The 57,671-nt window shown below is 51.3% G+C and carries 53 protein-coding genes, 1 tRNA gene and 1 riboswitch (2 of these 55 only partly in view); of the genes, 40 read left to right on the top strand and 14 right to left on the bottom strand.

Annotated features, from left to right (window positions below; genetic code table 11):
• The 4 genes in view from mtnP to SLIP_RS06345 are tightly spaced (at most 16 nt apart) and all read left to right on the top strand, a layout consistent with a single transcriptional unit that may run on beyond the window.
• Positions 1-764, top strand: the 3' portion of a protein-coding gene (gene mtnP, locus SLIP_RS06360) for an S-methyl-5'-thioadenosine phosphorylase (RefSeq protein WP_013175457.1). 43 nt of this gene lie to the left of the window's left edge; only the last 764 of its 807 coding nucleotides appear in the window; its start codon lies beyond the left edge, outside the window; the stop codon is at positions 762-764.
• Between the two features lie 2 nt (positions 765-766).
• Positions 767-1,795 (top strand): S-methyl-5-thioribose-1-phosphate isomerase, encoded by a 1,029-nt coding sequence (gene mtnA, locus SLIP_RS06355; RefSeq protein WP_013175456.1) that lies wholly within the window; start codon positions 767-769, stop codon positions 1,793-1,795.
• A gap of 15 nt (positions 1,796-1,810) precedes the next feature.
• Positions 1,811-2,482, top strand: a complete 672-nt coding sequence (locus tag SLIP_RS06350) for a class II aldolase/adducin family protein (protein WP_013175455.1) — start codon at positions 1,811-1,813, stop codon at positions 2,480-2,482.
• A gap of 16 nt (positions 2,483-2,498) precedes the next feature.
• Positions 2,499-3,830, top strand: a complete 1,332-nt coding sequence (locus SLIP_RS06345) for an amidohydrolase (RefSeq protein WP_041433479.1) — start codon at positions 2,499-2,501, stop codon at positions 3,828-3,830.
• Positions 3,831-3,848: 18 nt separating this feature from the next.
• On the opposite strand, the gene SLIP_RS06340 is transcribed toward SLIP_RS06345, so the two are convergent.
• The 3 genes from SLIP_RS06340 to SLIP_RS06330 all read right to left on the bottom strand — a co-directional run bounded on the left by SLIP_RS06340 (position 3,849) and on the right by SLIP_RS06330 (position 5,887).
• Positions 3,849-4,961 (bottom strand): PRK06851 family protein, encoded by a 1,113-nt coding sequence (locus SLIP_RS06340; protein ID WP_013175453.1) that lies wholly within the window; start codon positions 4,959-4,961, stop codon positions 3,849-3,851.
• 169 nt (positions 4,962-5,130) lie between these two features.
• Positions 5,131-5,613, bottom strand: a complete 483-nt coding sequence (locus SLIP_RS06335; protein ID WP_013175452.1) for a PIN domain-containing protein — start codon at positions 5,611-5,613, stop codon at positions 5,131-5,133.
• On the bottom strand, positions 5,597-5,887 hold the full coding sequence (locus tag SLIP_RS06330; RefSeq protein WP_013175451.1) for a UPF0175 family protein: 291 nt from the start codon (positions 5,885-5,887) through the stop codon (positions 5,597-5,599). The genes SLIP_RS06335 and SLIP_RS06330 overlap by 17 nt, the downstream gene beginning before the upstream one ends.
• 394 nt (positions 5,888-6,281) lie before the next feature.
• Between SLIP_RS06330 and SLIP_RS06325 the strand changes: the two genes are divergently transcribed.
• The 10 genes from SLIP_RS06325 to SLIP_RS06280 all read left to right on the top strand — a co-directional run bounded on the left by SLIP_RS06325 (position 6,282) and on the right by SLIP_RS06280 (position 20,013).
• A complete protein-coding gene (locus tag SLIP_RS06325; RefSeq protein ID WP_207635764.1) occupies positions 6,282-6,455 on the top strand; it encodes an AbrB/MazE/SpoVT family DNA-binding domain-containing protein in 174 nt (57 codons plus the stop codon).
• Positions 6,433-6,963 carry a BREX-3 system P-loop-containing protein BrxF gene (gene brxF, locus SLIP_RS06320; RefSeq protein ID WP_242649087.1) on the top strand — a complete coding sequence of 177 codons (531 nt, stop codon included), beginning with the start codon at positions 6,433-6,435 and terminating at the stop codon, positions 6,961-6,963. The genes SLIP_RS06325 and brxF overlap by 23 nt, the downstream gene beginning before the upstream one ends.
• A gap of 30 nt (positions 6,964-6,993) precedes the next feature.
• Positions 6,994-10,674, top strand: coding sequence for a DUF6079 family protein (locus tag SLIP_RS06315; protein ID WP_013175448.1), 3,681 nt, complete (start codon positions 6,994-6,996; stop codon positions 10,672-10,674).
• A gap of 14 nt (positions 10,675-10,688) precedes the next feature.
• On the top strand, positions 10,689-13,328 hold the full coding sequence (locus tag SLIP_RS06310) for a DNA methyltransferase (protein ID WP_013175447.1): 2,640 nt from the start codon (positions 10,689-10,691) through the stop codon (positions 13,326-13,328).
• A gap of 54 nt (positions 13,329-13,382) precedes the next feature.
• A complete protein-coding gene (gene pglZ / locus SLIP_RS06305; protein ID WP_013175446.1) occupies positions 13,383-15,332 on the top strand; it encodes a BREX-3 system phosphatase PglZ in 1,950 nt (649 codons plus the stop codon).
• 2 nt (positions 15,333-15,334) lie between these two features.
• Positions 15,335-16,057: a hypothetical protein gene (locus tag SLIP_RS06300; protein WP_013175445.1), complete on the top strand. Its 723-nt coding sequence runs from the start codon at positions 15,335-15,337 to the stop codon at positions 16,055-16,057.
• 125 nt (positions 16,058-16,182) lie between these two features.
• Positions 16,183-17,253 carry a hypothetical protein gene (locus SLIP_RS06295; protein WP_013175444.1) on the top strand — a complete coding sequence of 357 codons (1,071 nt, stop codon included), beginning with the start codon at positions 16,183-16,185 and terminating at the stop codon, positions 17,251-17,253.
• Between the two features lie 148 nt (positions 17,254-17,401).
• On the top strand, positions 17,402-19,012 hold the full coding sequence (locus tag SLIP_RS06290) for an AAA family ATPase (RefSeq protein WP_013175443.1): 1,611 nt from the start codon (positions 17,402-17,404) through the stop codon (positions 19,010-19,012).
• A 276-nt stretch (positions 19,013-19,288) separates the two neighbouring features.
• A complete protein-coding gene (locus tag SLIP_RS12575) occupies positions 19,289-19,648 on the top strand; it encodes a hypothetical protein (RefSeq protein ID WP_148216532.1) in 360 nt (119 codons plus the stop codon).
• A gap of 71 nt (positions 19,649-19,719) precedes the next feature.
• On the top strand, positions 19,720-20,013 hold the full coding sequence (locus SLIP_RS06280) for a hypothetical protein (RefSeq protein ID WP_013175441.1): 294 nt from the start codon (positions 19,720-19,722) through the stop codon (positions 20,011-20,013).
• 206 nt (positions 20,014-20,219) lie between these two features.
• Here the strand turns inward: SLIP_RS06280 and SLIP_RS06275 are convergent, their stop codons facing one another.
• The 3 genes from SLIP_RS06275 to SLIP_RS06265 form a co-directional block, all read right to left on the bottom strand.
• Complete coding sequence (locus SLIP_RS06275) at positions 20,220-20,546, bottom strand: nSTAND3 domain-containing NTPase (RefSeq protein ID WP_013175440.1); 327 nt, start codon at positions 20,544-20,546, stop codon at positions 20,220-20,222.
• Between the two features lie 254 nt (positions 20,547-20,800).
• On the bottom strand, positions 20,801-21,175 hold the full coding sequence (locus tag SLIP_RS06270) for a DUF5615 family PIN-like protein (protein ID WP_013175439.1): 375 nt from the start codon (positions 21,173-21,175) through the stop codon (positions 20,801-20,803).
• On the bottom strand, positions 21,172-21,411 hold the full coding sequence (locus tag SLIP_RS06265) for a DUF433 domain-containing protein (protein ID WP_013175438.1): 240 nt from the start codon (positions 21,409-21,411) through the stop codon (positions 21,172-21,174). The genes SLIP_RS06270 and SLIP_RS06265 overlap by 4 nt, the downstream gene beginning before the upstream one ends.
• 202 nt (positions 21,412-21,613) lie before the next feature.
• On the opposite strand from SLIP_RS06265, the gene SLIP_RS06260 reads away from it, so the two are divergent.
• The 11 genes from SLIP_RS06260 to SLIP_RS12045 all read left to right on the top strand — a co-directional run bounded on the left by SLIP_RS06260 (position 21,614) and on the right by SLIP_RS12045 (position 32,455).
• The gene (locus SLIP_RS06260) at positions 21,614-21,799 is read left to right on the top strand and encodes a DUF3892 domain-containing protein (RefSeq protein ID WP_013175437.1); all 186 of its coding nucleotides are present in this window, start codon (positions 21,614-21,616) and stop codon (positions 21,797-21,799) included.
• 142 nt (positions 21,800-21,941) lie between these two features.
• A riboswitch (cyclic di-GMP riboswitch) is annotated at positions 21,942-22,028 on the top strand.
• A 93-nt stretch (positions 22,029-22,121) separates the two neighbouring features.
• Positions 22,122-23,015: a transglutaminase domain-containing protein gene (locus SLIP_RS06255; protein ID WP_013175436.1), complete on the top strand. Its 894-nt coding sequence runs from the start codon at positions 22,122-22,124 to the stop codon at positions 23,013-23,015.
• Positions 23,016-23,315: 300 nt separating this feature from the next.
• Positions 23,316-23,969: a response regulator transcription factor gene (locus tag SLIP_RS12050; RefSeq protein WP_242649151.1), complete on the top strand. Its 654-nt coding sequence runs from the start codon at positions 23,316-23,318 to the stop codon at positions 23,967-23,969.
• 415 nt (positions 23,970-24,384) lie between these two features.
• A complete protein-coding gene (locus SLIP_RS06245; RefSeq protein ID WP_013175434.1) occupies positions 24,385-25,077 on the top strand; it encodes a hypothetical protein in 693 nt (230 codons plus the stop codon).
• 49 nt (positions 25,078-25,126) lie between these two features.
• The gene (locus SLIP_RS06240) at positions 25,127-25,738 is read left to right on the top strand and encodes a hypothetical protein (protein ID WP_013175433.1); all 612 of its coding nucleotides are present in this window, start codon (positions 25,127-25,129) and stop codon (positions 25,736-25,738) included.
• A gap of 151 nt (positions 25,739-25,889) precedes the next feature.
• Positions 25,890-26,600, top strand: a complete 711-nt coding sequence (locus tag SLIP_RS06235; protein ID WP_013175432.1) for a hypothetical protein — start codon at positions 25,890-25,892, stop codon at positions 26,598-26,600.
• 109 nt (positions 26,601-26,709) lie between these two features.
• The gene (locus tag SLIP_RS06230) at positions 26,710-28,320 is read left to right on the top strand and encodes an OmpL47-type beta-barrel domain-containing protein (RefSeq protein ID WP_013175431.1); all 1,611 of its coding nucleotides are present in this window, start codon (positions 26,710-26,712) and stop codon (positions 28,318-28,320) included.
• A 126-nt stretch (positions 28,321-28,446) separates the two neighbouring features.
• On the top strand, positions 28,447-29,625 hold the full coding sequence (locus tag SLIP_RS06225) for a signal peptidase I (protein ID WP_148216531.1): 1,179 nt from the start codon (positions 28,447-28,449) through the stop codon (positions 29,623-29,625).
• Positions 29,626-29,669: 44 nt separating this feature from the next.
• Entirely contained in the window at positions 29,670-30,800 is a 1,131-nt protein-coding gene (locus SLIP_RS06220; protein WP_013175429.1) for a DUF5305 domain-containing protein, read from the top strand.
• A complete protein-coding gene (locus tag SLIP_RS06215; RefSeq protein WP_013175428.1) occupies positions 30,797-31,741 on the top strand; it encodes a hypothetical protein in 945 nt (314 codons plus the stop codon). Before SLIP_RS06220 ends, SLIP_RS06215 begins: the two co-directional genes overlap by 4 nt.
• A 129-nt stretch (positions 31,742-31,870) precedes the next feature.
• Positions 31,871-32,455: a sortase gene (locus tag SLIP_RS12045; RefSeq protein ID WP_013175427.1), complete on the top strand. Its 585-nt coding sequence runs from the start codon at positions 31,871-31,873 to the stop codon at positions 32,453-32,455.
• Between the two features lie 70 nt (positions 32,456-32,525).
• On the opposite strand, the gene SLIP_RS12040 is transcribed toward SLIP_RS12045, so the two are convergent.
• From SLIP_RS12040 to SLIP_RS12570, 3 genes are all read right to left on the bottom strand, one after another.
• Positions 32,526-32,834, bottom strand: a complete 309-nt coding sequence (locus tag SLIP_RS12040) for a hypothetical protein (protein ID WP_148216530.1) — start codon at positions 32,832-32,834, stop codon at positions 32,526-32,528.
• Entirely contained in the window at positions 32,809-32,967 is a 159-nt protein-coding gene (locus SLIP_RS12740) for a hypothetical protein (RefSeq protein ID WP_169303753.1), read from the bottom strand. Before SLIP_RS12740 ends, SLIP_RS12040 begins: the two co-directional genes overlap by 26 nt.
• Before the next feature lie 72 nt (positions 32,968-33,039).
• Complete coding sequence (locus SLIP_RS12570) at positions 33,040-33,252, bottom strand: hypothetical protein (protein WP_148216529.1); 213 nt, start codon at positions 33,250-33,252, stop codon at positions 33,040-33,042.
• A gap of 263 nt (positions 33,253-33,515) precedes the next feature.
• Here SLIP_RS12570 and SLIP_RS12035 point away from each other — a divergent pair, with 263 nt between their 5' ends.
• A complete protein-coding gene (locus SLIP_RS12035) occupies positions 33,516-34,535 on the top strand; it encodes a GGDEF domain-containing protein (protein WP_169303752.1) in 1,020 nt (339 codons plus the stop codon).
• A gap of 63 nt (positions 34,536-34,598) precedes the next feature.
• Here SLIP_RS12035 and SLIP_RS06195 read toward each other — a convergent pair whose 3' ends face one another.
• The 3 genes from SLIP_RS06195 to SLIP_RS06185 form a co-directional block, all read right to left on the bottom strand.
• Entirely contained in the window at positions 34,599-36,578 is a 1,980-nt protein-coding gene (locus tag SLIP_RS06195) for a methyl-accepting chemotaxis protein (RefSeq protein ID WP_041432796.1), read from the bottom strand.
• A 513-nt stretch (positions 36,579-37,091) separates the two neighbouring features.
• Entirely contained in the window at positions 37,092-38,198 is a 1,107-nt protein-coding gene (locus SLIP_RS06190; protein WP_013175424.1) for an amidohydrolase, read from the bottom strand.
• A gap of 187 nt (positions 38,199-38,385) precedes the next feature.
• Positions 38,386-39,078, bottom strand: coding sequence for an FHA domain-containing protein (locus tag SLIP_RS06185; protein WP_013175423.1), 693 nt, complete (start codon positions 39,076-39,078; stop codon positions 38,386-38,388).
• A gap of 185 nt (positions 39,079-39,263) precedes the next feature.
• On the opposite strand from SLIP_RS06185, the gene SLIP_RS12030 reads away from it, so the two are divergent.
• The 6 genes from SLIP_RS12030 (at position 39,264) to SLIP_RS06155 (ending at position 48,995) form a co-directional block, all read left to right on the top strand.
• Positions 39,264-41,219, top strand: a complete 1,956-nt coding sequence (locus SLIP_RS12030) for a serine/threonine-protein kinase (RefSeq protein ID WP_013175422.1) — start codon at positions 39,264-39,266, stop codon at positions 41,217-41,219.
• A gap of 207 nt (positions 41,220-41,426) precedes the next feature.
• A complete protein-coding gene (locus tag SLIP_RS06175; RefSeq protein ID WP_013175421.1) occupies positions 41,427-41,825 on the top strand; it encodes a zinc ribbon domain-containing protein in 399 nt (132 codons plus the stop codon).
• A gap of 123 nt (positions 41,826-41,948) precedes the next feature.
• Positions 41,949-42,959, top strand: a complete 1,011-nt coding sequence (locus SLIP_RS06170; RefSeq protein WP_013175420.1) for an FHA domain-containing protein — start codon at positions 41,949-41,951, stop codon at positions 42,957-42,959.
• Positions 42,960-43,076: 117 nt separating this feature from the next.
• The gene (locus SLIP_RS06165; protein WP_013175419.1) at positions 43,077-44,567 is read left to right on the top strand and encodes a zinc ribbon domain-containing protein; all 1,491 of its coding nucleotides are present in this window, start codon (positions 43,077-43,079) and stop codon (positions 44,565-44,567) included.
• 1,068 nt (positions 44,568-45,635) lie between these two features.
• Positions 45,636-47,744, top strand: coding sequence for a sigma 54-interacting transcriptional regulator (locus tag SLIP_RS06160; protein WP_013175418.1), 2,109 nt, complete (start codon positions 45,636-45,638; stop codon positions 47,742-47,744).
• A gap of 63 nt (positions 47,745-47,807) precedes the next feature.
• On the top strand, positions 47,808-48,995 hold the full coding sequence (locus tag SLIP_RS06155) for a CaiB/BaiF CoA transferase family protein (RefSeq protein WP_013175417.1): 1,188 nt from the start codon (positions 47,808-47,810) through the stop codon (positions 48,993-48,995).
• 218 nt (positions 48,996-49,213) lie between these two features.
• Here SLIP_RS06155 and SLIP_RS06150 read toward each other — a convergent pair.
• A tRNA-Arg gene (locus SLIP_RS06150) sits at positions 49,214-49,288 on the bottom strand.
• 390 nt (positions 49,289-49,678) lie between these two features.
• Between SLIP_RS06150 and SLIP_RS06145 the strand changes: the two genes are divergently transcribed.
• From SLIP_RS06145 to SLIP_RS06110, 8 genes are all read left to right on the top strand, one after another.
• Positions 49,679-50,827 (top strand): acyl-CoA dehydrogenase family protein, encoded by a 1,149-nt coding sequence (locus tag SLIP_RS06145; protein WP_013175416.1) that lies wholly within the window; start codon positions 49,679-49,681, stop codon positions 50,825-50,827.
• 63 nt (positions 50,828-50,890) lie between these two features.
• Positions 50,891-51,844, top strand: coding sequence for a CoA transferase subunit A (locus tag SLIP_RS06140; protein ID WP_013175415.1), 954 nt, complete (start codon positions 50,891-50,893; stop codon positions 51,842-51,844).
• Positions 51,845-51,846: 2 nt separating this feature from the next.
• The gene (locus SLIP_RS06135) at positions 51,847-52,719 is read left to right on the top strand and encodes a CoA-transferase subunit beta (RefSeq protein ID WP_013175414.1); all 873 of its coding nucleotides are present in this window, start codon (positions 51,847-51,849) and stop codon (positions 52,717-52,719) included.
• Positions 52,720-52,743: 24 nt separating this feature from the next.
• A complete protein-coding gene (locus tag SLIP_RS06130) occupies positions 52,744-53,601 on the top strand; it encodes a 3-hydroxyacyl-CoA dehydrogenase family protein (protein ID WP_013175413.1) in 858 nt (285 codons plus the stop codon).
• Positions 53,602-53,792: 191 nt separating this feature from the next.
• Entirely contained in the window at positions 53,793-55,205 is a 1,413-nt protein-coding gene (locus SLIP_RS06125; RefSeq protein ID WP_013175412.1) for a hydroxymethylglutaryl-CoA synthase family protein, read from the top strand.
• Positions 55,206-55,218: 13 nt separating this feature from the next.
• Positions 55,219-56,400 (top strand): acetyl-CoA acetyltransferase, encoded by a 1,182-nt coding sequence (locus SLIP_RS06120; RefSeq protein ID WP_013175411.1) that lies wholly within the window; start codon positions 55,219-55,221, stop codon positions 56,398-56,400.
• A 105-nt stretch (positions 56,401-56,505) separates the two neighbouring features.
• Positions 56,506-56,628, top strand: a complete 123-nt coding sequence (locus SLIP_RS13015; protein WP_278078291.1) for a hypothetical protein — start codon at positions 56,506-56,508, stop codon at positions 56,626-56,628.
• 72 nt (positions 56,629-56,700) lie between these two features.
• The gene (locus SLIP_RS06110) at positions 56,701-57,492 is read left to right on the top strand and encodes an enoyl-CoA hydratase/isomerase family protein (RefSeq protein ID WP_242649086.1); all 792 of its coding nucleotides are present in this window, start codon (positions 56,701-56,703) and stop codon (positions 57,490-57,492) included.
• Between the two features lie 117 nt (positions 57,493-57,609).
• On the opposite strand, the gene SLIP_RS06105 is transcribed toward SLIP_RS06110, so the two are convergent.
• Positions 57,610-57,671 carry the 3' portion of a sigma-54 interaction domain-containing protein gene (locus SLIP_RS06105; protein ID WP_013175408.1) on the bottom strand. 1,342 nt of this gene lie beyond the right edge of the window, so 62 of the gene's 1,404 nt are visible here — the last part of the coding sequence; its start codon lies beyond the right edge, outside the window; it ends in the stop codon at positions 57,610-57,612.

Below are 57,671 nucleotides of genomic sequence, written 5' to 3'. Positions count from 1 at the left end.
CGGGGATACTGGATAATGTTACAGAAAAGACGGTTGATACCCGCTTTGGTCTGGCTCGCGTGGCTGTAGGTTCGTACCGCGGGCAGGAAGTGGCATTTTTGGCCCGGCACGGGGCGGGACATTCGTTGCCACCCCATCTCATCAACTACCGGGCCAATATAGAGGCTTTGCGCGCTCTGGGTGTGCAGCGGGTTGTGGCTACAGCCGCGGTCGGTTCACTTAATCCTCTAATGAGACCCGGAGATTTCGTCCTTGTGGATCAGTTTTTGGACTTTACTAAACAGCGCTCGGCCACGTTTTACGAAGGGGGAGAAGAGGGGGTAGTCCACTGCGACATGACTCACCCTTACTGTCCCCACCTGCGTGAGGTCCTGTACAGGATTGGTACTGACATCGGTTTGAAACTGCATCGCGAAGGGATCTACGTTTGCACCGAAGGTCCCCGTTTCGAGACCGCGGCGGAGATCAGGATGTTCAGAATGCTGGGCGGGGACGTGGTCGGAATGACCAGTGTTCCCGAGTGCGTACTGGCGAGGGAAGCGGGTATGTGTTACGCTACGGTAGCCATGGTCACAAACATGGCTGCTGGTATTGGCGCTGACCGGCTCACTCACTCCGAGGTTCTTGAGGTCATGGCGGCTAATGTTTCGAAGCTGAGCCGGCTTTTGATGGAATCTCTGGAATTCATCGATGTCACAGCGGAATGCGAATGCGGCGGTATACGCCAAGAGATAGAGAGACTACGCGAGAGAAAGAAGGGGTAGGGGTGAAAACTGTTTATTGGCAAGAGGGAGTCTTGTATCTGCTGGACCAAACGGCTTTGCCGGGCACGGTTCGGTACCAGGCATGCCGGGAGGCCGAGGAAGTGGCTCAAGCCATTCGGGATTTGGTGGTGAGGGGAGCCCCTTTGATTGGGGTGACTGCTGCCTACGGAGTTGCCCTGGCTGCCTGGGGATTTGACGGCCCAGAGCCTGATTTTGACCGGCGCATGCAGGAGGTTTTCGATTTGCTGGCCAGCACCCGCCCCACGGCGGTGAACCTGTTTTGGGCCCTGAACCGGATGAAAAAGGTATATACCGAACACAGGGCCCAGGGGCGGGAACAGGTGGCAGTGGCTCTCTTGCAGGAGGCGGAAGAAATGTTTGCCGAAGACGTGGCTACCAACCAGGCCATGGGCGACTTTGGGGAAAAGCTGTTTGCTCCACGGGTGACGCTTCTGACCGTGTGTAACGCCGGAAGTCTGGCTACCTGCGGCTACGGTACGGCTTTAGGGGTCATACGTTCTTGCCACCGCGAGGGCAAACTCGCTATGGTATATGCCTGCGAAACCAGGCCCGTTCTGCAGGGAGCTCGCTTAACCGTGTGGGAGCTGTGCCAAGATGGTATTCCTGTTACCCTGATCACCGACAACATGGCCGGGACCTTGATGCAGCAAAGCAAAGTAGACGGGGTGGTAGTAGGGGCGGACCGGATAGCGGCCAACGGTGATACAGCCAATAAGATCGGGACATACATGTTGGCGGTTTTGGCCCATTACCACGGCCTGCCTTTCTATGTGGCTGCTCCGATGTCTACCGTCGATTTTTCGCTGTCTTCTGGGAAAGAAATACCGATCGAGAACCGGGATCCGGATGAGGTTCGAAAGGTGATGGGAACTCCTATTACGGTTCCCGATGTGCCGGTGTTTAACCCCGCTTTCGATGTTACTCCCAACCGCCTGATTTCCGGAATCATAACCGAAAAAGGCGTGGCTTTGCCGCCTTTCGATTCGAGCCTGGCTGCTCTTCGAGGGTGAAAGGGGGGAATAGCGGTGGAATCGTATCACAAAGCATGCCGCGAAGTGGTGATGGTTGCCCAGGCCATGTATGAGCAAGGCCTGGTTGTGGGCACTTGGGGTAATGTCAGCACTTGCCTGCCGGGTAGGGAAGAAGTGGTGATCACTCCCAGCGGTATGGATTATACCAAGTTAACCCCTGAGGACATGGTTGTCATCGACATGGAGGGTAGGAAGATCCACGGAAAATGGAAACCGTCAGTGGAGGTTCCGCTCCACCTCGCTGTCTACCGGGCTCGTCTGGATGTCTGGGGGGTGGTTCACGTTCACAGCATAGCAGCATCGGCTTTTGCAGTGGCAAGAATGGCGATACCGGCGGCTTTGGAGGAGACAGCCCAGCTCATAGGCGGGGAAATTGAAGTGGCGGAATACCAGCCTCCGGGGACGAGGCGTTTGGCCCGGGCTGCGGTAGAAGCTTTGGGACAAAAGAACGCCGTTCTTCTCGCTAACCACGGTCTGGTAGGAGTTGGGGCTGATGTAGACAGGGCCCTTAAGGCCTGCTTGGTTGCCGAAAAGACCGCTCAGGTTACCATATACGCCCGGATGCTCGGACAGGTGAACTTCCTGTCGCCCGAAGAAGTGCGGGTCTTGGCTGAAGGTTTCAAACATTACGGGCAGGTCAAAGGAGACGGGAATGCACGGAAATAGGGAGATGGTAGGCGAAATGACAGGTAAGCATCCGGTAAACAAAAACCGGCGAGTGCTCGTTACGAATGTAAAGATACTGCCCATGACCGGGCCGCATGACTTTATCCCGGAAGGTTTTCTAGTGATCGAAGGACAGCATATCCGCGAGGTAGGTAGCGGCAAGCCTTCGCTAGTCCGGGAAAATGGACAAATCATCGACGGTAAAGGCAAGCTGGTCATGCCCGGTTTTGTAAACGCCCACACTCACGCGGCCATGACACTGATGCGGGGTTACGCCGATGATTTGCCACTGATGGAATGGCTCCAAAACAAGATCGAGCCTTTCGAGTGTAACCTGACCGGGCAAGACGTCTACTGGGGAACCATGCTGGGCATCGCGGAGATGATAAAATCTGGAACGACCACTTTTGCCGATATGTACATATTCATGGATGATGTAGCCCGGGCAGTTGAGGAAACCGGGATACGGGCCGTACTATGCCGGGGAATGAACGGCGTCGGCCCCAATGCCGAAAAAGCCTTGCGAGAAAGCAGGGATCTCGCCTCTAAATGGCAAGGGAAGGCTGACGGGCGCCTAAAGATAATGCTGGGCCCCCACGCACCTTACACCTGTCCCCCTCCTTACCTGCGAAGGGTTATGGACCTGGCCTCGGAACTGGGGCTTGACATGCACACCCATCTTTCCGAGACCATGGCTGAGGTAGAAACCATCAAAAAAGAATACGGCAAGACTCCGGTAGCCATGTTTGCCGAGGCAGGCCTGTTTGACCACAGGGTGGTTGCAGCCCATTGCGTGCACCTGACCGATGAGGACATCGAGACCCTCGCTAAGAACAAGGTAGGAGTTGTGCACAACCCTCAAAGCAATATGAAACTGGGTAGCGGGATAGCGAGGGTTACCGAACTCATGGCGGCCGGAGTAACGGTAGCTCTGGGAACCGATGGTGCCGCCAGCAACAATAACCTTGACATGTTCGAAGAGGCCAGAACGGCGGCTCTGCTACAAAAGGCCCGTAAGATGGACCCGAGGGTCATTACGGCTTACCAGGCTTTGGAGATGGCCACGGTGAACGGGGCCCGGGTTTTAGGTCTGGATCAGGAAATAGGATGTATAAAGCCCGGGATGAAGGCAGATATAATTCTCATAGACGTAGACCAGCCTCATTTCCATCCCCCGCACAACCTGGTAGCTCACCTGGCATACTCCGCTCAGGCCTCGGACGTAGACACGGTCATCATCGACGGCAAGGTGGTCATGCAAAACCGCCAGCTACTGAGCCTAAACGAGCGAACGGTCATAGAAGAGGCCGGCCGAGTTGCTCTCAGGCTAGTCGAAGGCGGCCTGTAAAGGTATTTACCGATGGTTTTACAGGTAGTAGCGGAGGATCATCTGCTTCAGCTCTTCTCTTTTGGCTTCCAGTTCATAGATGTTCATGGCCGGGGTGTAATAGCTTTCAAGCTGGTCGTGAACGGTTTTAGCCTGCTTTAGGTGGTTCACGGCTGTAGCCAGGCAGGAAGCGAACCGTTCCTGGCAATCTGCAATATCAGCCTGAAAAGGGGATAAAAGGGGAAGCTCCACGATTTCATCCAGGTGCATAGTCCTGATATCCCGGTGGTCAGGCCAGAAAAGCTCGGCTCGAGTCAGCCACGGCGTTTCGTCGACCACCGCCATCCTTATTTCAGGGAAAATCAGGGCTTGAATACGGTCTGGAACAAACGGATGATGGTAGCATTCGTGAGCCAGGCCGGTGCACTCTCCGACGGTCTTCAAGACTGCCAGCAGTTTATCTGTCCCTGTGCCCGGGCTTCCCTTCAAGAGGTAGGTCCGACAATCGGTATTCACCAGTGAGGTGATGTTGTTGACCACCCCGTTCGGGGTTATGGCTGCAGCAAAAAGATGGCGGCAGGGCCGGCGGGCCAAAGGCTTTGACGGTTTTTCTGCTGCGTTAACCAATTTTTTGATCAAATGGTTAGCGAGTTCCTGCCAAGCCCGCTTGTCGAGCGCTTCTTCATAGTAAGAAGCCCATTCGTCGTAGATAACCTTGGCTTCGCGCAGACGGTTGTACGCCAGGGCGAAATACCGGCCGTTTAAAGAGGTGGCGGCGATTATTTCTTCGCGGTTTCCCTGCAGGTGTTCCTTATCCCAGAAGTCACCGAGGTTCACGATCTCGTCGACGGCCCCGGGGAAGCGGGGATCCACCACATGTGGTGCGGTACCGTCGACGACCGCGATATCGTAGTCCGGCAGTGCGATGGCGTCCAGGGATTCGTTGTCAGATGAACACCAGTGAAACTCCACACGATAACCCAGGTCGATAAACTCCTCGCCTAGTTTCTTCATCAGGGTCGACTTGCCAACTCCCGGGCCGCCTTTCAAGACCAGTTTCAACCGGGCCTGGTTCGGCACGATGAACTCGTAGAAGGAATGAAACCCGTTGCAGGTGTTGCCTCCTGGAAACAAATGTCGAATTCGCGTCACAACCTCCTACCTCCGTTCTCGGTTCATGCTTCTAATAGATATGTTGGCTCTGTTGGTGCCAGAACCACACATACCTGATCCTGGGCAGGGAAAACTAGGGAAAAGGCGGCGAGACAAAAAACCCTTCACCTTACTGGTGGAGGGTCTGGTATAAGTTTCCGCCGCCAGCTTATTTCCCAATTTCTTTCCTAATCTTTGTTCTTACCTTTTCGCTAAAGCGGAACCCATTCTGTTCCAGGCTGTCGAGGATTGGGTCAATAGCAGGCAACAACTCCCTTTTCACACCAAGTACCAAAATGCCTAGGGTACCCATAATCCTTAAGCCCGAATTTCTGGCGATACGTCGGGCTTTTTTCTCATCAACTAAAAGATAATCCGCATTAACTTCCTTGGCTAAAACGATGGCTTCCGCTTCTCCCCCATCAAGGTCGGTTTTAAGCAAGGAGACCGCCAGAGCATTTTGTACTTGGAGGGTCTCGATCCAGGTAGCTTCTCCTATTTCCTTCACGCCGGGAAGCTCAGTTCCCGGTAGTACCACTTCATTGTATACACATTGAGGAATCATGATTCGTCCAAATAGGTGGTGTAGGAGTTCTACTTGCTTAATCCGGGCTAAAGCAATGAGGGGTGTCGAATTAGAGACCACTTTCATTTTGTAAAAACTCCTTAACGGTGGCCAAGTCTTCCTCTAGCTCATTGAGATCATAGTTGAGAGGGATGTTATGTGCGGCCAAGAAATCGAGGAATTCCTGTTTGGAAAGGTTGGCCAGTTCCGCCGCCTTCCCCAGGGATAAACTCCCATCTGCGTAAAAGGTTGCCGCCAGCCTCTTCAAGGCCTCCATTTTTACCCGTTGAGCCGATTCCCGGCCTTTGATAAACAGTTCTTTTGGCAACTCGAGATCAATCCTTATAGTTTGGTCCGGCATTTTATCGCCTCCCGGTAAAATCATACCATAAGAGATACACGTCCTCAACTTTATATTTATTATAACCATCTGTGATATTGTCACCTTGAAAAAATCTATGACAGAACCAATTCCCGACCACTCTCCTGGTTACTATTGTACCATGATTTCCACCACTAGAAACTCACAGGTTAAATAACCGTACTACTTCACTACTTACCAACGTCGGGACGGGTACAGTCCTCCGCGAGTCGAATCCTGCGGCTGGCGCTTCCGCCATGCTGTCTTTTTGTAAGGTTTTCCTGCCAATTGGCAGGATTTTCATGCTTTCTTGCCGAATAAATCTCCATATCCAGTTTTCCATACTTCCTGGCAGGTGGTTTTCTTGGCCCAAAAGAAAATTTTTACACCCCAAATGGGACCGAAAGGTCAAATGACGTTGCCGAAAGAAATACGGACTGCTCTTGAAATTGAAGAGGGCGACCGGGTTCTTCTCAGAATCGAAGGCGATGGGAAGGTCGTCCTGGAGAAGGCGATAATTATTCCCGCCAGCAAGAAAGATGGGTTTGGGGAAGCTGCTGAGACCTGATGCTTTTAGTGGTTATCGAGGGGATATACAGGCAGGTGCTGGGATTGCCATGAAAACAGATGAGCTCAAAAAACAAATAGCAGCAGCCCGGTCGAGGTATTATCGACTGGTATTACTGGTTGGGTCAGCTGCAACCGGAAAAACCGAAATCCTTGTTCAAACAGCCAGAGATGAGGGTTATCCCTATATTAATCTGAACCTCGCGCTGAGTCAGAAACTCCTGGAATACCCCGCAAGAATGCGAGCGTTACGCCTGCCGAGAATAGTGGAGACGATCATAGGCGAAACGGGAAAGAATACGGTCCTTCTCGATAACACAGAAATACTTTTTGATCCTGTACTTCAACAGGACCCTTTACGTTTGCTTCAACAAGTCAGCCGCAATCGAACTATCGTTGCCGCATGGAACGGCAAGTTCGAGGGCGGTGCGCTGGTCTATGCGGAGCCAGATCACCCGGAGTACCGAAAATATTATGAAGTCGATGCCCTTATTTGTCCTCTGGAGTGAAGGGATTTTAGGAAAAGGTGGGGAAATACTGTGAAGTACGCTGACCTCATACATTTTGAACCGGTCGAAACTATAGTGCAGTTACGGGAAGCTGATGCCAAAAGCAGGGCCGGGGAGTTGGTAAAAAGCTACGTGATCTCGGAACGGATGGCCGAGCAGATTACGGAAGTTGTCTTTCCGCAGCTTCAATACGGCCATCCCCAGGATAATAAGGGGCTTTTGATCGTCGGTAACTATGGTACCGGCAAATCGCATTTAATGTCGGTACTATCTGCTATAGCCGAATATCCAGACCTGGTCACGGAGATACGGCATCCCGCTGTGGCCGCAAAAGCGCAGGCTATCGCTGGCAAGTTCAAGGTTGTCAGGACCGAGATCGGTTCCACCACGATGTCTCTCAGGAACATCATTTGTGCCGAGCTGGAAGAACAGCTGGCTAATCTCGGGGTGAAATACCGTTTTCCTGAAGCCGATAAAATTACCAACAACAAAGACCCTTTTATTGAGATGATGAACGCTTTCCAGGAAGTTTACCCGGATCACGGGCTCTTGCTGGTTGTCGATGAACTCCTGGACTACCTGCGCACGCGCAAAGATCAGGAGCTAATCCTCGACTTAAACTTCTTGCGGGAAATCGGGGAGGTTTGCCGGCTCACCCGGTTTCGCTTCGTGGCCGGGGTGCAGGAAGCCATTTTTGACAGCCCGCGCTTTCAGTTTGTGGCTGAAACCCTGCGCCGGGTCAAAGACCGTTTTGAGCAGATACGAATTGTCCGTGAGGACATAGCCTACGTAGTTGCCCAGAGGTTACTGCGCAAGGATGACAGGCAGAAGGCTCTCATAAGGGAGCACCTGCAGCGTTTCACCAAACTATACGGCACCCTGGCCGAGCGCATGGACGAATTCGTCGTTCTTTTCCCCGTGCATCCGGCATACCTGGAAACTTTTGAGCGGGTCTATGTAGCCGAAAAGCGCGAGGTGCTGAAAACCATAAGTTTTGCCATGAAAAAACTCCTGGACAAAGAAGTTCCGGAAAATGACCCCGGCCTCATCGCTTATGACTCTTACTGGCAAAACTTAAAGGACAATCCTTCTTTCCGCAGCGACCCGGACATTCGCGAAGTGATTGAGAAGAGCCAGGTACTGGAATACCGTGTCCAGCAGGCCTTTACAAGGCCGCAGTATAAGCCTGTGGCCCTCCGCATCATTCACGCTTTGAGCGTTCACCGGCTGACAACAGGAGATATTTACGCTCCCATAGGGGTCACGGCTGAAGAACTCCGCGACGACCTCTGCCTTTACTTGCCCTTGCCGGAAGAGGATGCCGAGTTTCTTAAAACCATTATAGAATCAATCTTGCGCGAGATCTTAAGGACGGTGAGCGGCCAGTTTATTTCTTTCAACCAGGACAACGGCCAGTACTACCTTGACCTGAAAAAAGACATCGACTTTGATTCTCTAATTGAGCAGAAAGCGGAAGTCTTGACCCCCAACCAGTTGGACCGCTACTATTTTAAGGCCCTCGCCCGGGCCATGGAGTGCCCCGAAGCCACGTATGTTCCCAATTTCCAGATTTGGGAGCACGAAATTGAGTGGCGCGAGAAAAAGGCCACCCGGTTAGGGTATTTATTCTTCGGGGCTCCCAACGAGCGTTCTACCGCCCACCCGCCCAGGGACTTTTACCTCTATTTTCTGCAGCCCTTTGACCCGCCGCTTTTTGAGGATGAGAAAAAGCCCGATGAGGTGTTTTTCCGGCTGGTGCAGCGTGACGAGAACTTTGACCGTGCCCTTAAGTTCTACGCCGGCGCCTGCGAGATGGCCAGCACGGCTTCCAAAGGAACGCGGCAGGTCTATGAAAATAAGGCCAACGACCAGCTGAAAAAGATAGTCGAATGGCTGCGGAACAACATCACCACGGCTTATGAAGTTACCTACCGGGGAGCAACTAAAAAATTCGTCGAGTGGATTAAGCACAGTGCCACTTCTCATGCCTCGGTTCGGGATCTGGTGAACATGGTGGGTTCCCTTTGCCTGGCGCCCTACTTCCGGGAGCTGGCGCCCGAATACCCGGCCTTCTCCATCCTGGTTACCGTAAAGAACCGGCCTCAGGCTGCCCAGGAGGCGATAAAGTGGATCCTCGGCAGCATCAGGACCAGGCAGGGGGCAGCCGTCCTCGATGCCCTGGAACTTCTGGACGGAGATAAGTTAAGGCCGCAAAATTCCCGTTATGCCAAACACATCCTGGGACAGCTGGACAAAAAGGGCCCGGGTCAGGTCCTCAACCGGGGCGAAATAATAGCCGAGTTTCGCGGTGTGGAGTACGAAACCCGTTTCAGATTGGAGCCGGAGTGGGTGGTCGTCATCCTGGCGAGCTTGATCTACAGCGGCGATGTTACTTTAAGCATTCCGGGGAAGAAGATAGATGCTTCCAACCTGGAGGAGCTGGGCAAAATTCCCCTGGAGGAACTTATTAAGTTCAAGCATATCGAGCGTCCCAAGGACCTGCCCCTCGGTCCCCTACAGGCTCTGTTTGAATTTTTGGGGCTGCCGCCCGGGCTGATCGTCAATCAATCTACTCGTGAAGAAGGGGTAAGGCAGCTTCAGAAAGCGGTGGATCAGCTCCTGGAGCGCACCGTGCAAGCCCAGCAGGTGATACAGCAAGAGTTATCTTTGTGGGGTATTTCTTTGTTTGATGAGAAAAATAAAGCCGGTTTAAGGGATAAACTGGCAAGTTTCAAAGGATTTCTGGAATTACTCCGGGTTTTTAACACTCCCGGGAAGTTGAAAAACTTCCGCTACTCCGAGCGGGATATAAATAAGCAGAAGACGTACCTTGCCACCCTGAAGAGGGTTGAAGAGCTGGCCGGCCTGGCAAGTGAAGTCCAGCCTCTGCTCTCCTACCTCAGCACCGCCGAAGCCGTGCTTCCTGCGGATGCCGGTTGGACGGTAAAAGCCCGGGAGCGGCGTGAAGAGCTCAAGGCAAAACTATCCGGCCTGGACGAAGCATCCGACCCCAGCCTGCGACGGGAACTCGTGCAGGTGCTGGTGGAACTCAAGAACTCGTACATTGAGACTTACCTGCAGGCCCATGCCAGGGCCCGGTTAAATGCGACCGGGGATCAGAAAAAATCCGAACTTCTCAAAGATGAGCGGTTGAGCAAACTCAACAGGCTGGCTGGTATAGAGTTGATGCCCCGGGCCCAGCTTACGGACTTCCAAAACCGTCTGGCGGAGCTGAAAACGTGTTTCAGCCTCACCAGAGAGGATTTGGAAAAAACGCCCGTCTGTCCTCACTGCAGCTACCGGCCGGCACAGGAGCAAATTAAGCTGCCGGCTGACGCGGCGCTCAGGCGGTTGGAGGAAGACCTGGAAAGACTGTGCGAGGATTGGGAAAGGACATTGATCGCCAACCTGGAAGACCCGACGGTAAAGGAAAACATCTATCTTTTGAAGCCGGAGCAGCGAAAAGCACTGGATCAGGTGGTCAAAGAACAGCAGCTGCCCTACACGGTGGACGCATCATTTGTAAAGGCCGTTCAGGAAGTGCTCTCCGGCATGGAAAAGGTTTCGGTTACCGCAGCCGACTTAAAGAAAGCTTTGACTCAAGGCGGAACGCCCTGCACAGTATCTGAGTTTCAGCAGCGCTTTGAGGATTATATCCGGTCTCTCACGCGGGGCAGGGACCCGCAGAAGGTAAGGATCGTCCTGGAATAGAGGGGTGAAGAGTTATGGCCCAGGAAGAGCAGCTTTTTATGGACATTCCGGAAGGAAACGAAGAAGGACAGCAGAAGCAAAAGCGCCGGCGTTTCGGGCTCACCAAAGAACGCCTGGACCGGGTCAGGCAGATCGAGGGGTTTCCCATTGCTAAAGATGAGGACATCATCAACCTTTCCGACCCGCCCTATTACACTGCCTGCCCGAACCCGTTCATCGAGGATTTCATTAAAGAGCATGGCAAGCCGTACGACCCGGATAACGACGATTACCGCAGGCAACCGTTTGCGGCGGATGTATCGGAGGGTAAGAACGATCCCATTTACAACGCCCATTCCTATCACACCAAGGTGCCCCACAGGGCCATCATGCGCTATATCCTCCACTACACCGAGCCGGGAGACATCGTCTTTGACGGTTTCTGCGGCACGGGCATGACCGGCGTGGCGGCAAGCTTATGTGGGGACCGCAAGGCCGTTGAATCCCTGGGCTACCGCGTTCTGGATGACGGGACCATCCTGGACGAAAAAGGCCGGCCCTTTTCTAAGCTTGGAGCACGCAAGGCTATATTAATCGACCTTTCGCCGGCAGCCACTTTCATTGCCTACAACTACAACACGCCGGTTGATGTTCAGGCCTTCGAACGCGAAGCCCGGCGGATTCTGGAGGAAGTGGAAAGAGAATGCGGCTGGATGTACGAAACGCAGCACGTGGTGGGCGGAAAGGTGCAGAAAGGCGCCAAGGGCAGCCCCATCATGGGTAAAATCAACTACACCGTCTGGTCCGACGTGTTTATCTGCCCCCATTGTTCAGCGGAGCTTGTCTTCTGGGAAGTGGCGGTAGACAAAGAAGAAGGTAAAGTCAGGGACGAGTTTCCCTGCCCCCACTGCGGGGCGGACCTCACCAAGCGGACCCTGGAGAGGGCCACGGAAAGGGTGTATGACCGGGACATCGGGCAGACCGTCACCCGTGCCCGCCAGGTGCCGGTGCTCATTAACTATTCGGTGGGGAATAAGAGGTATGAGAAAAAGCCCGACGAGTACGACCTGGACCTGATCCGGAAGATTGAGGAGAGCGAGATACCGTACTGGTATCCTACCGACCGCATGCCGGAGGGCTACAATACCGAACAGCCTAAAGTGTCACATGGGATTACTCATGTTCACCATTTTTACACGAGGCGGAATTTGTGGGTTTTGGCGCTCGTTTTAAATATGGCCAAAGCCTTGCCGTTAAAACTACTCCTAATTTGGCTAACTTCTTCCCTGATAAGAACGACAAAAATGTACAAGTTTACCCTGGACCGGAAAATGGGGACAGTAAGTGGTACCCTTTACATTCCTTCATTATGGACGGAAAATAGCCCGTTGAAGCTTTTGAAATATAAGCTGTTAGACTTTTGCAAAGTTCGATACCCAGAAAAAGGATATGTTCTGGTGGAAACAACTTCGGCCACCAATACCAGTATCCCCAAAAATTATATAGACTACATTTTCACCGACCCTCCCTTTGGCGGCAACCTGATGTACTCTGAGCTCAATTTCCTCTGGGAAGCCTGGCTCAGGGTCTTTACCAACAATAAGCCCGAAGCCGTAGAAAACAAAGCCCAGGGCAAAGGCCCGCGGGAATACCAGGAGCTCATGGAGAAGTGCTTTGCCGAGTACTACCGGGTCTTAAAGCCCGGCCGGTGGATGACGGTGGTGTTTCACAACTCGCAGAACCGGATCTGGAACGCCATCCAGGAGGCCATTATGCGGGCCGGGTTCGTTATTGCCGACGTGCGGACCCTGGACAAAAAGCAGGGGACCTTCAAGCAGGTTACTTCGACCACCGCGGTGAAGCAGGACCTGGTCATCTCCGCCTACAAGCCCAACGGCGGCCTGGAAAAGCGATTTCACCTGGAGGCTGGAACCGAAGAAGGAGTCTGGGATTTTGTCCGCACCCACCTCAAACAGCTGCCGGTCTTCGTGGAGAAAAACGGCAAAGCGGAGGTCATTGCCGAGCGGCAGAATTTCCTTCTCTACGACCGGATGGTGGCCTTCCACGTCCAGCGGGGAGTTGCCGTGCCTATGGGAGCGGCGGAGTTTTACGCCGGCTTGAAGCAGCGCTTCCCCGAGCGGGACGGAATGTATTTTCTGCCGGACCAGGTAAACGAGTATGATAAAAAACGGCTATCAGTTAGGGAGTTTGAACAACTGTCGCTGTTCGTGATTGATGAAAAGTCGGCTATCCAGTGGCTGCGCAGCGAACTCGAAAAGAAGCCGCAGACATACCAGGAAATCCACCCCAAATTCCTGCGGGAATTGCACAAGGCAAGGCACGAAAAGCTGCCGGAGCTCTCCGAACTGCTGGAGCAGAACTTCCTTAAAGACGATTACGGCCGCTGGTACGTCCCCGACCCCGGCAGGCAGTCCGACCTGGAGAAGATGCGCGAGAAGGCCCTCCTCAAAGAGTTCGAGGAGTACAAGGAAGGCAGGGGCAGGCTGAAAGTATTCCGCACCGAAGCCTTACGGGCCGGATTCAAGGCCTGCTGGGCTGCTAAAGACTACAAGACCATCGTAGAGGTGGCCAGGCGCATACCGGATACCGTCCTCCAGGAAGATACCACTCTCCTGATGTACTACGACAACGCCCTGATGCGGCTGGATGAATGATTTATCCGCCGGTAACGAATTATCCTCGATAACATACGTAGAAGGTGTAGTTTTATGAACTGGCGCGACCACATTCTTAAAAACTTACAGCCAGGCGTATCAAGACTTACTTTAGCGGCTGACCCCGACGGCTTGCTCCTGGAAGAAGATATTCTCTCAGCCCTAGGGGAAATGGGGTTTGATGTCCTTGTTTTTAGTGATCCCATCACCTTTCGTTATGTGTATGAAGTAAACTATCGCTCAAGATGGGATCGGGGCGAAGCGGCACATTTAATAGTGGTGGTAAAAGGCGGCCCGCAGGAACTGCGCCGCCTCCCCTTCGATGTATGGCAGAGGGGCCATAAGCTTTTCTTCAGCTTAGCCGATATCTTTCCCAAACTCAGCTATCCGGTAGTTGCGGCTGTGGAGAAGTCCGACCTGGATAAGCTTTACAGTGCATACCAGAATTACAATGGCCCTACGCTGGGGGAGAAGGCGACCAAGGATTTTATCTTAAAACATGTTTTTGGCATAATACCCGACCTTATCAATTCACCGGTCGAACTGATGAAGATATTGTTATCGCGGCATTGCAATTTTGTGACTGTGCCCTCGGTTTTGGACGAACACCTTATCCATTGTTTAAGAGAAAAGAGCGTTTTTAAGAATTGGCCGCTGGAAGACATCATTCCCAGGAGGGAAGCCTTTTTTGCTTTCCTGCAAGAAAAATGGCGTCGCTTCCTGGAGAGCACGGCCAAAGGAGAGAATTTCACCGAGGTCCCCTTTGAGCATTATGACATACGGGTGTACATCGACAACCTGTTCTTGGAAGGCAGTTTAAGGCCTGTTCCGGTTGCGAGTACGGAAGGTATGCCCGCGTGGGTCCTGGCAGGTGTGCTCTTAGATAAGCAGGCTAACGAAAGGCGCAGGATTAAGTGGCTATTAGAGAAGATACGACAAGATTTGCCTGGAGAAACAGCGTCCCACAGGGACTGGCAGCGCCTGGCCGTTCTGTGGGCGGAATTGCTTGTGCTTAGCCGGGAACTGAATCAGGACATAGAAGCTGAAAGCAAACTAAAAATTGAGGAATTGCACGATCAATTGGAAGAGCGCTTTGCGAGCTGGATGCTCGTGCGCTACGGCTCCCTGGCCAACCTCCCCTATACTTCCAGACCGGTGATGGTGCACCACATCCCCCGCTATCTCGCCCATCTGCGCCTCAAAGAGGGAGCAAAAAAGATCGCCCTGATCGTCACTGACGGCCTGGCATTGGATCAATGGCTGGTTATCCGCAATTTCCTGAGAGACAGGTACCCGGCGCGGCGAATCGAGGAAAACCAGGTCTTTGCCTGGGTACCGACCTTAACTTCTATCTCACGGCAGGCGCTGTTCGCTGCAGAGCCGCCCCTGTATTTCAAGGACACTCTGACGACAACCTCGAAAGAAGAACAGCACTGGCACAAATTTTGGGAAGACAGCGGGGTCAGGAGAGGAAATACCTACTACCATAAAGGTTTGGGTGACGAGTCGGTAAGTGAAATTGGAGAATTTTTAGGATCACAGTTCGAGATCGTGGGTCTGGTTATAGATAAAGTGGACAGAATCATGCACGGCATGGAGCTGGGGACAGCAGGTATGCACCAGCAAGTCAGGTTGTGGGCCGAACAGGGTTACCTGATACAGCTAATTGATTATCTCCTTAAAAATAAATTTGCCGTCTATCTGACTTCGGATCACGGTAATATTACGGCCAGGGGAATAGGCCGTTTGCCGGACGGGGTCCTGGCTGAAACCCGTGGTGAGCGGGCCAGAATTTATCATTACGACGTTTTTCGACAGCAGATGATGGAAGAAATAGAAAATGCCATCTGTTGGCCTGGTTTTGGTTTACCCCAGGGTTACTCCGTGCTGCTGGCCAGGGGCCGGTCAGCCTTTGTCTCAAATGGTGAAGAAATCGTAAGCCACGGCGGAATATCTTTGGAAGAGGTTGTCGTTCCTTTTGTCAGGATTTGGGAGGAGCATTGATCATGGCCTTAAATATCGGTTTTGACCGGAGAGTTAAGCTGGAATGGCTGGATGCCGCCGCCTGGAAAGCCGCAACGGAAACAGACATTGCTGAGGTACGGAAATACCTTGATGATTTCTTGCAGTCAGAATGTCGAAGTAGAGAGGCACGCAGGAAGACCATAACCGTATTAACTCGGATTTGGGTCAGGTTACCGCAGAAGCACCGGTCATTACAGGAGCGGGCTTTAAGAATTTTAACCGAGGACGACCCCGATACAAGACTCTGGTTGCACTGGGGCATGACACTTCTAGCCTATCCATTTTTTCGCGATATAGCGGATATTATTGGTCGTCTGTTGACATTGCAGAATGAAGTTTCTCTAGAGCAGATTTACCGCCGGCTGGCAGAACGGTGGGGAGAAAGATCAACTGTTCGCCGGGCGAGCCAACGAGTGGTGCGTTCGATGGTAGACTGGGGCGTTCTCCAGGATACGGCCCTAAAAGGCGTTTATATCCCCACCGCCAAAAAAGGCCCGGCCAGCGCTAGTGTTCAGTTATGGTTTTTAGAAGCCCTGTTGTGTTCGGAAGCAACCCAAGCGGTGATCCTGCAACAATTACCCCAGCTGCCCACAGCTTTTCCGTTTCACCTGGATATTTCGGTGGCGAATATACGGCAATCTAAACGGTTTGAAATACAGCGTCAGGGTTTGGATTTAGACATGGTTACAATCGTACACCGGTAATGGTCGGGTCTATATCTTTTTAGTGGTGGAGCCCGTAGCCGGGCCTGGAAAGTGTGGGGTCCACTCTTGGGTAAGGAAGTTGCCTGCTACCTCAAACGCTACGACCCGACAAGGAAGGTGAGACAGTGCGAAACATTCCGCCAGAAGTGCTGAAAAAGATTCAGGAGGAAATGTGTCGCCCGGAAGGGACGGTTGAGTTCGATTACGTTTCTGAAACGCTTTTTGATACAGCTCTGCCTCAGGAGGTAATTTTGGAAGTGGCTGCCGGAGCTCACGTTTTCCAATTGGTGCGCAACGAGCGGTTAGAGTTATTGTTTTATCATTCCGCTCCCGGCACTGGAACCCGCGTGGCCACGGTAGATCTAACGTCTGTTACCCCCTGTTTTCGGGTATATATCGCGCTTGTGTGGTCTCCTTCGGAAACAAGGTTGCATGTAGGTCCGAGGGTTTCAGGGGGAAAGCTGGTGCGGGCTGAGGGGCGACCGTCCCCGGTACAACTCAGGGTGGGCGATGATGGTCGTGTTTACAGGATCGGCGATACCAGCTTGGCGGTGGGCCACTACTCCGTGCGCCTGGGCGGGCATTTGGTGTTACAGCCTACAGCCATAGAGGCCTGGCGGAACACGGTGCAAGCGGTGGAGTTGCTTAGAAAAGCAAAGTCAGAAGAGGGTTACGCTTTCGAAGTGATTTTGAGCAACTTCATAATTGTTACGCTGGTGACAGGCTTTGAGGCCTACTGCAAAACAAGGTTCCTGGAGCTGGAGTCGGAAGGTATTAACCCCGACCTTGAGGCCTTAATAACTGCCTTTTACTCCCAACGGGAAAGGGCACATTTCACCGCAGACGATTTGAAAGAGGAGGCAGTCACCAGGAACCGGACAGTACTTCAGAAGATAGTCGGGGATCGACGTATAAACTTCCAGGATTACGAGGAGGCGAAGAAGGCGTACCGTAGGGCCTACGGCATAAAGTTTGGCGAGATAGGAGTTTCCTCCAATGATCTGGCGCTGCTCCAACGGCTCATTCATCACCGCCACAGGGTGGTGCATTTCAGTCCGTGGGAAAGCTACCTCCCAGTTGCCTCGGGGGAGCCTGAGCTCTCAGATCAAAAGCTGGTGGAAAAGGCCGTCGATTGTTTCAACCGTTTCGTGAATAGGCTGCACGAAGCTACGTTGCGCCTGCGCCCTTGTAAGTAACTATCGTTAATGACATCCAGGTTATAATCATCGTGATTATCTGCTGTCTTTCTTCTTACGGCTTCTCATTTACAGATAGTTGTTATATATCGTCAACTGCAACATCAAGTACCGTATGGACAAGAATGCGGGAGAAGAGGAGTGAGCTATGAAGCTTGAACGAGTCAAAATCCAGAATTACAGAAGCATCAAGGAGCTAGAATTCGAGGTTGGGGACCTTTGCGCCCTGATTGGTCCTAACAACGTGGGCAAGTCCAACATTCTCAGTGCCCTTGCTTTAGTGCTGGGAGAAACGTGGCCAACGACCAGAGCCATTGAGCTCGCGGACTTTTACGCTTATTCGGACGGGAACATGGTGATCACCGTTTGGTTCGATCAAGAGCGTGAGACGCGGGGAGATGTTGGGAGTCCCGTGAAGTATTCGGGGATACAGTTCAAAATCGGTAGATATAAGAGAAAAACAGGGGAAAAAGAACCTGGTGACCTGAAGTCATCGTTTGTGTGTGTAGACAAGGATGGCAACCCCGTCAACATACTGAAACGTCCGAATCCACAGGCGAAGCCGTACCAGAGCCCTGCGCAAGTTACTAGCGACATTCGTGGCGAACTACCTGCGGTAATTGTCGATGTGGACAGGAATGCTAGCTATCATTTGTCCGGCAGTTCGCGTTCTATCTTCGGGCGCATGCTGGCTGATATCGCGAAAGAACTAAAAAAGGATTCTAAAAGGTTCAAAGCATTCCTGGATAAATTTGAAGAAGCCAGAGAACTCCTGCGAACGAAAGAGTTCGAGGAACTTGAGAAAAATCTTGCTGAACAATTAAAGCGCCACACTGGCTTACGGGACCTGTCGCTTCAGTTGGATGGCCTCGACCCTATAAATCTGTACAAGAACTTTTCAATCTTGTTCAAGGATCCCGATACCCCGGAATTGGTCGATTTTGAGCGCATGGGCTCAGGTGTTCAATCCGCTCTTGTGATGAGCTTGCTTCAGGTCTATCGTGAGATGAAGAAAGAAAACGCCATATTACTCCTTGAGGAACCTGAGCTCTATCTTCATCCGCACGGACGCCGACACCTGTTTCGTCTTCTCAAGGAACTTTCCGAAAATGGCCTTCAGATAATTTACACGACGCATAGCCAGGATTTCGTTGACCTGGAATCTTTTGAGTCAGTGAGACTGGTTTATAAAACTAAGGACGCCGGCACAAAGGTGAAGACTCCAGATGTATCTAAAGTAACAGGAGATTGGAAATCACGAGTTAAGCACCTCGCCGAGCCAAAAAACGAAGCCTTTTTTGCTCGAAAGGTAATTATCGTCGAAGGTCCAACTGAGCACTTAGCCATCCGACGGCTCGCTGGTATGATGGAACCGACTTTGGAGCTTGACCTATATGATTGTTCCGTGATTGAAGCTGGAAGCAAGACCGCTATTCCTATCCTTGTAAGGATCATGGCAGCTATCGAAAAGCCTGTGATGGTCATTTACGATACGGATTCAGACAAAACTGACCCGCAGGACGTAGCTACCAACGAGAAGCGTGAAAGGGACATTCAACAAGCAGTCAAAGTACATGGTTCAGCTTTGACGTTCAAGTGCGATCCCTGCTTTGAGGCCGTGGCGGGAATCGAAGAGCCGCGAAAGCATGACAAGCCTGAGCATATGATGGTGCACCTCGATGCTGCCGGAGATTGGAATGGAGTCAGTGTGGAGCTTAAGAGGCTCATGGGAGAAATCGTTAGTTTTGTTACCAGGTGACTCGTGTCTGCGTTAAAGAAAGGGTATTAACCGATAATGATCAAATAACCATGCTAGATGGACTGACGGTGGAGCACCTGGGTCTGATTATTACTTCCCGCATCAAATACCGCATGGGAAGGGATGCAGAGAGTAAGGAGGAACGAATACCGGCAAGAACCTTTTTGCCAAACTTCAAAACGCCGATTCTCCCCGTGGCATCTGGGAGATCACCGACGCGGGGCGCGAGTATGTTGAGAAATGCGGCTCTGCAGAGCGGGGCTGGCCGCCCTCTCTTTGTGTCCTAGTTCAGTTTGCAGCCGAGGCGCGTTACCCCGGGAATCTGCTCTGCGCCGCAACGAACTCATTGCCGCCCTTGCGGATGAAGCCTGCATAGCATATGCCGCCTCTGGTGGCTACACGGAGCGGATAGTAGACTGGCTGAAGTCATCGTGCGTTTCCCCCTTTGGCCGTATGCTGATTAACCATGAGGTCCAGCGTAGCCAGCAATGCTGCATGGAACGCTTTGTCCGTTACATGCGTGACGTCCTGCCCAACGATTCCTTTATTGCCTTTACCGAGACGCCGATCGAGCATAACGAGAATTTCGAAAACAGAAACCGCCTACCGAACGCAGGAGTTGATATGAATGATTAGCGATAAGGTGTTGTATCTTGTAAAAGACAGTTCATTTGGAGTGTGGCCTCCTTTAATGCTGGTCATTGGGGGTGGAAGTTCACGATGACTGGGTCGGCTTTCACGACACCAACCGCGGGCACCAATTCTTTGGGAAGCTTGTGAAGGAGACTAAGGACGGTTTTATCTGGCATCGCGTGGAAGACACCTTTGAGGAAGGGCTCGAGGACTTCGGGCTCATAGAGTTTAAGGCTCTTACACTTGAAGAATATAACAAAAAAGTGCGCCCGTATTTGGTAGGACCTGTTCCAGAATTCAATTCTACTGAAGAACTCTATGAGTTCTGTCAGCGGGAATTCGGGCGTAGGGGTTATCATTATGGTTAACAGCGTTTATGGGTTTGTCCTAGGGGAGCGAGTAGCCTATAGCGGAGGCTGCTCGCTCAGCTTTTTACGACGAGGAGTTCCCCTGTTGAGTGGTACGAAAAAAGGCCGCCAGATCGTCGCGCCTACGCAGCGACCCCGGCGGGGGAAAAGCGGCATCTTTCAGCCAACGGCTGAAACATGCCGGTAATGAGGAACCGCCGTAAAGCTCATTTAAAAACCACTACTTTGAAGGCTTGTCCACCATTTCTATGGTAAACACGACCCTGTGCGGCGTCGACGACCGCGATATCGTAGTCCGGCAGTGCGATGGCGTCCAGGGATTCGTTGTCAGATGAACACCAGTGAAACTCCACACGATAACCCAGGTCGATAAACTCTTCGCCTAGTTTTTTCATCAGGGTCGACTTGCCAACTCCCGGGCCGCCTTTCAAGACCAGTTTCAACCGGGCCTGGTTCGGCACGATGAACTCGTAGAAGGAATGAAACCCGTTGCAGGTGTTGCCTCCTGGAAACAAATGTCGAATTCGCGTCACAACCTCCTACCTCCGTTCTCGGTTCATGCTTCTAATAGATATGTTGGCTCTGTTGGTGCCAGAACCACACATACCTGATCCTGGGCAGGGAAAACTAGGGAAAAGGCGGCGAGACAAAAAACCCTTCACCTTACTGGTGGAGGGTCTGGTATAAGTTTCCGCCGCCAGCTTATTTCCCAATTTCTTTCCTAATTCAGCCACTTTCATTTTCCAAAAATTCTTCAGCAGTGGCCAATTCTTTCCCTAGCCCGTCTTCAGTGGACAGGGAGTGTCCTTACCTTAACTTTGTCTTCGGTCACAGAAATTATAGCTCCTCTTACCAGATCGGGTTCGACTCCTGGTAGTACCTGGCAAAGAATCTTGGCTACGGAGTGTGGGTGAGGTATGGCTAAGCGGAGGGTTATAACACTCGGCTGTGAAGCATTAGTAATGGCGAGAAGGGCTGAAAAATCTAAGTCTTGGGTTATAATGATCATCTGGTGCTTGCGTGCGTAACGTAGAATTTCTTCGTCTGAAGCTGCGGGACAAAGAACGTCGCTTACTCTGACTACGAAATAACCCGCTTCGCGTAGCAATTCACACGTGAGAGGCGAAATATGAAGGTCCGCCAGATACCGTAAAGTTTTCAAGACCCCTGGGCCTCCCAAGGTATAGGTCTTGTCTGCTCTGCAGCAAGCCAGGCACCGTACATCAGGCTCTGCTGAATGTCTTCTTTCTCCAGTTCCGGATAAGCGTTAATAATGGCAGGAATATCCATACCGGAAGCCAGAAGCTTCAAAATAAAAGCGACTGTAAAACGCGTATCGCGTATGGTGGGCTGGCCCATGCATATTTGGGGGTTTACAGTTATGCGGTCAAGCTTCACAAACACCACCCTCCTGGTTACTATTCTACCATGATTTCCAACACTAGAAACTTACAGATTTAGATAACCGTACTACCTCCTACTCCTACCTCCGTTCTCGGTTTGCGCTTCTAATAGATAAGTTGGCTCTGTTGGTGCCAGAACTACACATACCTGATTCTGGGCAGGGAAAACTAGGGAAAAGGCTGAAGGAGGTCGTGCTATGCCCAGGATAGCGGATATTGTGCGGAACGAAGAGGGCCAGGTAATAGGTGCTGTTCTCGATGACGGGCGTGTTGTCAGCATGGACGAGGTAATGGCAGAAGTTAAAAAGGGGAACATAGCCGGGGTAACGGTGGACGTTGACCGGCAGGGACGCGAGTACCTACGGGAAGACGTGGAGATGTGAAGGTCAGTAGGCCCGGGGTGCAAAATAAATGGGACTAACAGTCCAAATTTGGTACAAAGTTATTGGCAGTATTATATGACTATGGTAATATTTTTGTAGAAAACACTACAGGAGATGCGAAGACAAGAGGATAAACTCTGTTTCCTGATAAAGGCAAAACCATCCAAAGATGGTGACGCAAAGCTATAGGGGCTAAAGCGAACATTCGCTATGCCAGCCAGCTGCCGGGAGTCGGATCTGGGCTATTTTGAGGAAGGAGTTCACCAGGGCCGCGTGTCAGCATGGCAGGCGGTCCTGGTTTTTTGTTTGGGGAGGGGTAGCAGTGTTAGCCAGCAAGCGGGTTCTTGCCGTAGCATTGGCGTTAATGTTTTCTTTAGGCACTGCGTATGGATATGTCGGTAAGGCGTGGGCCGAATACAGTGTCAGTTTCGCCTCACCCTCAATAACTATTACCGCGCCTTCTAGAAACAACGCTGAATGTTCTGGAAAACTGCTTATTGAAGGGACATCTACCCTTACTCAGGTGTGGATATGCTTGCGCGGGCCGGAAAAGGAGCTGGAGACGTACTCGGTTCCTGTCAAGGAAGGAAGGTTCTCCCGTACCGTGGACCTTCGTTTCGGTCCTGGGATTTACACGGTGTGGGCGGGCGACAACCCACGCCGCTTCGACGGGAGCATCCGGTTCACGGTAAACAGCCTTGAGGATGAAGATTTGCGCTATATTTCTCCCTCGGCTTACGTTGACAGTGATAGTGCGGTTATCAAGTCGCTAGCCGAATCCTTGGTGGATTCTGGGGCCTCAGACATGGACAAGGTGAGGAGCATTCATGCATGGGTGACGCAGAACATTGCCTACGATTGTGCTGCGGATTCGAACACGGATAGCTCCATGGTACCTGCCAGTCAAACCGTTACGCTTCGCAAAGGGATTTGCCTCAACTACGCGCTAGTCACCGCGGCTTTGGCGCGAGCGGTTGGTTTACCCGCTAAGGTAGTGTATGGCCAGGCAGGGGCGGAAAATGACGGGTTTTTGCCCCAACTCCATGCCTGGAATGAGATACTAGTGGATGGCAAGTGGGTACCGGTGGATGCCACGTGGGATGCTGGTTACATCAAAGACGGCAGGTTTATTCGTAAACCTTCTACCACCTATTTCAACCCAGACGAGTCACTTTGGCGGAAGACTCATCATCCTCTAGAAGTAACCCTGGATTAATCCTGATCCCGGTCGCTTCACCCGCCAGGAATAAGAAAAGTAAGCGACTTCTTTGTAAAGAAGGGATGACAAACCGCTGTGGGAAGTAGCCAAGAAACAGAGGGGGATTAATACCATCGTTCATACGGTGGTATTTTTTTGTTGTTGAGGAGGAACTTAACAGCACATGGCGAATAGAAATACCACAAAGCCTAATCCTCAGTTTTTGGTGATGCAATCCGAATTTTCAGCCGAGCTTCAGGGTGAAGGACATGAGCCATGGGGACGTGAGCGGATGATGAGAAGGGTTATAATAAGGTGATGCTTATGGGAGCATTCCGCATCCTGTTATCGAGTAACTCGAGCCAGTGGAGGGACGGGCTGGCAGCGGCTTTCGCAGCCAGCGGCAGGTTTGAAGTAGCTGGGTCGGTTGATCTCGACCAAATGATTCAGACGGCGGAGCAGCTGCAACCAGAGGTAGTACTGTGGGAGCTGAAAGAAGATTTGTTGTACATGTTAACGGAGTTAAAAGCCTGCTGTCCGTTCACCGTGACCGTGGTAATGGTTGGCAATCCTAACCGCTTCAATCTTTTGGAACTAGTGAGAACCGGGGTGATGGGCTGTCTGCCCTTACGACTCTTGCCGCAGCAAATCGTGAGCGCGGTGGAGTTGGTGGTAGGGGCTGGACTTTTGTGCCTACCTCGTCCTGACCTGAAAACCAGTTTGGGTACGGAGACTGGTGAAAGCAAGGGGACGTTTTCAATCCTGTCTCGGCGTGAGGAGGAAGTGCTGGCAATGCTGGCGAACAAACTGTCGACCCAGGAAATTGCAGCCAGCCTTTATTTATCGGAATCGACGGTTAAGACCCATTTACGCAACATTTTCCGTAAGCTCGGAGTACGTAACCGGACAGAAGCAGTAGCCGCTGCTTATCAGCTCGGGTTGGTCAAAAACGGGAACATGACCATGGGATAGCCGTTACGAGAAGGAACAGGTCGCAGCGGAGTGGTTGTCTTTGTATAGTATTTGTACGTAATAGGTATTAAAAAGTTAAAAGAAAGAAGCAAAGCTAATTAGCAAAGACTTGAGGCCGGGTAGGAGCTTGAAGGTTGCTTCCGGCCTTTTTTGTTGCCTTTTTTCCCGTCTTACATCCGGGGGAAGGGGACTAGCCCGAATCGCAATCTGGGTTTAACTCGCCGTCTTTTTTTTTGTCTTTTCGGTCAATAGAAGGTTAGGACAAGGAGTTGCTAGTATGGAAACGTAGACCAGAAGAGGATTGTCCGGCAACTATTAGGTGTTGAAAGGGGTGATTGACGCCAGAGGTTAGAGTTCGATTCAGAATGGATGAGAGAATAGATCACTGTAGGAATGGTAAGGGGGTTTTTAACAAATGAGAAAAATGTTGGTTATATGTGTCATGGCGGTCATGACTTTGACCTTGGTCGGTTTCGGCTTTGCGAAATGGTCCGATACCGTTACCATCAGCTCCGACGTGGAAACCGGTAACCTGCAAACGACTATTGCGCCTGGCGGAGTAAACGATCGGGGTGCAGACCCGCAGTACGGCCCAGGGCACAACGAGGAAGGCAAGGACGTTGCTTCAATCGAGTGTGTCCAGGGCGAAGGCGAGAACGCTGACCATTCTCTGAATGTAACCATCAATAACGGCTACCCGTTCTACAAGCCCGGTTTTACCTTCGTAATCACCAGCACCGGCACGGTTCCGGTTAAGATCGAAGATATTCAAGGGCCGAACTGGCAAGGGGACTTGGCAGACTACATTAAGATAGCCGGCTGGTCGTTTACCGTGGACAACCCCGCAGCTTATGGGTTACCGGCACAAGAATTCACTGTCGAGTCTGATGAGACGAACTCCACTTGGGAAGGTTTGGTCGAAGCTATCGGACACCAGCAGTTACACCAAAACGGCACCTTGACCGTGAATCTGGAGTTCTATATAGACGAAACCGACAATGGACAAGAAGACGGCAACCTTTGCCCGATGAACGCCTCGGCGACCGGAACCATTACCATCAAGTCCTCGCAGTGGAACGAGGTTGGGACTGCTGAAACGGTCGAGTAAGTGTTAAGACCGTGCTCCACCGCAGGGAACCTAGGAAGGGGGACACCTCGTGACGGCTGTTAAGAGAACCTTGTGTGTATTTGCGATTCTGGTGGCTACCTTGACCGCTATGGGCCCGGGTTATGCCCGGTGGAGTGACGTACTCAAAGTGCGGATGCGCGGTGAAACCGGTATCCTAGCGGTGGGCATTAGGTGTGAAGAGGTTCGTGACGGCTATCAGGGACACTGCAACAAAGAGTGTGGCTCCAGCAACGTGGCCTGGGTGGACGGGTTTTACTCCTGCGACTTTGATGGGGAACCGGCGTACGAGAGCGGGGATCTCTTGGTAAACGCCGGGTGTCCCCACTATTCCCCCGTGTGCAGAGTAGAGATAGGAAATGGAGGCACGATTCCTGCCAGGCTCAAAGGCCTTAATCTCGAGTGGTCAAGCGGTGATACTCCTGGTTGGGTCACCGTGTTCAGGTGGACGTTGATCCTCCCCGATGGGCAGACTGCTTGCGGAGTCAATCTCGGTTCGCTCAACCGAGCGCTTGAAGACTGTGTTCTTGACCCCGGCCAGGCTGTGTCTCTCGAGTTCAGCACGAGATGCATGAGCGATACGGCCAACGGAATACTGACCGTCAGACCCGATTATGTGCGCTGGAACAAACCGCTGGAATAGGAGCCAGCGCACGTGTCGGTGAGTACGGTCGACTGTTCGCACTCATATCGGGGCTTCGGCAGCGTTTAAGGCGAAAGACCGCGGGTACTGCGGGTACTAGCGAAGAATTACAGGCGGATATAGATGGAGTTTCCAGGGAGGTGGAGAGTAGGTGACGAGGAAGATCATGGTACTTTGTGTGGCGGCCGTCTTGATTCTGACCCTGGCTGGCTTCGGTTTTGCGAAATGGTCAGACACAGTCGTCATCAATACTCAAGCCCAAAGTGGCGAATTGAAATGGGGCATTCTTGAAAATTCGGTTTTCCAGATGGATAACGGTCCTGACTATCATTCCGAAATGGGCGGCGGTATGCTTGATGTCTACCCCGATCCGGAAGGGAAGAATGTGGGACAGACTCAATGGTCATTACTCGATCAAGACAATGACGGCGCCAAAGACGCCCTCAATGTAGAGGTCGAAAACGCGTATCCTTGTTACTTCAATGAGATTAACTTTGATGTCAGAAACTTTGGTACTATTCCCCTCATTATTCAGCATCCCCAGTTAACTTGGGGTAACACGAACCAGACGCTGGAGAGTGGGATAGTTTATTACTTGTTCAAAAACGGCGAGGTTCGCAGCGAACTGGACTTGGACGGCGTAGAATTGACTGAGGACGGGGCTCCGCAAGACGCGGTGATAGAACTGTGTTTCCAGGACAATATCAGCGCCCAGCAACATCCGAATCAGACTTTGAGTGAAAGCCTGGCGTTTCACGTTTTGCAGCCAGCCGAGCAATCGACGACCTACAATTTCACACTCAGCATAGAGGGCGTGCAGTGGAACGAGAGCCCAATAGCCGCCAATAGCGCTTCTGATTAAGTAATGGCAGTTTAGAACTTCTATGAAGAATAGTGGCAAAGCCACGGGGAAAAGATTCACCGTTTTCAAGACGGACCTTAATTGAGGTAGTGAGGAGGGGGTCGAGATTTTGAGTAGTTCTGTAAAGACGGGCAGAAGAAGGAGATTTCCGTTAGCACTGCTTATGGCCATCTTCATGGTTGCGACTCTGATAATGGTTGTCGACAGCGTGCCAGTGCAGGCAGCTCCAACTACCGGGTACTATGGGACCTACTACAACCTGCCCAGGAACCACCCTGATATGGAGCAGAACGACCATAACGGGCCGTATCAGGGCCTGGTAGAAAGCACCTTGCCCCTGCGGCTGACAGCGCTGGGAAGCACTTGCATCCACCAGTTCGACTGGTACGACGACCAATACAAGGTTTTTTCCCGAGTCGATACCAAGATTGACGGTTCCCCAGGCAGTGCCACCAAGGCATCTAAGTGGTGGCCTATTCCCAATCAGCTTCCCGGCGACCCGCAGTATTTCGCGGTTCATTGGGAGGCAATGCTGAACGCTCCGGCGACCGGGACTTATAATTTCCAGATGGGTTCGGACGATGACTCATGGCTGTTCATCGACGGCAACCTGGTACTCGAATTGGGCAATATCCATCCAATTCAGTACACTAACGGCAGTGTTTATTTGACCAAAGGCCCGCACCGTATAGACATTTTCTTTGCCGAGCGACACACGGTCGAGTCCGGGTTTGTCTTCAAGTTTACCTCGCCGAACGCCCCGGTTCCCATTCCTGACGTGACTCCTCCGGTGACCACCATAACTCTCAACGGTACAGCAGGGAATAACAGCTGGTACGTTTCAGACGTCCAGGTTACCCTGAGCGCGCAGGACCTTCCGGGACCGGAAAACGTTGTTTCGGGGGTTGACAGGACGGAATACAGCTTCGATGGCGTGAACTGGTCGACCTATGGCGGGCCGTTTACAGTGGCGAACGAGGGCAGCACTACCGTCTATTACCGTTCAATAGACAAAGCGGGGAACGTCGAAGCTACCAGGGAAGTGGCGATACAGATCGATAAAACACCTCCGAGTGTGAGCGCCGATGTCCCTGGCGGCAGTTATTCCTCACCCCGCACGGTTACCTTGACCGCTAGTGACGACGTGTCGGGGGTAGAAGGTATCTACTACACCCTTGACAATACCACGCCTACTACATCAAGCCCCAAATACACTGGACCGATAGATATCCCGGCCTCGTCGGTGCTGAAGTTTATGGCGGTGGACAACGCTGGCAACCAGTCACCGGTTTCGACTGAAACCTACGTCATCATGACCGGAAAGTGGTATATCTATGCTTCGAAGCAAAAAGATACCGGAAATGACTGGACATGTAACCAGAACTTTACTGGGGTAACTCAGCTAAGTTCTGATACAGCACAGACCGTTATAACGCTGAGTGACACCAATGCCGACGGGAAGAAGGACCGGGCAGAGGTTACGGTAAAGAACGCGTTTCCCGGTTATTACAACTCCATCGTATTGGACGTTCAGAATATAGGCACTACTCCGATTTCGATGGGGCAGGTAAAGATATCGGGCAACGATTCTTTGACCATCAGGCTGTTGGAGAGCTCGAGCAGCACTATTCAGCCTAAATACCGGAAGGCAATAGGGATAGACTTTAGGGTAAATGACGGAACACCTCCAGGCGACTACAGCTTCACTGTATCACTCTAGGGTGAATCCAGCCGGCAAGGGACGAGGACGTGGGCCTCGTCCCCTTTGAGCGGCATAAACGTCATTAGTTAGTAAGAGCTAGGAGTGGCTGTTCAGATGCCACTGCGCCGCAGGTGAGGGATCGTAATGAGCAGGAACAGGTTGAGGTTGTCCAGAGGCTGGCTACTGGTGTTAGCATTAACCGTTGGTTGTGTTGGGTTCTGTAACTTGTTAGCACCGCGCCTGTTCAGCGGGTTTGTTGCAGCGTATGTCGCCCAGCCCATAGCCTGGATGCTCTTGTTCGTGTATGTTTATCGCCGGTTCCCGCGCCCTGGTCTAGGAAAAAGAAGCCTGCGTGTAAAACTCCTCAAGATCGCGGCGGCTTTGGCTTTGTGCCAGATTTATTTGATGGTTGTGGCCGGGCTTCTGGATAAGTTTGGCAGGAGTCCTAATTCCTTTAAGCTTTCAGGTATAATAATTAACCTTATCTTTGTGACGTCAGGGTTGTTGGCTGTAGAATTCAGCCGCAACTACCTTATGGCGAACTCACTACGGCGGCCGTCGAACTCAGTGGCGATAGCTATCGCAGTATTGTTCACAGGCCTGCTCCTGCCGTGGAAGCAGTTTCCGGCTTTAGATTCCGGGCTTGAGACCTGGGCAAGGTTCAGCGGTTCTACCCTCTTCCCGGTAATGGCTGAGAACCTGTTGGCTTCGTTTTTATGCATGTGGGGTGGGGCGTGGCCAGCCATCGCTTATCGCGGAACCCTGGCAGCGTTTAACTGGTTTTGTCCGGTTCTCCCGAATCTCAACTGGGCGTTAAAAACACTTACCGGCACCTTGGTGCCCACGGTTGGAGCGGTATTTGTGTATGAGTCCTGCAGTATGAACATGAAAGGGATTCCGGGCCGGCAGAAAAAGATAAAGCCTGGCCAGGCCGTGAACTGGGCAATAACGAGTGCCCTTGCAGTAATCCTTGTTTGGTTTGCCATCGGGGTTTTCCCGATTAGGCCTTTGGTCATTTACAGCGGGAGTATGCGACCGACCATCGATGTCGGGGACGTAGTCATCGTAGCCAAGCGTAATCCGCGCTTGCTGCATGCGGGCGAAGTTATAGCGTTTCGGGTTCCGGATTCACCAGTTCCGACTGTACACCGAATTCTGGCTGCGCGAACAGAAGGCAGCGACCGGTTGTTTACTACTAAGGGGGATGCGAACGCCAATCCGGATAGCGGCCAAGCGCTGGGGGACAACGTTATAGGCAAAGTAGTTCTGGTTATCCCCAAGGCAGGGTGGGCTTCTATAGCGCTGCGGGAGCTTTTTGTCTGACTTGGGTGTGCTACAGTTACTTTCTTGGTAAAGGATGAGTCTTAATGAGAATTAACAAGATTGAAATAGAGAGTAAAATGAGGCGTGTTATCATTTTCACCCTCAGTTTGCTGGTCGTCGGCGCAGGAGTTTACTGTATTTTCGCTTGGAACCGTCCGGACCATGTAGTGGAACCTCGGCCCGTGTACAGTTACAGCCAGGAAGGCAAGCTAAGCTACAACGTCATCTTGAAAGCGAATTCAGTTTTTCCCACAACTGTAATGGGACCGGGAAAAACGTACTTTGCCAAATTGGTTCAATCTATACCCGTGGTTTATTCGTATCGCTTTACTGGTGATAAACCGGCTTCTATGGAGGCTACCTACAGTATGGTGGCGGTGGTCGACGCTCCTAAGATGTGGAGCAAAGAATTCGTTTTGATCCCGCCTACTAAGGTGCAAGCAGAAGGGAAGGAATTGTCCTTTGTCAAGACTATAGACCTGAACCTGGATACCTACAACCAGTTTCTTAAATCAGTGAACCAAGAGCTGGGGGTGAGTGCGCGAGAGCCCAGGCTGGTTTTGAAGGGCGAAGTCTTGATGAAAGCCGTTTCTTCTGAGGGCATCATAAATGGAAGTGTTAACCCTAGGATGGTCATTCCCCTCACCTCCGGTGATTTTCAGATCAGCGGGAGCCTGACAGACTCAAAGCCAGGAACCCTCAAAATAAAGGAACGGGTTATCGACCAGGGTGCACTGGTGGCGAGAAAAATTTCCGTGATAGCGCTAGGATTCCTAGTGTTAGTACTTCTAGGGACGGTTTTGTTGACTTCGAGCCGGATAAAACCGGTAGACGAGGTCACGCGGTCAGTCCAGATGATAATAAAGAAATTCAGTGACCGGTTAATCAAACGGGAGGACGTGTTAGTGTTGCCCCAAGGTGTGACTGAGATTGCTTTAAGTTCGGTCAAAGAGCTGGAGGCCGTAGCCGATGAGATATCCAAGCCCGTAATTTTCGGTTTTGATTATAAGGGAGTATACGTTTTTTGTCTCATCGATGGACGCGTGGCTTACACTTACCGGGTGGTTGCCAGCGAAAAGGCGGTCCCCCACCAACTGAGCGAGCCTTTGAAAAAGCAAGTACCTAATACTGTCTTGAGTGGAAAGACCACCAGTTGGAAGGAGGGAACCCTGTGAGCAAGAAGGGGTTTATTCTCGGTATCCTGATGCTCTCGCTGATGGTGATGGGCATCGCATACGCACAGCCATCTTCTGACGATTCGGGAGTACCAACTGCGGGTACGGACTATCTCCGCATCGGTATCAGGAACGTCGGGACCGTCGACCAAGGGCCAGATCCGCAGTACTATCAGGGAGGAAATCCAGATCCAGAAAAGAAAGATGTGGCTGCGACTGCTTTTGAAGCCAACGGGTCTCCGGTTTTCGAACTGAATGGAATTAAGTATTTCGACACCATTTCTCAACGGGTAACCGGCGCCTATCCTGGCTACGAGACAGGCTGTATTATGGAGATCGCCAACGGGGGGCGGGTTCCTTGTCAGATCGACAACGTGGTTTTAGCGTGGATAGGGAGCCAAGACTTCAAAGAGTATGTTTCAATCCACTCGTTCAGCATCTTCGCTGACGACCAGACGGTTATTGCATCTGGTACTAGCTGGTCTGATTTTGCAGAAACCCTAAAGAATATCGAGCTCAAGCCGGGCGAGGTAGTGACTGCCGAACTCAGGTATTACTTCAAAAGTTCTGAAGAAGACCCCATGCCGCAGAACGCCAACGGGAAAATTCAAGTGGCGTTAGACACCAGTCAGGAAGGAGACGGCGGTGGGGGCAACGGCGGGGGCAACGGAGGAAACAACGGTGGGGACAATGGTACAAGCGGCGGTGAGTCCGGGGGCGGTGAACCCGTATCGGTTCCCGAAACCGTCATAGTACCGAGTGCGCCACAGGTTCAAGCTCCAGCTACAGCTCCAGGCACCACCGGTCCCACGCCAGAAAGACTGGTGATAGCAGGGAGGGCACTCCCCAGGCTACCTTATACGGGAGGTAATCCCATACCGTATATAGTATTGGGCCTTGCCCTTGCGGGAACCGGAATACTGGTTGTAAGGCGTTCCTAAGCGTCTATCCGTTGCGGTCACGGAAATCGCTACTTGTGTAGTAGCGCTGAGAAAGGCACACGTGCTGGCACGAAGGTGTGTGCGTAGGGAAGCGCCCGTGGATACAGTTCGAAAGAGGTCAAACGATATATGCGGATAAGAGTCTTAGGGTTTTTCTTCATCCTTATAGGTGTCGGGATCGCCTTTTACCCCGCGTTTACTGATGTCCGTTCCTGGCTGGTTCAGAGTCGGCTGAGGGCGGTTGTGGCAACGGGAGAACCCTCTGTCCAAGCCCGGGCAGCCGGTGCTGACGTCTCGCAGGTAAACAGCCCCGACTACAGCCTGCTGGAGATACCGAGCATCGGTTTATCAGCGGTTGTAGTAGAGGGAACTGGGGCTGAAGAGCTTTCGAAAGGTCCAGGAAGGTTTCTGGAATCAGCGTTTCCCGGCGAAGGAAACACCGCGATCGCCGGACATCGGACCATGTATGGTGGCTGGTTTAGAAATCTCTACCGGCTGAAACCGGGTGACAGTATATTACTCAAGCTTAAAGGGGCGACCTACCGTTACGAGGTTGAGCGGGTGTTTACGGTTCTCGACAACGACTCGAGCATCATCGGTCCCTGCGGCTATCCTGCGTTAACCTTGATGACGTGCAACGGGTTGCAGAAATCCGAAAAGCGTCTGGCGGTGCGAGCCAGGTTGATTGGTATCTCACCTAAACAATCAACGTAACGGATTGCCAGGGACGGTTCTCATTTTGCATCGGAGGTAAACCTGAGGAACCGCCCCCTTGATACCTCATCTAAAGGCCTTTGCGTCGAAGGAGTTCGGACATGACGTCGTTACTTTTGTCCAGCACTTCCATATAGAAGTCGAAGCCCTTTTCAGGGTCTCCCATACCTTGTCGTCCTATTCCCAAGTATAGCCCGTAGGGATCGAGTATGTGCATTATTTCGACCTGCTCGCGGGTAGGAGGTTGGGTACTACTCACCGTCGGAGAAATCTTCAAATCCCAACTCACATTTTCTCTTACTTTTTCCGGGGTAATACCGGGGTGACACTTTTCCAGGTACATTTCCTTGGTCTTATCGTCGAAACGGAAGACCCCCATGGTAGTTATGACCCCCGCTGGCCCCCCCTCCGACAAGGCCGGCTTTGCGGCGGGAATCCCGGCCATCAATGTATCCCGGCACCGTCATGTAGTCTACTCGTTCGATGAAACGCCGTTTTTCTTGCCTCATCATTACGCAATAGCGTCCTGCCGAAGATCCGATGTCGTTAGCTCCTCCATTACCTGCTACTCTTACCGACGGTCGTTAGTAATCTCCCAAGGCCGTGGCGTTAATGTTGCCGTACTTGCCTATCTGAGCGCCACCAATCACTCCGACGTCATAGAATCCTCTCTGCTGGTCACCGAAATTCCGCCACATGGTGCCACAGGCATACGCCCTCTCACATATCGTAGTGTCTGCAATGCAGGTCAACAGGCGCCGGGCCGAACACCCTATCGCCCCCCCCTTCCACCGCAATTGTCAGCTATCAAATGACACGAAAGCAGGTTTTTGGCAAACTGGCAGGAAACTGAACGCATTGGTGTCAGCTTGGAGGTGATATGATAGATGTCGTCAGGGCTTGCCCTAAAGAATTCACCAGACAAAAGCAGCGTGGTCGCGCCAACTTTACTGTGTTATAATCTCACAAGGGAGCAGCCCGGGCTTACACGGCCGTAAACGTAGGGAGGGATAGAGTTGGAAGCTCGGGCATACAGATGTGTAGGAAGGTCGAGCGTGCATTGAACAGGAGCTTTCGCTGCGGGGAAGGATTGCCGGTGGAGATTTACGACGTTCATAGACTGCCGGAGGAGTTGTGGCCTGAGCTGGGGCGGCTCAGGTTGGTGTTGGTTGCTGGCATTTGCTTGCTGGCTTTGTTTCTTGCGCCCAACGCTCGGCTCGAGCTCATGGTGGTGTTAGGCTTTTGTACGGCAGGCTTTGTCGCAGTGAATTTGATTGCCCAGAAGTGTCCCAAGGAGCGCCGCCCGTTAATCGAAGCGATATCTATGTTGTTCGGACTGGGCTTGAACACTTCCTTGGTCGTAGCGGGAGGAGGGGCTAAGGGGACTTTAGTATTTCTTTACTTGTTTCCTGTTTTCACCTACGGTTTCAGACTCGGCGGGGCAGCGGCTTATTCGTCTGCACTTATCAACAGCTTGGCTTTACTCGCTTTGCTGGCGGTGGACTGGTCATCACTTGTCCTCTCTGATGGTTTGGCTGTAGGCACTGTAATAGGTCTGATGTGGATCGAAGCGTATGCCATCGACTATATTGTCCGTTATATCACATCTCAGAGCGAAGAATTGGCTCAGCTGGCCTGGTATGACCCTTTGACTGGATTACTGAACCGCCGTGCTCTTTTTCTAGAGATGGACCGTTTGCTTGGTAGTGGAGTTCCCTTTACCCTGATTTTATTGGACTTAGATGGTTTTAAGGCGGCAAACGACCAGAAAGGGCACCTGTTCGGGGATGAGGTTTTGAAGACCATAGCAGAGAAGATGGTAGGAGTCGTGAATGGGGAAGGCAAGGTGGCGCGGTACGGCGGAGACGAGTTTGCAGTAATTGCCGAAAACGGCAAAGAAAGGAGTCAGGAAATAGCCGAAAGTATAAGCCAGGTTATAGATGCAGTAGGAGCGGAATACGGCATCACCCTAGGCGTGTCGTCGGGGTTAGCTACGACTCCCGATGATGCGGTTACCAAGGAAGACCTCCTGTGCATTGCCGACAGGCGCTTGTATGAGACCAAGTATTTGCACAGGTAGACAGGGGTGCGGTTTCTTTTGTTTGTGGGACGGAAAACGCACCCCTGTTGCGTCGTTCATTGACTACACTTTGAAATAGCCCATTTGAACTTCCAGTTCGGTTGCCAGCTCGGTTAGCTGTCTAGACATTTCGGAAAGCTGGGTAGCTGCAGCGGATTGCTCCTCGGTCGCGGCACTGACTTCTTCGGCGCTGGCCGCTTCTTCTTGGGCGCTGGCAGCAATTTCCCCGACGCTGGTCACAATCGTGTTTGAATACTCCACTAGTTCACGAGACAATCCTGCCTGTCTGGCACTAAGGTCCACTACCTGTTTAACCTGATCTTCTATTTCCGTAAAGGCCTGGAGCACGTCATCGGCAAAACGTACCTGCTGTTCCGAGGTTTCACGGGCCTTCAACATTTGGTCCACGGAAACTTTGATAGCCGTGTTCATCTGGTCTATTATCTTGCTGATCTTAGTCGCTTCGTCAGCGGACTGTTCTGCCAGCTTTCGTACCTCATCGGCGACAACCGCGAAACCGCGGCCGTATTCACCCGCCCGTGCCGCCTCAATGGCCGCATTGAGGGCCAGGAGGTTGGTCTGGCTGGCGATAGTGGCGATGGCGTTAACTATGTCCGAGACTTGTCTGGACTGGTTAGCCATATCCATGACCGCCTCTGAAGCCTGCTGGTTTACCGCCGAGTTTTCTTCGATTTTGCTTATTAGTAACTGCACCGCATCTAGACCTTTACCCACTGACTCGCTGCTCTTGCCGGCTCGTTCGGCCACCAAGGAACTGGCCCTTGAGACCTCGGCCACGGAGCGATTGGCCTGTTCAACCGCTTGTTCAGCCTTTTGAGCGTTCTCAGCGTCTTGAGCAACTTTATCAGCTAATTGAGCAATGGTGGTGGCTAGCTGGTCACTGCTTGCTTCCATATTTGCCGCCGAATCGTTAAGCTTTCTTGATAGTTCCGTTAGTTGTTCGCTTGTCTGGCCGATTTTACGTATTATGTTCCGCATGTTACCGGCGACTTGATTGAATATTTCTGCCAACTGTCCGGCTTCATCTTGGCTGTGTACGGTTACTGTATTGGTTAAATCGCCGGTGGCCATCAGCTGGCCTCCCTTTACAACCAGGGCTAATGGTTTCAACAGTTGTCCCAACAGTAATGATACATTGGCCAGCAGTATAACCAGGGCTAAAGCGAAGACTATTAAGGTACTTCGGCCGATCTGGTGAAGAGTGCGTGCAAAATCGGAGTATGGTACCGTAGCCAGCAAGTACCACCCCGTAGACTTGACCTTGGAAAAGCCGGCGGTCTTGGCTTCCTCGTTGATGGTATAGTCTTGGTGACCGGAATCGCTCTGGCTAACCAAATGCATGAGCGATTGAAGTCCGTGCTCAGGCTCGGTCAAGAAGTTGGCCTTCATCACAAGTTTCTCATTGGGATGGGCGATGACCAACCCATCTTTGTGCACTAGTACTCCATACCCGTTGGGACTAGCCTTCATTTCTACTATTTCTTGGGATAGGCTGCCCAACTTCAGGTTGCCTCCCAAGATGCGGGTGATGTTGCCGGAGGTATCCCTAATCGGGGTCGCGATAACTACCACAGCATTGCCGGTAGCCCTGGCGATGAGAGGGTCGGAGAAAACAGTCTGACCGGTGATCGCGGGCTTAAAGTAAGGTCGGTCCGCAATACTACCGGTAGCACCGCTGGTAGCGTAATAATTGGCCTGCTGGTCTGCGATGAAAAACGAATCAAACTCCGGCATTTTCGCCGCAAAAGTTTTTATCAACTCAACATCTTCTGAGATTGGGCCATCACCCAAGCCCGGAAGCATGCTGAGGAGTACCACTTGGTTTTTCTGGCTGACAAGCCAAGTATCGATTTTGTCTGCCTGCGCTTTAGCCATATCGGTTACTCGTTCCTGGACAGAGGCGTCTACGGCCTTCTTGGTTTGCCAATAGTTAATAACCCCGCTCAAACCGAATGCCAAGACGACCAGTGAGCACAAACTGACAAGCACTTTACCCCTAAGGCTTTTCCGTAATAAGTTCATCGACTAACACACCCTTTCTCGGACGATGTCAAATCCGTATGCCGTCATCCAAAAACCATAAGCGCACTAAAACGCCATACCAAAACGGTTCCACGTTTATCCGGTCTGACGGAGATGATCATGGCTGGACTTCCAAAATGACACGCGTGAAAGAAGGCCATATTTAACTTAGCACCATTCATGGTGGTGTCGCCCCAGGGTTGTTTTGGAGTGAGGCGTTGGTAGTGCCAGCTACTAAAGGCTTGCACTACTTTGAATGGCAAGAATTTTTAGGTAGGTGTACTTTTGACCTGCAGCACGCAGATTAAGCCCGGTTCGCGATTCTGAATGTCCGCATCGGCAGTCAACTTAGCTGCTTTCAAGCCAATGTTCCAATAAGTACCCTAAACTCAAACCTCTCATGTTATTATTAGCAAATCTAACCATGGCAGGTCAAGTACCGATTCGGCCAGAGTACCCGCCCTGTGAACACTTACGAAGAATTAGAGTTGGTTTTGGAACAGCAACGAGCAGTTATTCAAGGAACCAGGACGGTTGCCACCCGTAAAACTCCCAGTTGGCCTGGGCGTAGAGATTTAGCACTTCGTCGTAGGACAAGCGGTGTTCATAGTCAAGAGAAGCTACTGTCCTAGCGGCTTCGTAAGGACTGGCTTCATCTACCGGGGCGTCTGATCCCGCAAGTAGCCGCACTCCTCGATCCCGCAGCAAGCCCCATGCGTAGGCCGTTTTTATCCTTTCAGGCCCTAGGCGAGCGCGGGCCCAGGTCAGTTCACGGGAGAAAATGGGCTGGATGCAGACTGCTATACCTGCTTCTGCCAGGGTGTCGATCTGGTCAGGCCGCAGGTATTGGACGTGTTCCAGTCTGTCTTGAGGGTGGCGGGATTTCTTAATCACTCTGATAAATTGGTCTACAGCCCGGTCACCAATAGCATGGCAGGCTACGGGTTTCCCGACTCTATGCACCTTCTTTACTATGGCCAAAAGCTCGTCATCCGAGTAGTTTAAGAACCCGTAATTGCCTGGATCGTCTGAGTATTCGTCAATCAAGGCAGCGGTGCGGGCTCCCAGGCTTCCATCGAGGAAAAGCTTGAATCCCAAAGCTTCATTGAGAAGCCTCATGTCCGTGGTGTAAAAGAGCACCTCATCAAAAAAACTCCGCCTGTTAAAGTCCATCCCCATGTCGATAGCCTTCTTTATTTCCAACCTTTCCAATTTAGCCATTCCGTTTCTGACAATGATTTCAGGCTGAATCCGCAGTAGTGCTGGGAGCTGGTTTAGTATCGCAAAGACATCAGCTTCATAGAAAAAACCGTTTTCCGACCGGCGTCCCAGCTTTTCCATGGCTGTCGTGTTGGCGACGACCAGGTGCAGGCATGTGCGAAAAATGACAACCGGAACTTGCCCGAAGGCTTTGTCGAGAAAGCACCGGTCGGGCATGGACTTTTCTTTTGTGGATTCTTGATTGAAGCGTACTCCCACAAGCCAGCTCTCAATAGGTCTTGCCTTTAAGATCGAAATGAGCTCTTCCTGACAAGAAACCCCGGCCAGGTTGGCAAAAGAACTAAACAAACAGAATTCCCAAAGATGAATATGGGCGTCAAGGAAACCTCTTGTGTTCATAGTTGAATTATAACACGGTTGAACACTAGTCAGGTGTTATGTTAGCAGGGCCACGTTTGTTTGCGGAGTTCCATATCCACTAAGTACATAGTTTTTGCGGAACTCTGAGTTCAACCGCAATATTTATTATTATACCGATTTGACTTGACTTTGATATTCATATGGTATTGCTAGGACGGTGATGACTTCAGAGATCAAGCATATATCCGTAGCGAGGGATAGTGACAATGAGGTTTCCGTGTTGGCCGAGGCGTTTACGCAGACGGTATACCAGGGACGTGATTTCATCGTTACCGACATCAGGTACATTAGTCTGTGGACTCGGGGGACGCTCAGGCCACACCCTGCGTCTAATTTCATCGTAGCTGATAGCCTTGCCACGGTTTTCATAAAGAACAATCAGAAGTTCTGCATCTTTTCCTGATAGGCGTAAGGGTTTCCCATTCAACAGGACTTCTCTCCGGTCGCCGTTAACTACCAGGGACTGAGGAAGTATTGACCTATTGGCGGGAGGCTGTGTTAGATCAAGTGTTTGCTCGAATTCGGTTTCGTACATATTGTGAAACGTAAGCAACACTATTCCTCCAGCTAGGCTTATGATATCGCCATGTTTGAGGGGGTATGGTTCATAGGGCACGAGCTGGTTTCCGTTAACCTGAGTCCCGTGTCTGCTCGCTAGGTCGGTAATGGTAGCCTGGTTATCTTGGAACGAAAGCACGGCATGCTTTTTGGAAATGTAGAGGCTGGTAAACGGAATATCAGGATGGTGGGTTTTCCATGGCCGACCGATCAATGCCTCACCCGGCGCCAATTTGATAGCGGTTCTTTTATCATGAGGTTCGCCTTGTTCGACTATTAAAACAGCCCCCGAATCAACCATACCTGCACCTACCAATATCCGAGCATTCGCTCGGAGAGATTATACCACATTTTTTGGGGCGTGAGATATTTTTCTGGGAAGGAAAAATGGAGAAGAACGTAGAAAGTGTACTTGGTTTGCTGGGTTTTACACTTTCAACTTGGATGGCTCTCTTGCTTTCGTAATAGCTCAATTGGGGGTGCGAGATGTCGAGAAAGTGTCCATCTTGCCAAACAGAGAATCCTGATGGCAAAAACTTTTGCAGCGAATGTGGGCAGAGTCTTACCGACGATTTTTCCAGAACCGGGTGGCTCAAACCCGACTCGGTTCTTGAAGGACGGTACGTAATAGTCAAGACTCTTGGCCGGGGTGGAATGGGAGCAGTTTACCAGGCGTTGGATACCAGGCTTAATAACATCCCAGTGGCCATAAAAGAAATGAGTACCAGTGCTGTCAGTCCTGGGAATATTCAGGCAGCGATAGAGGCTTTCAAGAAAGAGGCTTCAATATTAATCAGCTTGCGACATCCGGCCCTACCAAGAATAACGGACTTCTTCAGCTGTGGAAAGGACCGTTGGTATCTAGTGATGGATTGTATTGAAGGGCAAACCCTCAAGACTCTGGTGGAAAAGCGGGGCCCCATACCGGAAACAGAAGTAGTAAACTGGGCGAGACAGCTCTGCGAGATTCTGGATTACCTCCACAGCCAGGATCCCCCAATTATATTTCGAGACCTGAAACCGGCCAACATCATGCTGACACCAGATGCTCGGATTAAACTGATAGATTTCGGTATTGCCAGGCACTTTCGTCGAGATAGCTATGCAGATACCTTGGCCTACGGGTCAACCGGGTTTGCTCCTCCCGAACAGTATGGCGAGCACCAGACCGTTCCTCAGTCGGACATTTATGCTCTGGGCGCCACCTTGCATTACTTGCTTACCGGACGCGATCCATCACGGAATCCCTTTAACTTTCAGCCCCCAAGCCAATTCGTGAAGGTTTCTGGTCGTATGGAATCAGCAGTAATGAAAGCCCTCCAACTGAGGGTTGAGGATCGGCCCGCTAGCGCCCGGGAGATGATGGCCCTTTTGCCGGGTGGCGAAGTTGAGGTTCATAATCCCGCGATTGTACAGTCGGAGAAGCACGGTACGGAGCTTTCTTCGCTCGTTGACGAAAAGAAGGAGGTAAAGGTGACTGCTTCGGGGGAGACAGGTGAAACGAGTGACTTTCCCGTGGGCAAATCTTTGCCTTTAAAAGCGGTAGAAGGCTTGACAGTCGGGATCGAAGTGGATACTCCTACGGTACCTCCAGACCAGAGTACTGTGGAGACCGCGCCCATGGGTGAGGGAGCTGCAAACTTTTCCTCAACTGTAATGAACAAAGATAGAAATTTTGTCCCTCAAACTGGGTATTCAGAATTAGCGGTCAAAGACACCTCGAGAAATACCCGATTTGTAGCACCAGTTGTTGCCGTTGTTCTTCTGATACTGGCCATATTTGGCTCCGTCAGCTACTTTCAGAGCCGAAACCACGCTGTTTTGAATGATGGATTTGATAGGTCAAAAGTAACTAGCAAGGCTGGAATGGGGGACATCCAAAGTAAGGGATTTCAAAAGCAGCAGGGAACGAATCAACAAGAGACCAACCTGTCAGATCAACAACTGGAACTACAGGGGGAATCCCAGAAACAAACAGAGCCTCAAGCGAAATCCGAGCAGCAACCTAATAAACCACAGCAACAATCCCAATCATCCTCACAACTTCAACAAAACAGCGTGATCAGTCTTCCCCAGCCTCAAACCGGCCAGCAGCAATCACAGCCAGCTGTGCCGTCTCAACCGAGCTGCGTGGTGGATATTCCTGAATTGGAGGCAGCAGGTATTATACAGGGAGGGCACGGTAGCACCATAGATGTGGTCCTTTACCAAAAAGACGCGTATTGGGTGCAGATACCGAAAGCTGTAGTGGTGGAGGGAGATATTGTTCTAGGAAAGCCTTATCTCACAGATAACAACAACAGGGTCTGCTATCCGGTAATAAGCGAAATGACCACCGAGCGAAGTAGTATCGAGTTTTATGGAGGAAAAGCCTGCTTTCCCAACGGCGTACCGCCGCACAGCAGCGTTCGGGAACTAGCATATGCCTATGGGTATATCTAGTATGATACGCAAAGGAAACCGCAAAGAGCAGCTGAAGTCCTGACTTGGCAGATCAAAAGGCGGTCTGGACAACATACGGAGCATGGCAGTTGGGACGCATTGTTCAAGGCTTGTTCGTGGATGGGGTTGATTCTTGACCATGGGCTTGCTACTGGAGGGGGGCTAGTCTCTTGTGTTCTCTTGTCACGCTGGGAAAGGAGGGGTGCGATGGCGGACTTTTTTGACAAGGTAAAGGACGGTATCAATAAGGGAGTCAGTACGGTAAGTGTTCGGTCGAAAGAGCTGGTCGAAGTAACGAAGTTGAAGGCTGAAATAGATTCTTTGCAGCGAAAGAAGAAGGATTCCATCGAGGAGCTGGGCAACATAGTCTATGTCATGCTATCCCGCGATAACTTTGACCAATCCAGAGTAATGAGCAAATACCAGGAGATTGCCGGAATAGACCAACAGATAAAGGTAAAAGAAGAAGAGATGCAGAGGTTGAGGGCCGAGGCTCAAGCTGCGTTGGGAAAACCGGTGACGGTCGGGACCTGCGAATGCGGAGCGCCGGTTAGCCAGGGAGCGCGTTTCTGTGCTAAGTGCGGAAGAAAAGTAGAGCAATCATAAGCTCTGGAGACCATCTGTTATCATCGCGTGACAGAGAAATCAGTACTATGTTATTGTTTGTTGGCGTTTGGTTTTCTATTATTACTTGGTAGAACCGGAGTTACATGTTAAGGAGGAAGGGCTATGGAGAACCTGGGGAAAAAAATCTCACCGGCGTTATTTGCTCTTATCATCATTTGTTTTCTAATGCCGTTCGTCAGCATTTCGTGTAGTGGACAGGAAATAGTTACTTTGAGCGGAGTAAACATGGTTTTTGGCAAGATGGTGCAGTTACCTACTGGCGAGACTGAGTCTGTAGGGCCTTTTCCGATGGTTATCGTGGTCTTTGTGCTTGCATTAGTAGGTGTTGGAGTCGGGTTCTGGAAGAACCGTTTGAGTAATGTGGCTGCCTTTGCCGCTGGCTTAGTTGGGCCAATTACGATGTACCTTTTTAAATCCAGTTTTGACGAGGAGGCTGTAAGCCAGGGCCTGACTACTCAGTGGGGAGCCGGGTATTATTTGACCCTACTTTTGTTTCTGGCTGGGGCAGGGCTCAATCTCTATCTCATGGTTCGTAACCGGGGAGCGCTTCCCGCGCCGGGGCTTGCAAGATCCGGCCCTAGGTTCTGCATCCAGTGCGGTGCCAGAAACGAGGGTGGAAATGCTTTTTGCACCCAATGTGGCGCCAGGCTAGAGCCGGGTGGATATGGCGGGAGTGCGAGAACATCTGCGCCGTTTTCCTCACCGGCCAATGTGGGGGGAGAAGCGTATGGCCCGGGTGAAGACGAAGTGACTACAGTTCTGGATGATTCAGGGGATACCCGTCTGTTGGAACAGGTAGAAGAAGGAGAACCTTTTCCGGTCCTGAGGATAAAGCGGGCAGAAGAGGAAGAAATAATACCTATCAATAAGCCCGAATTTTATATCGGAAGGAACCGGGAGGCAGTAGATTACTGGGAAGCCGATAACCCGAGCATCGGGCGGGTTCATGCCAAAATAATCCGCCAGGACGGAGCTTATTATATCGTCGATCTTGAATCCAAAAACGGAACATATCTTAACGGCGAAAGGCTTTCCAGCAATGTTCCGTATCCCTTGAGTTTCAAAGATAAGATACGGTTAGCAAACATAGAGTACACTTTTGACCAACCATAATTCGTGATATATGAAAGGAACTACCTTCCCGTGATCCTGAAGTTGCGGGAAGGTAGGTTTATGTCAGGAAATCTGTGACATCCAGGAACTTATCACAGTAATCAGGAGGAGATTAAAATGAGCATAAGTAACCTTGGACCAAAGATAAGTAGAAAAAAATCCGTTGTCTTGCTACTACCAGTCCTTTTGGTAATTACGCTATTATTAACAGGTTGTGGGGCCGATCTCACGGTCGATACTTCGGTTAATGAAAAGGGGGCTGGGCAAAGGGCGTTTCACATTTACGTGAGTCAGTCGGACTTAGAGCAGGTCAGTGGCGGGGAACCGGCGTTAACTCAGGCCTTAAAAGCGGCTATGCCTCAGGTGCTGACCATGAGTTCAAGTGCCGATGAATCTGGAGTTCAATACACCTTTACCATGGATTTCAAAAACATAGACGAGCTGAAACAGAAATCAGCCCAGATACTGGGTTTCGAGCCCCAGATCCGTTTTACGAGGCAAGGGAGTCCCTTTGCTCGCGAATACGTGCTCGAGGAAGATACGGATATGAACGCTTACTTCCAGTGGGCGATTGACGCAGCGAAACCCCTGGTGAGTTCGGAAAACCAAAGCAGCATGGTGGAAACCGTTAGTAACAAGGTGCTGTTGCCAGGGTGGAGCGATTTTTCTAGTACAAACACCTCGGCGTGGAGCGCTGCTTCGACCAAGTCAAACCCCGTGAAACGGGTTGAAGTTGAGACGGCGGTATCGGAAAGCTCTCCTGCGAGGACCGTAACCGTGGTGGTTAACCAGGACACAGTTAAAGCCATAGACCAAGAGGAAAAGAATCTCATTCCACGGTTTCTGAAAGAAAAGACCAAAGTAACGAAGATTAAGACGGAGCAGCAGAACGGGACTGTACGGTATACTTTTACTCTGGAAGGCAATTCTCCGGCTGAACTGGCGAAGAAATGTGACGCCATTTTTGGGGCAGGAGCTTTTACGTATGATCCGGTGGAGCCTAGTTCATTCTTCCGGCTTTATAACCGCTATCATTTTGCGGACAGGTATGATTTCACAAGCTGGCTGGGAGCCTCTATCGAAGAACCCCTCAAATACGTGGCCAGGTTCAACGGGCCTATGGTCGATGCTATGGGAACGGAAGTCAACGGCGGTGCCAAAGAACTGAAGATGGAGGCGCCGAGTGGGTACGTGAACGCGGAGGCTTACGTGAAAGAACTGTCATGGGTAGGCCTGGCAGCGCTGGCTGTTCTGGTGTTACTTGTCTTGGGAATAGTAATTGTTCTGGTTATCTACTACAGGAGGAACCCGGAGAAAGTCAAGGGTTATGCTCAGGGCGTCCTTGGGCAAGTGGCAGGCCCCAAGAGTCCTTACGCTTGTCCTTCCTGCGGAACTCCCTTCAACCCCGGTGACAAGTTCTGCAGTAAATGCGGGGCGGATATAGGCAATCGCTGTCCTCAGTGCGGGCTTCCTAACAAGCCGGGGGACAAGTTCTGTTATGCCTGTGGTACGCGATTAGTAGAAGCACTAGAACAGGCTGACGGTTCCCTGTTGTCTTCTGAGACAGGCCAGATGGTGGCTGCAGCGGAAGATGATGCTGAACATTAGAGGTAAGTGATGAGACGCGGAAGTTATCTGACTAATAGCGATTGAAAAACTATGTTGTGTAGTGACGAAGGTTTGAGAGTTAGGAGCCGGGCTTCAACAAGCCTCTGAGCCTGGGCTCCTGGCTACAGATCACAAGTCAACTATAAGGTTTTGCGGGTCGCGCTCGTTCGGAAAGTAACGCAAGGTCAACCCTGCCTCCCCGCAGCAGCGGGGAGGCAGGGTTAATTTTTTATCAGAGAAGGGACAAAAAACTCAAATTTGCACTGATTTGGCTTCGATATAATCGGGTTACTGGCACTTTTGCACGTCGTTTGCCGCTTGGCTTGATTAGGATAATGAGATAAACTGTTTAATAGTAGTGGCATATGATACCAGGCATGATGCATATTGGTATTGATAGCAACATGCAACTTGTCACACAATTCTTGCCGTATAACATGTCTACTCGCAACCATAAAACTCTCCAGTCGTTCAGTATTCTTTTATTCAGTTAGTTGATGCATAATTAGATCAAGAGCTGTTGCAATACTACAGCAACTAGAGGTTGTCGTAAACTTTCCCTTTAAGCCCCGGACACGGGTAAGGACATAGGCGAACTCCTTGATTAATCGCGTCTTTTGGTACAGTTCTCAAAAATGGGTGCGGTACTGTATGCTCAGGACATCGAAGAGATACCTGCTTTTGAGAATAAGCCGGTTGGCAGTTGGTGATGGATTGAGATGGCATGGCGCTTAAACGTGTTCGGAAGGAGTTGGTTGTTGCAGATTAGCAACACAAGTTAACTGCGGTGCAACAGAATAAGGGGTTGTGAGTCCGGGAATGGTATCGTTTTAGGAGGGAAAAAACACGCAACCGCGAGTATTGAGGAAGCGGCTATTTAATGATTTGCGAAACGGGATCTGGGCTGGATGGCTTGGCTATTGAGTGGAACAAGAAGTGAAACTAGGCTTAGGTGGCACGATATTTGCACTGTAAGAGACAAGAAGAGCTTTCAAAAATGAGTTCGGCACATCGTGAGGCGCTCGAGGAGTGTTGCATGCGGTATTTGGTTATGGAGGTGGTTAACCCGTGAAACTTGCCGAGATTATGACTCCGGATCCGATAATGCTTTCTCCTTGTATGACTGCCCGGGAGGCGGCCAGGGTTTTTTCCGAACACAGGATCGACAGCGCGCCGGTGGTCGACCAGAACCAGCGATTGGTAGGCTTGTTGACTAAGAGCCACTTGTTGAGGGTTCTGGGGCAAGGCTTGTCCCCGGAAATATTAGTCGAGCAGATTATGACGCGCCATGTTCAAACCTGTTCGCCCGAAGATGAGCTGGACAGCATCATATATCCGGATAGAGGCAGATACCCTGTTGTTGATGGGGATAAGGTAGTAGGTATGGTTACTCGTACCAACTTATTGCGGGTGTTTTTCGATTCATACCACAAACTGAGCACTGAATTCGAGACTATTCTAAACTCAACCCACAACTTGATTATTTCTATAGACGAATATGAACGGATCGAGGTTTTTAACCGGGCAGCCGAAGAAGTCTTGGGAGTGAAAGCGGGAGAGGTAAGAGGGAAAAAAATCACGGACGTAATTCCTTCCTCAGGGTTGGGCGAGGTAGTCAAGAGCGGAAGACCGGAAACCCTACAGAAAGTTGAGTTGAACGGGAGGACTCTCGTGTCTAACCGAACCCCGATTATTAAGGACGGCAAGATAATCGGAGCCGTGGCTGTTCTTCAGGACATGTCGGAGATAGAGGAGATATCCAAAGAACTGAAATATGTAAAAGAGCTGAACGAAGAATTGAATGCTGTCTTCGAATCATCGTTTGATGGCCTTTACATCGCTGATGGGAACGGAATAACCTTAAGGCTTAATAAGGCATTTGAACGGATAACCGGAATCAACGGGCGTGAGTTTTTGAACCGGAATGTTGAAGATATAGTTGAAGAAGGAATCGTTTCGGAGTCGGTTACAGCTCAGGTTTTAAAGCAAAGGCAACCGGTTACTATTATTCAGCTTTATGCCAAGACAGGCAAGACAACCCTAGCGACGGGAACGCCGGTCTTCGACAAGAAAGGCAATATTTTTAGGGTGGTCTGTAATGTCAGAGACGTAACTGAATTGAACATGTTGAAACAAAGGCTGGAGCAGGTCGAGGGCTTGAGTGAACACTATGAAAAGCAATTACGAACCCTCCGCTTGCAGTATGCGGGATCGGGCAAGATGGTCGTGAGATCACCGCGGATGAGGGATCTTATGGAAACCATCATCAGAGTAGCACAAGTCGATTCTACAGTACTGATAACGGGGGAGTCAGGTACCGGGAAGGAACTACTAGCTGAAACCATTCACGCTAACAGCGCTCGGAAAGACGGGCCTTTCATCAAAGTTAACTGCGGGGCAATCCCTGAGAGTTTGCTGGAATCGGAGCTTTTTGGTTATGATGCCGGAGCTTTCACTGGGGCGAGAAAGGAAGGGAAGGCTGGGTATTTCGAATTAGCCAATGGCGGGACTTTGTTCTTGGATGAGATCGGAGATCTTCCTTTGAACCTTCAAGTAAAGCTGCTTCGGGTAATACAGAGCCGGGAAATCGTGCGGGTAGGAGGGATTAAGCCGCTCAAGGTAGACATCCGTATCGTGGCTGCGACCAACCGTAACCTGGTAGATATGGTGCGGAGAAAAGAGTTTAGAGAAGACTTGTACTACCGTCTGAACGTGGTCCCAGTAAATGTGCCGCCGTTGCGACAGAGGAAGGAAGAGATTCCGTCTCTGGTAGTCCATTTCCTTCAGGTGTTTAACCGCAAGTACAAGCAAGTGAAAAGGATTTCTCCGGAAGTAATTGACCTTTTTATGGAATATGACTGGCCGGGAAACGTTCGCGAGTTGGAAAACCTGATGGAGCGCCTGGTGGTAATAACACCTAGCGATACCATAACGGTCCAGGATTTACCTTCACATTTCGGAAATTTGGCCAAGGACTGGTCGAATAAAGTACATGTCTTAGATATAGTTCCTTTACGAGAGGCGGTAGAAAGCGTCGAGAAACAGATATTAGAGAAAGCCTATGTTCAGTTCCGCACGACGCGCCAGATGGCCAGGGCGCTGAAGGTTGACGCATCAACGGTTGTTCGCAAGGCTGCCAAGTACGGGATAGGAGGAAAGCAAGCGGTCTGGCTGTAGGCGGAGAGGGATTGTCTTCTACCGCAAATTGGCAGATAATTTGTAGGTGGGGGGGGATTACTGGTGAATAAGAATTTACCTTTGGCAGGTATTCGGGTGTTGGATCTTTCTCGGTACCTGCCTGGACCGTTTTGTACCCAAATACTGGCTGATTTCGGGGCAGAAGTCATTAAAGTCGAGGACCCTGGGACCGGGGATTTAGGGAGGCATTTGCCACCGCTCATAGCTGGAGAAAGTGCGCGTTTCTACACGGTCAACCGCAATAAGAAGAGCATCACATTGGACCTTAGGAAAGAGGAAGCTAAAGAGATATTTAAGAAACTGACGGCTGTGTCCGATGTTGTGGTGGACCAGTTCCGCCCTGGGGTTATGGATAGACTAGGTTTAGGTTACGAGGAGCTAAAAAAGATTAACCCGAAGCTGATATATTGCGCTATCACCGGATACGGTCTTAGTGGTCCCTGGCGAGACATGGCTGGACATGACCTGAATTACCTGAACTTAGCCGGGGTAACCCTTCTGAACGGGACGAAAGACAGCCTACCTGCCCTTTGTGGGGTTCAGATTGCCGATATTGCAGGTGGCACCTTATATGCAGTAATAGGTATCCTTATGGCTCTTATCCACAGACAGAAGACAGGAGAAGGCCAACTTTGCGATATAGCCATGCTGGATGGATCCGTCAGTCTTCTGGCTTATACCTTCGGCGAGTGGGCGGGAGAAGGAGAGGTACCCCGCCGTGGTGATGGATTGCTGACTGGTGGCTATGCCTGCTACAACGTTTACGAGACCAAAGACGGGCAGTATGTGAGTGTGGGGGCGATAGAAGAGAAGTTCTGGGCCCAGTTCTGCCAAAAGGTCGGCCGTCCGCAGTATATCGAGCAACAGTACCGTCCCGAAATGCAGTCGGAAATGATAGCTGATCTGAGAAATATCATGCGGACCAAGACCAAGCAGGAATGGGTCGACTTTTTTGCAGAGGACGACATCTGCTTTACGCCGGTTTTGAACCTCGAAGAGGTATCAGAACATCCCCAAGTAAAGGCGCGAGAAATGATAATCAAACTGGCGAATTTTAAGGAATCGGGCAAAGACGTGATCCTTCCCGGGATCCCGATCAAGCTGTCAACAACCCCCGGGGAGGTGAAGCCGAGCTTTCCCGCTTTAGGAGAACACAACGACGAGGTTCTTAGCTCGGTTGGCTACAGTCGGGAGCAGATTCGAAAGTTCAGGGAAGATAAGGTGGTATAGTTATTTGAGGACCAAGGGGACGGTTCCCGTGGTTTATTTTTAAAAATAAACCACGGGAACCGTCCCCTTGGTTTCCGTACTTACCGTTAGAACTGGAAACGGCTGCAATATGTAAGGTCAAAACTCTTTTGGTGACTTTTTCGCAGTAAAATAGCCTATGATTATTGTTTTGAAAAATCTGCGTAAATGAGCATCTAAATCATAATCATACATGAAAATGGTGCGCCCGACAGGAATCGAACCTGTGCACCTGGCTCCGGAGGCCAGCGCTCTATCCCCTGAGCTACGGGCGCGTCACTGATATTATAGCAGAGTAGCATTGACAGGTAAATAGCTTTGACGGGCAAGAAAAATTGGCGCTTCCACTGTCCGAAACAATGGAGGCGCCTTTACTTTTTAGCTAATATGGTGGAATCGGCCACGGGTTTTGGATGATCTAGCAGATCCGATATGCCTCCTCTATTCAAAGAAAGAGAAATCGAAATCGGATTATTGGCCAGAATCGCCGATCGTGTTTGTTAAGAGCAAGTCTGAACCCCAAATTTAAAAGGGTTGTAAACAGGACAATCTTGGCACGGGTGTTGCTGAGCACATAAGGTAAGAAACCTGCAAGGGGGTGAAAGGCTGGAATCAGGGGCTTGCCAGAAATAGCGGCTGATCTTTAGAGGGGGGAGGAGAGCGGTTTGGCTTTAGGGTTCGATTATAACGAAGATCAACTGGCTTTGCAGAGAACAGTCAGAAAATTCACGGAGAATGAAATCGTTCCGGTGAGGCAGTATTACGACGAGACCGAGGAGTTTCCGTGGCCGGTAGTCAAGAAAATGCAGGAGCTCGGGATAGGGTGCATGAATGCGCCAGAAAAGTACAATGGGATGGCTTTTGACAACGTTACCCTCTGTATGGTAGTCGAGGAGATCTGTAAAGGTTGTCTGGGCATTGCCATAACTCCTTTGGCCAATATGTTGGCTTCTGAGCCGGTGGTGTATGCCGGGACCGAGGAACAAAAAGAATGGTGGTTCACCGGGATATGCAACGAGGGCCAACTGGCTTCCTATGCGGTGACCGAACCTGGTGCCGGATCGGACGTAGCCAATATATCTACCAGCGCTAAAAAGGACGGCGATTACTACATTCTGAACGGGACTAAATGCTTTATCACTAACGCTCGCTATGCCAGTAAATACGCGGTTTTGGCGACCTTGGATAAGAGTAAGAAGCACCGCGGGCAGTGCTTTTTCTTGCTGGACCGCGACTGGGAAGGAATATCGATCGGTAAAAGCGAGAAAAAGATGGGGATGCGGTGTTCAGACACATCGGAGCTTATCCTGGACAACGTTAAAGTGCATAAGAAATACAGGGTAGGTGAAGAAGGCGATGGTTTTAAGATCGCTATGACTGCATTCAACTCTTCACGCCCCTTCATAGCAGCAGCCTCAGTGGGTGTTGCCACGGGTGCTTTCGAGGTTGCCAGGGATTACGCCAAACAAAGGGTGGCTTTCGGAAGGCCTATTGCCGATTTTCAAGCCATTCAATTTATGTTGGCGGATATGGCGATGGAAATAGAAGCAGCTCGTCTCTTATGGCAAAAGGCGGCCTGGCAACTCGACAACAAACACCCGCTGGAAGCCGCACAACTGTCGGCTATTAGCAAGTGCTACGCCGCGGATATTGCGATGAAGATTGCGACCGACGCGGTGCAGATCCTCGGAGGCTACGGTTTCTGCCGCGACTATCCGGCAGAAAAGATGATGAGGGATGCCAAAATTCTCCAGATATTTGAAGGAACTTCTCAGATACAGAGGATCATAATAGCTCGAAACCTGCTTGGTTAGACATATAAACGTGATGTAGGTGTTGGAGTATGGTGTTTTGGGCGATGGAGGAGGGGTGAATTAATGAAGTTCGAACCTGTAACTGGCGACAAGGGCAAAGCAAAACCGCTGGCCAACAAGGTTATGACTGCCAAGGAGGCCGTATCGACTTTCATAAAGGAAGGATGCTATTTAGGAATTAACGTGAGCGCTGCCCCGGCTGCTCTAATCTGGGAGATAGTTCGTCAGCGCATCGGGAACCTCCGAGTTGTCATTACCAGCCAGATAGGCATGTCTTCCGTGCTTCTAGGGTGTGGGCTGGTATCAAAGCTGGAAATGGCATACAACTGGGGAGGAATAGAAGGGGAAGACCGGGTTTTTAGGAGGGCGGCGGAACATGGAGTCCCGCGGCCTGTAGAGTTAGAGGAATACAGCAATTTCGGCGCGGCTTTGAGGTGGCAGGCGGGAGCCATGGGAGTTCCGTTCATGCCGACGAAGTCTCAGTTGGGGACAGATATCATCAAGTACAATCCTAAAATAAAGGTCATCGAAGACCCGTACAACGGCGAACCGATTGCGCTGGTTCCTGCTTCTAACCCTGATGTCGCCATAATCCACGCGCAGAGGGCAGATGAGATCGGAAACGTCCAGTGTCTAGGATTATATGGGAACAGCGATGTTTTGGCCCGAGCGGCACGCCATGTAATCGTATCGGTTGAAGAAATTGTTACCCAAGGGGAAATCCGAAGAATGCCAAACCTGACTACTATCCCGTATATTTACGTCGACGCGATAGTGCATGCTCCTTTCGGCGCCCACTGGCGTGAGTCCAATTACTATTATCATCACGATCTAGCATACGGGTTAGAGGTCTACAAACAGTGGGCTACCAAAGAAGGGTTTGACGCCTGGGTGGAAAAGTACATCTACGGTACCAAAGATTGGGACGAATACTGTAAGATGGTAGGCTATGACCGGCTGTACCGGTTGATGCAGAGCGAGCACCGGTTCCAGAAGTACGGGGAAGTGAGGTGGTAAAGATGGCGGAGTACGCAAAAGACTATACTTTGCCTGAACTAATGGCGGCTACTGTGGCCCGCGAATTCAAGGACGGAGAAATAGCGTTCATTGGTGTGGGTATGCCCCTGATAGCAGCATCGGTAGCGAAGTTCACCCACGCTCCCAACTTCAATATAATGGTGGAGTTCGGCGCGTTTGCGTATTCACCCCGGCGATTGCCTCTGTGCGTTGACTGTGCTGTCAATTGTGAAAGAGCGTACTGGACTGGAACTTTACGCGATGTCATGAGCGCCCAGCAGGCGGGGTTCGTGGATGTGGCGTGCATAAGCGGAGCACAGATCGATAAGTATGGTAATTTGAATTCTACCTGTATAGGCGATTACTACAAACCAAAAGTTCGGCTAGCTGGTAGCGGCGGCGCTAATGACCTGGCGTCTTCGGCTAAGAGGACAGTCATTATGATGCGGCAAGAGGGGAGGCGCTTTGTTAACAAATGCGACTACATCACCTCTCCAGGATACTTGGACGGTCCCGGTGCTCGTGAAAAGGCAGGGCTACCCGGAGGGGGCCCGGCTGCGGTGATAACCACCATGGGAGTCTTTCGGTTTGATGAAGAAACCAAGGAAATGTACCTGGAGAAGATTCACCCTGGGGTCAAGCTGGAAGACATCAAGGCGTCGGTGCAGTGGGATCTGGCGGTTTCGCCTAACTTAGAAGTAACAGAGCCGCCGACCGAAGAACAGGTGCTGGTGATGCGTACTTTGGACCCGGTCATGGTCTATCTGGGTAATGGGCGGGACGTATTAGCCGGGGATTTCGAAAGGTTCATTAAGATGTTTGAGGACAGCTACCCGGTGATGACAGAGCTTTTGAAGAAAAAAGGAATGATATGAGCAGCATGGCGAGGGGGAATCAAAATGGCCATCAGTAAGCTCGGAGTCTTGGGGGCCGGGGCCATGGGGGCAGGCATCGCCCAGATCAGTGCCCAGGCAGGACTCAAAGTGGTTCTAGTAGACATTGACCAAAAGTTTGTAGACCGAGGCCTCCAGACTATGAACAAGAATTGGGAAAAGGACGCGAGCAAGGGCAAGATAACCCAGGAAGATAAGGAAAGGTTCTTAGGCAATATTCAAACCAGCCTGGATAAAAGCGCATTGAAGGATTGTGAATTGGTAATCGAAGCCATTATCGAGAACATAGACATCAAGAAACAGGCGTTTCGTGAGTTAGGGGAGATCTGTTCACCATCAACGGTGCTGGCTACGAACACGTCAGGCCTAAGCATAACTGAAATCGGTGCTGCCAGCGGACGGCCTGATCGGGTCGTGGGGATGCACTTTTTCAATCCTGTGCCGGTGATGCGTTTGGTGGAGGTAATACCGGGAGAAGAGACGACCGAAGAAACGGTAGAGTTGGCGATGGAAGTGTCGCGGATAATCGGCAAAACGCCGATCCGAGCCAAAGAAGCACCTGGCTTCATAGTCAATCGTCTTCTGGTTCCTTACCTCAACGACGCGGCCCATGCTTATCAGGAAGGCGTAGCTTCAGCCGAGGACATCGACCTGGCTATGAAGCTGGGAGCGAATATGCCTATCGGACCTTTGGCACTGTGTGATTTAGTAGGCATAGACGTTCTCCTCATGGTTGTCGAGCACTTCTACAAAGAGTTCGGTGATCCCAAGTTCCGGCCGGCATTAGCCTTGAAGCAGAAGGTTAGGGCAGGGCACTTTGGGGTCAAGACGGGCAAAGGCTTTTTTGACTACACCAAGAAATAATCGGCGATGGAGGAAACCTTGAGTCCTGAAGAACCGCTTAATACAGGAATCGGCCACAGCCTCATGGCTGGCTTCAATGTCATGAACGACAGGTTCGCGCAATGCTGAGGGCTTCGGTGGCTGCGCTGAGTTGCAGCCACCGAAGCGGTTAACATGAAAAAGGCCTTACGGCAAAAGGAGGTTTTGACAGCATGGTGGGAATTACCGCCTTCGGGGCATATATTCCGTACAATAGACTGGACAGGAAACACCTCAAGGCCGCCTTCGGTGGTTCGGTACCTAAAGGGGAAAAGGCCGTGGCTAACTACGACGAAGACAGCTTGACTATGGCAGCGCAGGCTGCCCTGGACTGTGTTACTCCCTTGGACCCAAAGACTATAGATGTTCTGTACTTTGCCACCACTACCTCACCCTACCGAGAGAAGCAGGGGGCAAGTACGATCGCGGGGGTGTTAGACCTGCGCCGCGACGTACGGGTAGCGGATTTTACCGATTCTTTGCGAGCCGGTTCGGCGGCCATGCTGGCAGCAATAGATGCAGCTCGAAACGGCAGCCAGGTAATGGTAACTATGGGAGACTGCAGGTTAGGGGCAGCGGCCGGAGCACAAGAGGCTAACTTTGGAGATGGGGCCTGTGCTTTTGTTATGGGGAGCGAAAACGTTATAGCGGAGGTGTTGGGCAGTTACAGCGTGAGCGTTGATTTCCACGATCTGTGGCGCTCCCAAGACGACAAGTTTGTTCGGAGCTGGGAAGAACGGTTTTGTGTAACCCAGGGCTATAACAAGTTTGTTTCCCAGGCCGCCAACGGGGTTATGGCGAAGACAGGGTTGGCCCCTAAAGACTTTGCCAAAGCCGTGATTTATGGTCACATCCCCCGCAACCAGCTGGATATAGCTCGCAGACTCGGTTTCAATGCCGAACAGGTGCAAGACAGCTTGTTTGAAAAGATAGGCAATACCGGAGTGGCTTGTGCTCCGATGATGCTGGCTGCGGCTTTGGAAGAGGCTCAGCCAGGGGATAAGATTCTGTTTGTTTCTTATGGCGAAGGTAGTGACGCCATTGTCTTTCAGGTAACTGAAAACATTAAGGGTTTCACGGGTCCGCGAGGAGTCAAGGGCTATCTGGATCGCAAGAAAGTGACCATGAACTACGAAAAATACCTGCGGTGGCGCGAGTTGATAACCACGGAACCGGCGAGGAGACCTTTACAGAAGCGTTCCTCCCTACCGGACTATTACCGCAACTACAAGAAAAACCTGGCTTTTTACGGGTGCCAGTGCATGGCCTGCGGTACTCCCCAATTTCCCCCGAGCCGCATATGCATCCAGTGCCAGGCAGTCGACCAGATGAAAGACTACCGTTTCTATGGCAGAACAGCTCGGGTAGCTACCTATACTGTCGATTACCTGGCAGAATCTCTAGACCCGCCAACAGTCGTAGCGGTAGTGGACTTTGAAGGTGGCGGGCGGATGTTCTGTTACCTGGTGGACTGTGACCCGGATGCCGTCAATGTCGGCATGGAGGTCGAAATGTCGTTTAGGAGGCTGTTTGTGGCAGACGGGATTCACACCTACTTCTGGAAAGCAACGCCCAAAATAGGGTAGAGGAGGGGAGAAAATGGCTGCGGGAATCAAGGATAAGGCTGCAGTTATAGGGATGGGATGCACCAAGTTTGGCGAAAGATTCGACTGTAACCTGGAGGACTTGATGTTGGAGGCAATAGAAGAAGCCCTGGCCGATTCGGGACTTGAGTTCAACGATATCGACGCTTTCTGGTTTGGAACTTTTACCTCGGGAATGGCCGGGTTAGCCTTTTCCAATCGCATGAAATCACAGTACAAGCCAGTGACGCGCATCGAAAACATGTGCTGTACGGGGCTGGACGCTTTTCGCAACGCGTGTTACGCGGTGGTGTCCGGAGCCTACGACGTAGTCATGGCCATTGGTGCGGAAAAACTGAAAGACGGCGGTTACAGCGGTCTGGAAGTTCCTGCCGAGGACTCAGACCGTACCATGCCTGACCTCACTGCGCCGGCACGTTTTGCGGTGATTGCGCCCGCCTACGCTCACAAATATGGCCTGTCCATGCAGCAGATGAAGGAAGTTATGGCCCGTATTGCCTGGAAGAATCACAAGAACGGATCCTTAAACCCGAAGGCGCAATTCCAAGCAGAAGTTCCGATTGAGAATATACTTAAGTCCCCCATGATCTGTAGTCCGTTGGGGATAATGGACTGTTCTGGGGTATCGGATGGGGCTGCTTGCGCCATCATAGTCCGCAGTGAGGATGCTAAAAAGTATCGCCCGGATCCGATGTACGTCAAAGGTATTCAGATTGCAGCCGGGCCGGGGCACAGCGAGAAGCACCAGAGTTACGACTTCACCACTGCTTGGGAAACGTACTACGCCGGACAGGCAGCGTACCGCGAGGCCGGTATAACCAACCCTCGGGAGCAGATTGACTTGGCTGAGGTTCACGACTGCTTCACTCCCACGGAGTTGATTATCTATGAGGATCTCCAGTTCAGCGCTAGAGGACAGGGGTGGAGAGACGCGTTGGATGGCTTTTTTGACTTAGATGGCAAGTTGCCGGTCAACCCGGACGGTGGCTTGAAATCATTCGGTCATCCCATAGGAGCTAGCGGGATTCGCATGTTGTACGAGTCGTGGCTGCAGTTTCACGGTAAGGCCGGAAAGCGCCAACTGGAAAACCCGAAGATAGGACTGGCTCATAACCTGGGAGGGCAGCCTTACCAGTGCGTGGTGGGAGTGGCTGTGGTCGGCAAGGAACTGGGATAGACTATGAGTAGTACCGAGCAGGTCGTATCTGAACTGTGCCCGGCAATGGGAAGGGAAGTCTCTGTTAGGGTTGTTTACCAGGTAGATTATAGCAGGATGTGTCCAGTGTCAGTAGAACCAGTTGCTGTCGAATGCCTGGAGGCAGAGGCGTGTAAAGCAAGGCATAACCGTATGGAATGCCTGGTATATGGTAATAACTTGATAACTACCCTTTTGGCGGGCAGGTAGCTTAGTCAACCAACGTGATGCAATTGAAGAACGTAGGATAGTTGGCGTTGTTTTAACCAGGTAGGGAAGGCGGTGATCTGTCTCGTGGAATATACTGTGGTAACCCTGGATAAAGAGGGAGCGGTAGGGGTTTTGACCTTGAACAATCCCGCGACTTTGAACGCCTTGAATTCGACCCTGGTTGCGGAGATAGGACGGGCTCTCGAGGTCATAGCTGCCGACAACCAGATTCGGGGCTTGATAGTAACTGGCGGAGAAAAGGTTTTTGCTGCCGGGGGAGACATAAAAGCCATGATGGAATGTACACCTCTCGCTGCGAAAAAATACGTGGCCTCAATCCATACGGTTTTTAATCGCCTAGCAGAGATATCCATACCGACCATTGCAGCAATATGCGGATATGCTCTAGGCGGGGGCCTGGAATTAGCGGCCTGTTGCGACTTTCGTTTTGCAGGAGAGGGGGCTCGTTTTGGATTCCCTGAGGTCACTCTAGGAATATTCCCAGCGGCCGGAGGTAGCCAACGGATACCCAGGCTTATCGGCGTAGGCAAGGCCAAGGAGCTTATGTTTAGCGGCGACATCATCGACGCCAAGACCGCTCTCGGTTTAGGGCTGGTCAACCGAGTAGTTCCGGACTCCGAAGTCATTACTAAGGCTAAGGAATTTGCCCAAAAACTGAGCACAAGAGCACCCCTAGCTTTGCGCTATCTGAAAGCCTCCATCCATGCCGGCTTGAACACTGATTTGAACACCGGACTGGAACAAGAACTGGAGAAGGTGGCAATACTCTTTTCAACTAGGGATCAGAAAGAAGGCATGAGGGCGTTTATGGAGAAGCGAAAACCGAATTTTATTGGGGAATAGCACCGGTAGATCGGAATGCGTAACCTATCCGGGCTGGGCAAGGGCTTATTCGGTTCGCACCAAAGTGAGAACCCAATAGAGTAATCTGTGCGGCAGCCCGGTCTTCTTTTGTCGCCGTCAGTTGGCACGGGCGGTGATGTTATGTTTCTTCAACTTCTTGTAGAGCCAGGAAACATCAA

The sequence above is a fragment of the Syntrophothermus lipocalidus DSM 12680 genome (genome assembly GCF_000092405.1).
Taxonomy (GTDB): domain Bacteria; phylum Bacillota; class Syntrophomonadia; order Syntrophomonadales; family Syntrophothermaceae; genus Syntrophothermus; species Syntrophothermus lipocalidus.
Note: the sequence above shows the minus strand (reverse complement) of the source record. Positions and strands in the feature narration are given on the sequence as shown.

What these genes read in the sequence shown, in the direction of transcription:
- SLIP_RS06325 (WP_207635764.1), top strand. Translation starts at nt 6,282, where the DNA reads ATGGGACCGAAAGGTCAAATGACGTTGCCGAAAGAAATACGGACTGCT.
- SLIP_RS06220 (WP_013175429.1), top strand. Translation starts at nt 29,670, where the DNA reads ATGAGAATTAACAAGATTGAAATAGAGAGTAAAATGAGGCGTGTTATC.
- SLIP_RS06345 (WP_041433479.1), top strand. Translation starts at nt 2,499, where the DNA reads ATGACAGGTAAGCATCCGGTAAACAAAAACCGGCGAGTGCTCGTTACG.
- SLIP_RS06125 (WP_013175412.1), top strand. Translation starts at nt 53,793, where the DNA reads ATGGTGGGAATTACCGCCTTCGGGGCATATATTCCGTACAATAGACTG.
- SLIP_RS12740 (WP_169303753.1), bottom strand. Translation starts at nt 32,967, where the DNA reads ATGATGAGGCAAGAAAAACGGCGTTTCATCGAACGAGTAGACTACATG.
- SLIP_RS06120 (WP_013175411.1), top strand. Translation starts at nt 55,219, where the DNA reads ATGGCTGCGGGAATCAAGGATAAGGCTGCAGTTATAGGGATGGGATGC.
- SLIP_RS06185 (WP_013175423.1), bottom strand. Translation starts at nt 39,078, where the DNA reads ATGGTTGATTCGGGGGCTGTTTTAATAGTCGAACAAGGCGAACCTCAT.
- SLIP_RS06290 (WP_013175443.1), top strand. Translation starts at nt 17,402, where the DNA reads ATGAAGCTTGAACGAGTCAAAATCCAGAATTACAGAAGCATCAAGGAG.
- SLIP_RS06190 (WP_013175424.1), bottom strand. Translation starts at nt 38,198, where the DNA reads ATGAACACAAGAGGTTTCCTTGACGCCCATATTCATCTTTGGGAATTC.
- SLIP_RS06195 (WP_041432796.1), bottom strand. Translation starts at nt 36,578, where the DNA reads ATGAACTTATTACGGAAAAGCCTTAGGGGTAAAGTGCTTGTCAGTTTG.
- SLIP_RS12040 (WP_148216530.1), bottom strand. Translation starts at nt 32,834, where the DNA reads ATGGGGGTCTTCCGTTTCGACGATAAGACCAAGGAAATGTACCTGGAA.
- pglZ (WP_013175446.1), top strand. Translation starts at nt 13,383, where the DNA reads ATGAACTGGCGCGACCACATTCTTAAAAACTTACAGCCAGGCGTATCA.
- SLIP_RS06175 (WP_013175421.1), top strand. Translation starts at nt 41,427, where the DNA reads ATGGCGGACTTTTTTGACAAGGTAAAGGACGGTATCAATAAGGGAGTC.
- SLIP_RS12050 (WP_242649151.1), top strand. Translation starts at nt 23,316, where the DNA reads ATGCTTATGGGAGCATTCCGCATCCTGTTATCGAGTAACTCGAGCCAG.
- SLIP_RS06330 (WP_013175451.1), bottom strand. Translation starts at nt 5,887, where the DNA reads ATGCCGGACCAAACTATAAGGATTGATCTCGAGTTGCCAAAAGAACTG.
- SLIP_RS06335 (WP_013175452.1), bottom strand. Translation starts at nt 5,613, where the DNA reads ATGAAAGTGGTCTCTAATTCGACACCCCTCATTGCTTTAGCCCGGATT.
- SLIP_RS06170 (WP_013175420.1), top strand. Translation starts at nt 41,949, where the DNA reads ATGGAGAACCTGGGGAAAAAAATCTCACCGGCGTTATTTGCTCTTATC.
- SLIP_RS06300 (WP_013175445.1), top strand. Translation starts at nt 15,335, where the DNA reads ATGGCCTTAAATATCGGTTTTGACCGGAGAGTTAAGCTGGAATGGCTG.
- SLIP_RS06310 (WP_013175447.1), top strand. Translation starts at nt 10,689, where the DNA reads ATGGCCCAGGAAGAGCAGCTTTTTATGGACATTCCGGAAGGAAACGAA.
- SLIP_RS12030 (WP_013175422.1), top strand. Translation starts at nt 39,264, where the DNA reads ATGTCGAGAAAGTGTCCATCTTGCCAAACAGAGAATCCTGATGGCAAA.
- SLIP_RS06130 (WP_013175413.1), top strand. Translation starts at nt 52,744, where the DNA reads ATGGCCATCAGTAAGCTCGGAGTCTTGGGGGCCGGGGCCATGGGGGCA.
- SLIP_RS06225 (WP_148216531.1), top strand. Translation starts at nt 28,447, where the DNA reads ATGAGCAGGAACAGGTTGAGGTTGTCCAGAGGCTGGCTACTGGTGTTA.
- SLIP_RS06135 (WP_013175414.1), top strand. Translation starts at nt 51,847, where the DNA reads ATGGCGGAGTACGCAAAAGACTATACTTTGCCTGAACTAATGGCGGCT.
- SLIP_RS06165 (WP_013175419.1), top strand. Translation starts at nt 43,077, where the DNA reads ATGAGCATAAGTAACCTTGGACCAAAGATAAGTAGAAAAAAATCCGTT.
- SLIP_RS12045 (WP_013175427.1), top strand. Translation starts at nt 31,871, where the DNA reads ATGCGGATAAGAGTCTTAGGGTTTTTCTTCATCCTTATAGGTGTCGGG.
- SLIP_RS06140 (WP_013175415.1), top strand. Translation starts at nt 50,891, where the DNA reads ATGAAGTTCGAACCTGTAACTGGCGACAAGGGCAAAGCAAAACCGCTG.
- SLIP_RS06245 (WP_013175434.1), top strand. Translation starts at nt 24,385, where the DNA reads ATGAGAAAAATGTTGGTTATATGTGTCATGGCGGTCATGACTTTGACC.
- SLIP_RS06260 (WP_013175437.1), top strand. Translation starts at nt 21,614, where the DNA reads ATGCCCAGGATAGCGGATATTGTGCGGAACGAAGAGGGCCAGGTAATA.